Raw genomic sequence first — 54707 nt, 5'->3', positions numbered from 1 at the left:
TTGTCGACCTCCTGCATGCAGATAATGTCGGCGCGGGTGGCCGCGATCGCCAGCGCCGTCAACTGCCGCGTGTCGTCGGATTGCGCGATCGCCCGCGCCTGCTCGAGCATCTTGTATTCGGCCTCGCTTTGGATGTCGAAAAGCGCCAGCGTGCGATCTTCGTTGAGCTGATTGCGGTATCCGGAATAATCAAACCTGTTCATCAGGTTTTCGACGTTGAAGGTGGCAAGGCGCAGCGACATGGCTTTGACCTTTGCCCGCAAGCGCGCCCGAAAACAAGGGCGCAGAAACCAAGCGGCTCTGATTGATCGCGCGCTCGCCATGGTTGACGGAACCTTTTTGTTCATCTTCCGTTCAGATGGAAAGTTCCATCAATAGGCCCTTCCCCGGGGTATTCTGGGCGTGGGGCCTGAACCTTCGGAGAGTGCGATGAAACCGCTCTTTTTATCTTCCGTCAGATCCGGGCTGATTTCCCTCGGTCTGATAGCCGGCCTCTCGGCCCCCTCGCTTGCCGGGCCGATGCCCAAACCCCTACTGCCGGTGGCGGGCAATGCCGCCGACATCGTGCAAATTCGTGAAGATTGGGCAGGCGGCAACGACAGGCAGATCTGGCGTTGGCGCAATCGCGGCTTTCGGCAATGGCACGGAGACAATGATTGGAGATGGCGGTCCCACAATTTCCGCGGCCGTCATTTTTCGAGACACTGGGACAATGGCGGCTGGGACGACAGCTGGCGCTGGCGCCACCATCGCCGCCATTACCGCGGCGGCTACTATGATGATAGTGCGGGCGCCGCGATTCTTGGCTTGGGCCTGGGGTTCGGCCTTGGCAGCCTGTACAACAGCTATAACTACTACGACGCGCCGCCACCGCGCCGCTATTATCGCGCAGGGCGGCTTTCCAGTGCACATGTCCAATGGTGTTACAATCGCTACCGGTCGTACCGCGCCTGGGACAACACCTTCCAGCCCTATTACGGGCCGCGCCAGCAATGCTACTCGCCCTATAGGTAAGCAGGCCGACAACAAGCATCATTCGGCGCCGTGCTTCGCGGCGCCTTTTTCTTCCAGCCAGGAATCGCGAAAATCGCCCAGTCTCACTACGGTGATAACGCTATTTTTATCAGGCAGGTCTAATAATCCTCCCGATCAGAACGCCCGAGACGCGAAGATGGCTGGATTGCGTGCAATGGCCGAGGACGAACAGAGGGACAAACGCCGGCAGCGCGTCTTGAAGGGCGCGACGATCCTGACCGGCATGACCAATTCCGAGGTCACATGCACGCTGCGCAACATGCATGCCGGCGGCGCCGAATTGAAGGTCTCGATCGACGCGCGCGTGCCCGATGAGTTCCTGCTCTATGTTCCGACCGACGGCATTGCCTACGAGGCCGTGGTCCGCTGGCGCCGCGAGGATCGCATCGGCGTGATGTTCACCGGCACTCAGCCAAAGCCAAGTTGGCATTTCGGCTGATATCTCCCGGCGCTATCCGGGCGGCAGGACTTGCAGTGTCTGCTCGTCAAACAAAGGCTCATCCTGGCCGACGCGAACGAATAGAAGCGTTCGCAGTTCGGGTGATTGCACCTCGAAATACTGAATGCCGTCCGGGGCTTCGCCCCATTCGCCGCAAGGCGGTTCGCCGACCTCGTCAGGGTTGGCAACGGCGTTCAACTCCTCATGATAGGCGGCGTCGGGACTAAAGACGTATCGCATGATGCCTACGGGCGTGACCCCTTCGGTGTAAGGCATGAGCACGCAACGTGTGCTGACGGCCTTCTCGGTCTTCTGCGTAAAAATGCGCTGCAACGCAGCGACGGCCGCTTCGCCCGGCAGCATATCGAAGACTTCGACGACGGGATCGGCCGGCCCGCCGTCGCTGTATTTGATGGCAAGCGCATTGCCGCCAAGCTCGAAATGAATCCGGCGAAAACCGAAATCGCAGCGCTGCACCCAGGCAGCCAGCCCGACATCCTTGTCCGCCAGCCGTTCCCAAGCGCATTTGTCGACAGTCGGACGCGACGGCTTGCTTTGGTCGGCACGAGCGCCGGTGGCCATGGCCATAAGGACCGGCAGGGCGAAGATGCAGGCCGGCAGCCTCTTGCTATTCATCGCTACAACCCGTCAAGCTAAAGGCGTCCCAGGCTGAACCGTCGGGATTGGCTTTGGCGAAATCGGGCCATTCGGTAAAAATCGCGCCAAAGTCAGGCAACAGCAACCCTGCCGGTGCCGGCGAGGCTTGGCGGGAGCTCAACTGCTCGGCACCGCCTGCGTTGAACGCATAGACCTGCCCGTCCCACACTCTGCACAGCCCGGTGCCGTCCTCGAGACCCGCCTCGCGATCGTCGTCGGTGCAGGTGTGCCGGATCGTGCCCACAGGAAACGAGTACTTGCCATTGGTCCAGGTGATGTCCGACGGCAGACGAATGTCGGTGTTGGGCACGATCAGCGAAAAGACCTCTGTCGTCAGCGCAGCCGGCTCGTTGTTGGTTGGCCGGAACTGTATCGTCGCTCCCGAACGCGGCTCGCGATAGGTCGCATGGCTGAGCGAACATTCTGTTGCGTTCGCTGCTTGCAACAGGCTCAGCATGCTCAGAAAAATAGCTGCTGCTTTGCGGATGATCATTTGAGTCCCTGGAGCAGCATCATTGTGAAGTTTAAGCATCGATGCTTTAGCATGGCCCAAGGCCACGTCGAAAAGAAAGAATCGATGATGCGAAATCTCTTGATGCTCACTTCGATTCTAGCATTTTCGTGCGGCCACGCCTTCGCCGCGGAACAGTATGTGGGCACATGGTCCGGGAACAGATCGAACTGTACCGCCGTTGCGGATGTTCAACGCCAGACTGTCTACACATTGTACCGCGACGCGCTGTCGGTCCCTGCTCTCGGCTGCGAACACGCAACGTTCCTCAAGACGCCCACGGGCTGGGTGGCGCGGGCCAGCCAATGCTACGGATCCAACCCGTCGGCCGAAGAGCCGTTCTCCCGTGTCATCCATATTGTTGTCGACGGTGCGACGGTGAGATTGACTTGGCCTGGCTTCGACAGCGGTGTTCTTGTCAGATGCTGAAGACAAGTGCCCTTCCTCTGGATCTACAGCGTCTCGGACGGCAGCTTCAGCACTAGATCACCCCGACAAGCAGCGCGGCTCCACCGAGGAAGCCAGCGGCGCAGACCCACAGGAACCAGAGCCCGCTCACCCTGCATTCGAGAACCGCTGCAGCGGGATTGGCGGGGTCGTAGTGGACCTCGACCTTGTCGCCCTCGAGGTAGCGCTGCGATTGACCGCTGACGAGGCTCGGCAGCGAAGCCGTCACGTTTGCGCCGAAAGCGATGCGATCGGCGGCGTAGCGCTGGCCGGCGACGCTATAGCTGTAGACGATGCGGGATTTGAAGACTGCGCGCCAGGGTCGATAGCCGCCTCCGGACCTGTCGCGGGTCTCAAATTTCTGCAGGCCTGAGGCATCGATTCGTCCTGCGGTGACGGGCCAATTGGCCGCCAGTTCCGCCAGGGATTTCTGGGCAAAGCCCATTCGCAGGACAAACAATCCCATGAAAAGCAACAGGGCCGCGGCGCTGAGGTTCTGCGGTTTGGGCAAATGCGGCCCGATCGCTTCCAGGACGCCGCCGACGGAAAAGACCAATACAAAGGCGCCAACCACCAGCCCGGCCGAAAGCTGGACCATGAACTTGAAGGAGCCGTCGGGCATGGTGCGTTCGATCACGGCCTTGGCTGGATCGGCCGGATTGTAGAAAACGGTTACGCCAGCCCCGTTTGGAAATCGCGCAAGGATTTCCGCTACGGCGAAGTTTCCAACGTTCTCCCGCACGCTGTAGTGCGAACTGCGAAATTTCTTGCCGTTCACCTTGTATTCGAAGGTGATCGCCGGGAAGTTGCGCATCTCGGTCGACCCTCTGCTGTCCGAACCGGATCCCGAACTGGTCACCTCGCGAGCCTCGACCCGCGACGAGACGATCTTTCCCGGCGTTGGAGACCAGCGGCTGACCGCCCTCACCTCCCTCCACTTCAGGAAGGTGACGAGGGAGAGCATGCCGGCAACCGCGCAGGCAAACCCGATCAACAGAAATTTGAGTTCCAACTCTCACCCCCTTGGCAATCTGTGCCATGCCCCGCACACGCATACCACGGTGGCGAGAATAGCGCGCCTGCTGAGAATTCCGTAAACAGCGCAACGCAAAAGGGCCGGCGGATTGCTCCATCGGCCCTTTTTCACGACGGTGAGATTCGTGATTAGTTCTTGGCCTTGTCGACCAGCTTATTCTTGGAAATCCAGGGCATCATCGCGCGCAGCTTGGCGCCGACTTCCTCGATCTGGTGACTATCGTTGTTGCGGCGGATGCCCTTGAAGCGTGACATGCCCGCACGATATTCCTGCATCCATTCCGAGGTGAACTTGCCGGTCTGGATGTCCTTCAGCACGCGCTTCATCTCGGCCTTGGTGTCGGCGGTGATGATGCGCGGGCCCGAGACGTATTCGCCCCATTCGGCGGTGTTCGAGATCGAATAGTTCATGTTGGCGATGCCGCCTTCATAGATCAGGTCGACGATCAGCTTGACCTCGTGCAGACACTCGAAATAGGCCATTTCCGGCGCGTAGCCGGCTTCCACCAGCGTCTCGAAGCCGGCGCGGATCAATTCGACCAGACCGCCGCACAGCACAACCTGCTCGCCGAACAGGTCGGTCTCGCACTCCTCGCGGAAATTGGTCTCGATAATGCCCGAGCGGCCGCCGCCGACGCCGCAGGCGTAGGAGAGCGCCAAATCGAGCGCATTGCCCGAAGCGTCCTGGTTGACCGCGACCAAGCACGGCACGCCGCCGCCCTTCTGGTATTCGCCGCGCACCGTATGGCCTGGCCCCTTCGGGGCGATCATGACGACGTCGACCGAGGCCTTCGGCTCGATCAGCCCAAAATGCACGTTGAGGCCGTGGGCGAAGGCGATTGCCGCGCCGTCGCGGATGTTCGGCGCGATCTCGGATTTGTAGATGTCGGCCTGCAGCTCATCCGGCGTAGCCATCATCATCAGGTCGGCCCACTTGGCAGCATCGGCCACGCTCATCACCTTGAGCCCGTCGGCCTCGACTTTTTGGGCGGTCGCCGAGCCGGCCTTGAGGCCAATGGCGATATCCTTGACGCCGGAATCCTTGAGGTTGAGCGCATGCGCCCTGCCCTGGCTGCCATAGCCGATGATGGCGACCTTCTTGCCCTTGATCAGGTTGAGATCGGCGTCGCGATCGTAATAGACACGCATTTTTCTTCCTTCCCGTTTTGAATTCAGAGGCCTTGCGGCCCGGTTTTTGCCCCGTAAAGAGCGAGAAACTGCTGCGTCGCCCGGACGGCATCGCCGCCGATCGCCGCATCAGTCAATTCCAGCCGGTCGCCAAGCAGAAGGCGGATCTGCACGTCGCGGGCAACCAGCCCGAAAAAGGTGCGGAATGCCGCCTCCGCGTCGGAAAATTCGAGAAGCCCGGCCTGCCTGCCGGCCTCCAGCACCGGCTTCAGGCGCCTGGCCAGCGCGAACCGGCCATTCTCCAGAACGATGGCGCCGAGATCGTCCTTGCCCGAACCAGCATGGCCAACAGCCACCCGGTTCAGCGCGATCGAGGTGTCGCTCGAAATCACCTTGAGCCAGTCCGAAGCGAAGCGCTCGAGGCTTACCGTCAGCGAGGCGAGATCGAGCCCCTTGCGGTCGACCGGCACTACCCGCACCTTGGACGCCTGCCATTGTACCGTTGCCGTCAATAGTCCGTCGCGATCGCCGAACCATTTGTAGAGCGTTTCCTTGGAACAGCTCGCCCGCCGCGCCACGGCGGTCATGGTCAACTGATCGCCCTCTTCGACCAGCAGGCGAAGGGCGGCGTCGAGCACGGCTTTCTGCCGCTCCGTCAGCATCTCGCTGGTGTCGATGTCGGTCACAGCGTGCAACACAGTCTTTCCTCAGGAGGCAAACTCACCCGCAGTTCAGACACGAACTCGATGGCGTACCGTACGTTACGGTTCGGCTTTATGACGTATTGCCCGGCCCGGCGCAAGCCCTTATTTCTGTAACGCCCTCCATGCAGGGCATCACGGGAGACACGGATCATGCTCGCCGGATTGCTTGCCTTGATCGTCGCCGCTGCATTCGCGGGTGCCGCTATCTACGTCAGCGTCGCCGAACAGCCGGCGCGGCTACGCCTCGAGGACAAAGCATTGCTGCAGGAATGGCAGCCTTCCTACAAGCGCGGCGCCGCCATGCAGGCCTCGATCGCCGTCATCGCCTGTATTCTGGGCCTCGTCGCGTGGTGGCAGACCGGCAATCTCGCTTATCTGGCCGGCGCAGTGCTGATCATCCTGCCTTGGCCATGGACGCTGCTGGTGATGATGCCGGCAAATCGGCTGCTGGAGGCAATGGACGCGAACACCGTCAATCCTGAAGCTCGGACATTGATCGTCAAATGGGGCAATCTGCATCTGGTCCGCGTCGGGCTTGGCGTTCTGGCGACGCTGGCGTTTCTCTGGGGCAGTGCCTGACCTCGCCGATCGGCGCCAGCTTCGGCACGAAGGCGTGTCACTCCACGACGGCCGGATGGCGCAGCCGCCCAAGCAGCGCTGACAGCGTGTCGAGATCATCATTGGAAAGCCGGGAGCCGACCAACTCCGCAATCGACCGGCCGTAGACGGCCCACATGCGGCGGCGCGTTTCGCGCCCGTTGCCGGTGATGCGGACTGTTTGTCCGCGGCCGTCATCGGCAACTGGAAGCTTCTCGACCAGCCCGTCGGCTTCGAGCCGCGCCAGGAGCCGGGAGATGTTGTATTGCGCAAACAGGGTACGCTCGGTGAGTTGGAACGGCCGCAATCCGCCCTCGCCTGCCTCGGCAAGCTCATGCAGGACGTCGTACCAGGCAAGCGACGGCAAGCCACTGTCCTTCAGCGCGTCCTCTGCTCTTTCCAACAGCTGGCGCGAGACCCGCATCAGGCGGGCCCAGGCCTTGATGGCTGGAGGTGAAGGAATCCCGGTCATGGTTGCAGCATAGGCGATAGATGCAATTGCATCAAGCTTGACGATCGATGCAAATGCATCTAGATAGATGCAATCGCATCAATCGTGAGAGGCAATTCCGATGAAGCATGAAATCTGCAAGATCGCCGACATTCCGGAAACAGGCAGCCTGATCGCTCCGTTTTTCGGCCGCGAGGTCCATGTCTACCGCAGCGGCGAACGTATCCGCGCCGCCGCCAATGTCTGCCTGCATTTCGGTGGCCCGCTCGACTGCAAGGACAGCAAGCTCGTCTGCCAATGGCACGGCGCCTCGTTCGACATGGCGAACGGTGATCGCCTCGAAGGCCCGGCGCCGAAGGGCTCCCGCCTGATGTTCCTCTCCACCCGCGTCGAGGACGGCGCCTTGAACTATGTCTGGGGAGAGTGAGATGACCGACAAGCTCACTCTCGTCAGCCACCATCTTTGTCCCTACGTGCAGCGCGCGGCGATTTCACTTCGCGAAAAGGGCGTGCCGTTCGAGCGCGTCACGGTCGATCTCGCCAACAAGCCTGCCTGGTTCAAGGCGATATCGCCGCTTGGCAAGGTGCCACTGCTTCGCGTTGAGCATGACGGCCAGGAAACGGTGATCTTCGAATCGCTCGTCATCCTCGAATTTCTCGAGGAAACCCAGACCAATCCGCTGCATCCGACCGGTGCCTACGCCCGCGCCCGGCATCGTGCCTGGATTGAGTTCGGCTCGGCAATCCTCAATGCCATCGGCCGCTTCTATTCAGCACTCACCGAAGCCGCCTTTCTCGCCGAAAGCGAGGCTCTGTCGGCAATGTTCGATCGCCTGGAAGTGGAACTGGCGAATGGCGCGGCTGGACCATGGTTCGACGGCGAGCGTTTTTCACTGGTCGACGCGGTCTACGGGCCGATCTTTCGCTATTTCGACGTCTTCGTCCGGATCGGCGATTTCGGCATCCTGGACGGAAAGCCGCATGTCCAGGCCTGGCGCGAGGTGTTGCACGAACGCCCATCCGTGAAGGGCGCGGTCGCTCCCGACTATGCGCAACGCCTCCATACGTTCTTGCAGGCGAAGGGTTCGCATCTTTCGGAAATCATGCGCCGAAACGATCCGGCCATAGCGCTTCCGCAAGCCCGATCGGCCTGAACGGATCAATCACCGTTCCTGTAACCATGGAAGCAAGAAACTGCGGCGCCGGCGGGATTTTCGCCAGCGTCGCCACCAGCCTATCGCGGACGAACGGCATCGCGGTTGAATCCGACTGATAGAACGGCGTCAGCACCAGCGACAGCGCCTGAAAGACCCGCACATGCCATCGCCGCGCCCGGACGTAGGCCTCCAGTGCAGTATCGATACGGACCGTTCCTATGAGCGCGTAGTTGAGCGCTGCTGTATCGAGCAGCGCCATGTTCCCGCCCTGCCCGAGCTGCGGGCTCGTCGAATGCGCCGCATCGCCGATAACAGCCAATCGCCGTCCGGCTAGCGTCTTCATCGTGTGATGGCCATAGCGCGCCAGCGAAAGCTGGTCGAAATTGTCGATCTGGTCGGTGAACGCCGCGCATTCGGGCCACAGCCCGACCAGTCTCGCCTTCCATGCCTCGAGGCCCGTTGCCCTTAACTGCTCGGCATCCGCCGGCTTCAGGCTCCAGAAGAATGCCGCCATCTTCCCGGCACCCGGTTCCGGCCGGCCGATCGGCAGCACGCCGATCATCACGCTCGCTCTGTCGTAGCGCTGCAGCAGCGCATGCTCGTCGAAACCCTTACGCCGGCCGAGCGAGGCCCAGAACGCGCCATAGGCGAGCGGTCGCGGTTCGCCCGGATTGTTCACGCACTGCCGCAATTTGGAGCGCGCACCGCTTGCATCCACTACCAGATCGAACGACCCTATCCTTCGTCCGTTGCCGCAGACCAATGTTGCCCGTTCGCCAATTTCCAGCGTCTCGAGCTCGATACCTGTCTCGATGGTGATCGCTTGGCGCCGGACGGCGCGCAAGAGCACGCCGAACAGAGCCGCGCGGTGCACCGCCAGCCCGAAACGGCCGCCGCGCTGGGCATCGTAGCGGACGTCGAGCACTGTGCGGCCGGTTCTGGTGTCTGCACCATGCAGGCGGTCGATGCGGCTGCCCAGTGCCAGAATGTCTTCGAGCAGGCCGAGATCGGCAAGCACCGTCAGCCCGGTCGGCTGCAGGATCAGCCCGGACCCGACCGGCTTTGGCTTCTGGAAGCGCTCGAAGACAGTAACTCGATGCCCGGCGCGCTTGAGATAGAGCGCGGCGGCAAGTCCAGCCGGACCGGCGCCGGCAATCGCGATATCCAGAGAATTGCCCATTTGCCCGACCCAATCCAGGCCGGACAATCCTTTAGCGCTGTCCCTAGATCAAGCCGCCGTGTTCGGCGTTGAGGCTCAGTCTTCGGCAGCGTCGAAGACAGTACGCGCTTCACGCACCGCGCCGTGGTTGAGCTCGGCCCATTGCATCAATTGATGCAAGGGTCCGAACATCGAGCGCCCGAGATCGGTGAGGCTGTACTCGACGCTCGGCGGCTTGGTCGGGAACACCTGGCGATGCACATAGCCGTCGCGCTGCAGATCGTGCAGCGTCTGGGTGAGCATGCGCTGTGAAATGTCGGGCACCAGCCGCCGCAATTCGCCGAAGCGGTACGGCTTCTCGGCCAAGGCCATCATCAGCAGCGAACTCCATTTGTTGCTGATGCCCTGGATCACATCGCGAATAGGGCAATCCGCAAGCTTTGCGCCACCGTTGCCTGCTTTGTAGATCTCGAGCTTCGATCTCAGATTGACGATCCTGCCGTCCATGGCTGGTTCCCTGGGTGTGCCTACCTCCCGCAAAACTGCCTTCTTTACGAGGGTCGGTCAATTCCTATTTTAGCGCTGGTCTCTTTTTGAGACTTACATATGCACCCGCCGCTTCGGCGCAACGTCAGGACATCTCATGACCGACACCCTTCTCGTCACCGGCGCCTCCGGCCAGCTTGGCCGCGGCGTCATCAATCATCTGCTTGACACGCTCAAGGTCCCGCCTCAGCGCATCATCGCCGCCACCCGCAATCCGGAAAATCTGGCCGATCTGGCAGCGCGCGGCGTCACCATCAGGGCGGCCGACTTCAACGACACCGCATCGCTGGCCAGTGCGTTTACCGGCGCTGACAGGGTTCTGATCATTTCGACGAACGAGCTCGCCCTTCCGGGCAAGCGCCTGAAGCAACATGAGACCGCGGTCGCCGCCGCAAAAAGCGCGGGCGTTTCGCATCTGCTCTACACATCGATGCCCAATCCGGAACCAGGATCGCCGGTGCTGTTTGCTCCTGACCACCACGGCACCGAGCAGGCAATCAAGGCGAGCGACATTCCCTACACCATCTTCCGCAATGGCTGGTATCAGGAGAACCTGTTCATGGCGCTGCCGCACGCCATCGCCTCGGGGCAGTGGTACACGTCCGCTGGAGATGGCCGCATTGCCCATGGCGCGCGCGACGATATGGCCGCGGCGATCGCCGCCGGCCTCGCGTCGGGAGCAACCGAAAGCACGACATACACGCTGACAGGCCCGCACGCCTATACGGTCGCCGAGATCGCGGGCCTCGTCGCCGAGGTTACCGGCAAGCCGATCGAAGTCGTCCAGCTTTCGGACCAAGCGCTGACCGAGGGATTGAAGGCAGCCGGCGTTCCCGAGGCTTTCGCCCCCATCGTCGTTTCCTTCGACACCAACACTCGCTCCGGTCGCATCAGCATGGTAACCGACGCGGTCGAGACGCTGTCCGGCAGGAAGCCGCAGCCGCTGAAGCAATTTCTTGAAGCAAACAAGGCGGCTCTGGTGAGCTGAGCCTGACAAATGGCCGTGCCCTTCGAAGGGCACGGCCGTTTGTCTAGATAGCCACCTGGGTTCCGATCTCAACGACGCGTCCGGTCGGGATCTGGAAATATTCCGTCGCATCGGCCGCCGAGCGCGCCAGCCCGATGAACAGCTTGTCCTGCCAGACCGGCATGCCGGAATTGGGCGATGCCTTGAGCGAGCGCCGCGACAGGAAGAAGGATGTCGTCATGATGTCGAACTTCCAACCCTGCTTGCGGCAGATCGCCAGCGCGCGCGGGATGTTGGGCTGCTCCATGTAGCCGAAGGTCAGCGTCACCCGCATGAACAGCTCGTTGACGGTCTCCATCTTGACGCGCTCGCTGTCGGGCACCACAGGCTGCGGTGCAGTCACCACCGAAAGGATGACGTTCTGCTCGTGCAGCACCTTGTAATGCTTCAGGCTGTGCATCAGCGCCGTCGGCGCGCTCAGCGGATCGCTGGTCAGGAACACCGCGGTGCCCGAAACCAGATGCGGCTTCTTCTTCAGCAGATTGCCGGCAAGGAAATCGAGCGGGATCTCGTTCCGGCGGGTTTTTTCGAAGAGGTACCTGGTGCCTCTTATCCAAGTCCACATGGTCATCACGATAACTGCGGCAATGGCAAGCGAGGCCCAGCCACCTTCAAACACCTTGACGATGTTGGCTGCAAAGAAGCCGGTGTCGACGAAGGCGAACACCGCCATCAAGGCGACCGCGATGCCGAGCGGCCATTTCCAGATGCGCGTCATGACAACAAAAAGCAGTATGTTCGTCACCAGCATGTTGCCGGTCACCGAAATACCGTAGGCCGAGGCCAGTCTGGTGGATTCGCCGAAGCCGACCACCAGCAACATCACCACCAGCGCCAGCAGCAGGTTGACGCGCGGCAGATAGATCTGGCCCGACTGTTTTTCCGACGTGTGCAGTATCACGAAACGCGGCAGCATGTTGAGCTGCACCGCCTGCCTGGTCAGCGAGAAAGCGCCGGAGATCACCGCCTGGCTGGCAATGACGGTCGCCGCCGTCGCCAGCACGACCATCGGAATAAGCGTCCAGCCCTGGTTCATCTCGAAGAATGGATGACCGACAACGCCGCCATTTGCCAGCACGAAGGCGCCTTGCCCGACATAGTTGAGCAACAGACAAGGGAACACTATTGCCAGCCAGGCGAGCACGATCGGCTTGCGGCCAAAATGGCCGAGGTCGGCATAGAGCGCCTCGGCGCCGGTGACGGCGAGGAAGACCGCACCAACCGTGACGAAGGCGACATCGGGCGAGTTGACCAGGAACGACACGATGTAATGTGGGCTGATTGCCAGCAGGATTTCCGGATCGGCGATGATGTGGTTAATGCCGGAAATGCCGATGGCCAGGAACCACAGCGCCGTAACCGGCCCGAACACCAATCCTACGCCGCCGGTGCCGAACCGCTGTACCGCAAACAGGATCGCCAGGATAACCAGTGTCAGCGGCACCACATAGGGCTGGAATGTCGGCGTGACGACATTCATGCCCTCGACCGCTGATAGCACCGAGATCGCCGGCGTAATGACTGCGTCGCCGAAAAAAAGCGCCGCGCCGACAATGCCGATGCCGAGGATCACCGCCGACCGTTTCGGGAAACTGCCGCGCGCCAGCGCCATCAGCGACAGCACCCCGCCCTCGCCTCGGTTGTCGGCACGGAGCACGAACATGATGTATTTGATGGTGACGGTGATCGTCAGCGACCAGATGATCAGCGACAGCACGCCGAGGATGTCGCCGCGGTCAGCGACATTGCCACCGGCCGATGCATGCAACGCCTCACGGAATGCATATATCGGGCTGGTGCCGATATCGCCATAAACCACGCCGAGCGCGCCCAGCATCAACACCTTGGTGCTGTGCTGCTCGACCTCAGAATGGCTCGATTGTTCGATGGGTTCTGCCTCGTTACCAGCATTGGTAAGGGCCATGGACTACACTCCGATAAGCGGGCGGTGCTCTACGCTTGCTGCGATGCAATATCAAGTGCCGTCACGTAATGGCTCCGTGTCGGCATTGCTAGTCGTCCGTCTCTACCAGCCACAAGCCTTCAGGAACCGCCTGACCGTTCCGGCCATGCCATACTCCAACGCATCGGCTGTCAACCCATGTCCGATCGACACTTCGGCCAATGCCGGGATGCGCCTTGCCAGTGCCGGCAAATTGCTCACCACAAGGTCGTGTCCGGCATTGACCTGGAGCCCTACAGCAAGTGCGGCATCCGCCGTTTTTCCCAATTTCTCCAGTTCCGTCGCCGCTTTTGCCGAATCGGAATGATAGCTGCCATATGGGCCCGTATAGAGTTCGATCCGGTCAGCGCCGGTGTCGCGAGCGGCTTTCACACCATCGGGATCCGGGTCGGAAAACAACGATACGCGAAAGCCTCCCTTCTTCAGGCGCTTGACGATCGGTGTCAGGAACGCAGCCTCTGCGGTGAAGTTCCAGCCATGGTCGGAAGTCGCCTGCGCCGGGTCGTCCGGCACCAACGTCACCTGCTCCGGCTGATGCATTTCCACAAGCACCAGGAAATCCTCGGTCGGATAGCCCTCGATGTTGAATTCCGCATTCGGGAACTCGTCGTCGATCAGCGCCCTGATCTCGGGCAGGTCGGAATGCCTGGTGTGCCGCTCGTCGGGTCGCGGGTGCACCGTCAGCCCATGCGCGCCGGCAGCAAGGGCGACGCGTCCAAGCCCGGTCACGCTCGGCCACGGCAGGTCACGCCGATTGCGCAGCATGGCGATGGCATTGAGGTTGACGGAAAGCTTTGCAGGCATTTGCACGGCTCCAGGCTGATCTTGGCGCGCATCTATATCGCCTTTAACGGGAACAGACAGAGGGTTTCAGGTGTTCCAAGGTGAACGAAGAAAATCGAGCGCAAGGAGTTCCCTGTTGAATTTTCTCGATGCCGTGCCGGCGGTCCGCCGCATCGACACCGATCGCGAAGATCTCTTCGCCATCGATGTCGTCGGCCATGTCGCGGCGGCTGACGCCGAAAACCTGTTCGGATTGCTGGAGGCGGCCTACGCGCTGCACCCGAAGATCGACGTGCTGGTGCGCCTAATCGACCATGAGAGTGTCGACTGGGCCGACATATCGGACGAGACGATCGAACAGGGCACAGCTCATGCCGTGGAGCATATCGGCCGCTGCGCGGCGGTCGGCGAGCCGAACTGGATTGCGGAGGCAAGAGCCTTTTTGCCCGCCTCTTTGCCTATCGAACTCCGGCATTTCGAGGCCAAGGACGAAGCCGCCGCCTGGGAATGGCTTGGCGCCAGACCGATCGCCCAGCGTTGATACGACGGACCAGACAGCCCTATCGGACGATTGTCAGCCGTTCGGCCGCGCGCGTGATCGCGGTGTAGAGCCAACGCTGACGAGTTTCCTTGAATGCCCAGCTTTCGTCGAAAAGCACGATCTCGTTCCACTGCGAGCCCTGCGCCTTGTGCACGGTCAGCGCATAGCCGTAGTCGAAATCATCGAAGCGCTTCTTCTGCTGCCAGGGAATGTCGGCGTCTGGATCCTCGAACGCCGCCTTGAGCAACTTGATCTTGGCGACGCCACGATCCGGATCGTCTTCCTCCGGCGAGACCAGCAGATTGATGCCGGGCTTGACCGTCTCGCGCGACGAGGTCATCACCTTCCACAGCGACCCATTGAGCAGCCCCTTGGCCGGATCGTTGCGCAGGCAGACCAGCTTGTCGCCAGCTTGCGGATAGTCGGCATTGAAGCCCTTCAGCTCGCGCAGCCGCTGGTTATAGCGACGTCGCGTGCGGTTGGTGCCGACCAGCACCTGGTCCGCCTTCAGCACCAATTCCTGGGTGACGTCTTCCTTGCCGATCACTTGCGCCGCGCCATAGTCGCCGCGCATGAACTCGCGGCCCTCGCGCACGTCGAGCGCCAGCCTGATGATCGGGTTATCGCGCGCCTGGCGGTGGATTTCGGTGAGCAGAATGTCCGGCTCGTGGTCGGTGAAGAAGCCGCCGCCGGAGATCGGCGGCAACTGGCCGGGATCGCCGAGCACCAGGATCGGCGTGCCGAAGCTCATCAGGTCACGGCCAAGCTGCTCGTCGACCATCGAGCATTCGTCGATGACGACGAGCTTGGCCCGCGAGATCGGACTCTGCCGGTTGAGCGAAAAAGTCGGCGACATCGAGGTCTTGCCGGTCACCTCGTCCGATACCGATTCCTCGCCCTTCGGCCGGTAGATCAGCGAATGGATGGTGCGGGCATTGACCGCGCCCTTGGAACGCAGCACCTGCGCCGCCTTGCCGGTAAAGGCGGCGAACTGCACCTGGCCGTCGACATGCTCGGCGAAATAGCGCGCCAGCGTCGTCTTGCCGGTGCCGGCATAGCCGAACAGCCGGAACAGCTGCGGCCTGCCGGCTTTCAGCCAGCCGGCCACCGCCTTCAGCGCCTCGTCCTGTTGAGGAGAGAATTCCATCAGCGCGACAGACCGGATTCGCGAGGGAAAGTCGAGTGCCATGCCGTCGCTGCCGACCATGGCGCTGCGACGGATCAGGCTATCAGCGACAAACAGGAACGTAAAGAGAACAACGCCGGGCGACGACAGCTTACCCAGCCCGCTGCGGATCGTTCTCCAGCAGGATCGGCTTGCCATGCGGCGTAGCATGCGCGGCGCGTTCCCAGGCAGCGGCAAGGATATCGACGTCGTTCCTACCGGCAACGCCTTTGGTCGACAGCAGCTTTTCCAGCGCCGCCAGCCAGTGCTCGTAGTAATCGTGACCGTCGCTCGCGGCGCCCGGCCGCTTCACCTCGGTCGACAAGGCGTCCGCCCATTCGCTCCAGGAAAACAGCCCTCTGTCGTGCAGCGCCACTGTGATGGCGAAGGCTTCCGCTTGCCACGGCTCGGCAAACACCGACGCCTCGACACCGGCGGGCAATAAGGCGGCAACTGAGCTAGTCTCACGTCGGTTCAAGATAGCTCTCCCAGGCATCGATCGACACGACAAGTGTCGGATCGGCGCCCTCGCCCCAGATTTCGCCGCCGGTGAAGGCCACCGTATAGACCCATTGCGGGTTTTCGCCTTGGCCGTGCGCATTGGTGTCGGGAAAGACAAAGCCGTCGCGCACGGCCTCGACGACGCCTCGCTTGCCGCGTGCATAGCGCGGCAACCTGGTGTGGCCCGTCGGATGAAAGTTCTTGGTTCGCACGAGGTCGCCCGCCTTGAACCGCGCCGGCGCAGCGACCGGCCGGTCGCAGGGCCCGCCCTTGGCCAGCACCGCCGGAACATCTTTAGCCTTCAGCACCCTTTTGGGTGTCGCTGCCGGATCAACTGGGTTGCCCACGGTCAGATCGCGGTCGCTGACGAAACCATGGCGTTTGAGCAGCACCTCCAGTGCCTTGATCCAGATTTCGTAATAACTCGACGCATAGTAGTCGGCCGGGTGCAGCGATTCCCGCGCATGCCGGCTTTCGTCGATGGTCCAGGCGCCCATGGCGCCGGCGCACAAGGTCACGCCAAGCGCCCGCCTTTCCCAATCGGCATGGAAATAGGGTTCGTCCTGTTCGGGCGCGACCGGCCCGAAACCCATCTGTCCGCCGAGATCCTGCGGCCCGTTCATGCCGGCTCCCGCGCCAACGCCGTGCCGATCATGGCATCGCGTGTCACCAGATCGGCGAGCCGTGCCTCATCCCAGCCCTCCGTGCCCCTGGGCCGCATAGGCACGACCAGATAACGCAGCTCGGCGGTCGAATCCCATACCCGGATTGTCGTCGTCGCCGGCAAGGTCAGCCCGAATTCCTCGAGCACGCCGCGCGGATCGATCACCGCGCGCGAACGGTAAGGCGGCGCCTTGTACCAGACCGGCGGCAGGCCGAGCACCGACCACGGATAGCAAGAGCATAGCGTGCAGACGACGAGGTTGTGCGTGTCGGCCGTATTGAACACCGCCTGCATGTGCTCGCCTTGCCGGCCGGTGTAGCCGAGCGATTCGATGGCCGCCGTCGCATCACGCTTCAGCCATGCGGCAAACCCGGGATCAACCCAGGCCTTCGCCACCACCTTTGCGCCGTTGCGCGGCCCGATCTTGGTCTCGTAGGTGTCGACGATAACGTCGATCGCCGCCGGATCGATCAGGCCTTTGCGGGTGAGAATCGTCTCCAGCGCGCGCACGCGCGCCGCAAAAGGATCAAGCTCGTTGTCGTGGTCGTGATTGTGCGGCATGGCGTCAAATTACGATCGCGGACACCCGGCCGCAAGCACCACGGCTTGGGCCAGCGCTATTCGGCTGCCGCCTTCTGCGGCACCGGTTCTTCCTCGTCGTCGAACAGTGACGGCTGGTCGACCGCCTCGACCGGGCTCGGCTCGCCCCGGTGCCCCGCCCATACGCTGACGAGCCAGCCGGAAAAATGCTCCATGTAGACGTAGATGACGGGCGTGACGAACAGCGTCAGTGCCTGCGAGGCGACCAGGCCGCCGACCACCGCCACACCGAGAGGCTGGCGCAGTTCCGCGCTCGCGCCAGTGCCGAGCGCGATCGGGATGGTACCCATCAGCGCGGCAAGCGTGGTCATCATTATCGGCCGGAAGCGCATCAGGCAGGCCCTGTGGATGGATTCGACAGGGGACATCCCCTCGCGCCTGAGTTCTAGCGCCACGTCGATCATCATGATGCCGTTCTTCTTGACGATTCCGATCAGCATCAGGATGCCGATCACCGCGATCACCGACAGATCCATCCCCGCCAGCCGCAGTGCCACCAGCGCACCGAGCACCGCCGACGGAAGCCCGGTCAGGATAGTGAGCGGATGGATGAAGCTCTCATAGAGCATGCCGAGAACGATATAGATGGTCAGGATCGCGCCGCCGATCAGCAGCCCCTGGTTGGAAAGCGAATCCTGGAAGGTCTTCGCCGTGCCCGAGAAAGTGGTCGAGATCGTCGGCGGCATGCCGATCTTTTCCTTCAGCGCATTGATGTGGCTCACGCTGTCGCCGAGGGCCACGCCCTGCGGCAGATTGTAGGAGATGGTCACAGCCGGAAGCTGGCCGAGCTGGTTGACGGTCAAAGCACCGGCGGTCCGATCGACGCGGGCGAAGGCTCCAAGCGGTACCAGACTGCCGCTGACCGTCCTTACTTTGATCGCCAGCATCCGTTCGGGCGACCACTCGATCTTCGGGTCGAGCTCCATGACCACTTTATAGCTGTCGGCCGAACCGAAGATGGTCGACACCTGCTGGGTGCCGAAACCGCCATAGAGGCTGGAGCGCAACGTGTCGGTATCGACGCCAAGCGTCGCTGCCTTGTCGCGGTCGATCACCAGCGTCGCCTGCAACGCGTTGTTCTGCAGATCATTCGTGACATCGGTGAAGGCGCCATGATCGGCAGCCATCGCGTCCGTCAACTTTTGCGCCCAGACGTTCGTCAGGCCGGTATCGAGGCCCTGCACGGCAAGCTGGTAGGCACTCGCCGAAGAGCGCGCGCCGAGCCGCAGATTCTGCACCGGTTGCATGTAGGTTTCGATGCCGGACACATTGGCAAGCTGGCGCCGCAGATCCGAAAGTACCTTGTCGATGTTCGGTCGCTGGTCCTTGTCTTTCAGCTGCACAAACAGCTGGCCCTGGTTGAGCGCATTGTTTCCACTGCCCGCCGACCAGCCGACATGCGCGACGTAAGGCGAATGGGTGAAGACATCCGCCACTTGCCCCTGAAGCTTCACTATGGCGTCAAACGAAATGTCCTGGCGCGCAATGGTCGTCACCGAGACCTGGCCGATATCCTCCTGCGGAAAGAAGCCCTTCGGCGATATCTGGATCAGCCACACGGACAGCCCGGCGGTCACGAGGAATACAAGGAAAACCAGGAAATTGTGGCGAAGGCAGAATGTCAGCAGCCTGTCATAGCCCCGCATGAAGACGTTTTGCCTATGGTGCTCGCCATGCGCCGCCTTCTGCTCGGCTTTCGATAGTGACAACAGCCGCGAGCACAGCATCGGCGTCAACGTCAGCGAGACGAACATCGACGCCAGGATGGCGACCGTCACCACCACCGCGAATTCGTTGAAGATGCGCCCGATCACGCCGCCCATCAAAAGCACCGGAATGAACACGGCGACCAGCGAGATCGAGATCGATATGATGGTGAAGCCGATTTCGCGGGCGCCCTTGAGCGACGCCTCGAGGGCCGAGAGCCCGTCCTCCTCCATATGGCGGAAAATATTTTCCAGCATGACGATGGCATCGTCGACGACAAGGCCCACCGCAAGCGTCAGCCCCATCAATGAGACGTTGTCGATGGAAAACCCGAACAGGTACATCACGCCCAGCGTGGCGATGAGCGAAATCGGTACCGCCACTGCCGGGATGACCGTCGCCGTCACCCGGCGCAGGAACAGGAAGATCACCATCACCACGAGCGCGATGGTGAGCAGCAGCGTGAACTGCACGTCGTCCACCGCCTCGCGGATCGACGTCGAGCGGTCGTTGAGCAACTGGATGCTCGCCGTCGCAGGCATCTGACCCTCGAAGGAAGGCAGCATCGCCTTGACGCGGTCGACGACATCGACGGTGTTGGCATCCGGCTGGCGCTGCACGGCCATGATGATGGCGCGGGTGCCGTCGTACCAGCTTGCCGTCGTCGTGGTCTCGACCGAATCGATGACGCGGGTCACCTCGCCGAGCCGCACCGGATGGCCGTTCTTGGTGGCGATGATGATGTTGGAGAACCCCGCCGCATTGGTGAGCTGCGTGTTCGCGGTGATTGTCAGCTGCTGTTTGTTGTTCTTGAGCACACCGAGCGGCGTGTTGCTGTTGGCCGAGGCAATGGCCGTTTGCAGCTGGTCGATCGAAATGCCGCGTGCGGCGAGCGCCGTCGGATCGATCTGGACGCGCACGGCATATTTCTGCTGGCCGTAGATCGAAACCTGCGCAACGCCGTCGATCGTCGACAGCGATGGCGAAATCACATTCTCGGCAAACGCATTGAGATCGGTCAGCGGAATGGTGTCGCTGACAAGCGACATCAGCAGGATCGGCGCGTCGGCTGGATTGACCTTGCGGTAGCTCGGCGGGCTGGTCATCTCCGGCGGCAATTGTCGCTGCGTGCGTGCGATCGCCGCCTGCACGTCGGCGGCGGCTGCATCGATGTCGCGGTTGAGCACGAACTGAATGGCGATCGAGGTCGAGCCGAGCGAGTTGGTCGTCGAGATCGAATCGATGCCTGCGATAGTGGAAAACTGCTTGATCAGAGGCGTTGCTACCGAGGTCGCCATGGTTTCCGGCGAGGCTCCAGGCAGCGAGGCCGAGACGTTGACAACCGGAAATTCCGCGCTTGGCAGCGCCGCGACCGGCAGGAATTTGTAAGCAAATAGCCCGCCCAGAATCAGGGCGAACGACATGAGCAGCGTGGCGACGGGCCTGCGGATGCAGAATTCGGAAATCATGGCTGCGTTCCGCCCGTACGGTCAGCCTCGGCGACCTTCGGAGCCGCCTGGTCGCCGGTGCCGGTCGAAGCCTTGCCTTCGCGCACCGCCGCGCCGTTTTTCAGCTTGGTCTGACCCTCGACGACGACACGCTCACCGCTTTTCAATCCTTGGCTGATCGCGGTGTTGGCACCTTCTGTCAGCGCGACCTGCACCGGCCGCATTTCAACGGTGTTGTCCGGTTTGATCACATAGACGAACGGGCCCTTTTGGCTGGGCTGGACGGCAACCGTCGGAACCGACGTCATTTGCGGCATGATGCCGGCATCGAGCACGACATTGACATATTGGCCCGGCCACAGCGAAAGATCGGCGTTGGGCACGCTGGCCCGGGTTGCGATCGTGCCGGAGGCCGTGTCCACGCTGGAATCGACGAAATCCAGCGTTCCCTTGCCGATCGGCTTCGGGTCGCCATCCTTGGTCAGCGTCACCGCACCTTGCTGCGCCGCCGCCAGCGCCTTGTGCAGCAAGGCAAGATCGCTTTCGGGGAGATTGAAGTTCACCTGCAGCGGGTCGACCTGCGTGATCGTCACCAGCGGAGTCGACGTGCTGCTGCCGTTGCTGGTGGTGACGAGGTCGCCGACCGCGACGCTGACCGCGCCAAGCCTGCCGGAGATCGGCGCCCTGATTGTGGCGAAGCCAAGCTGGATTTGGTCTGCATCGATCGTTGCCTTGTCGGCGTCGACGGTGGCCGCGGCGGATTTCTGCGCCGCGACAGCCTGATCGTAGGTCTGCTGTGTCCCGGCCTGCCTGGCGACGAGATTTTTGGCGCGCTGAAGATCGGCCGTCGCACTGGCAAGCAGTGCCTGGTCTTTCGCGAGCGTCGCCTGATCGCGTGCCAGTTGCGCCTTCAACGAGCGATCGTCCAGCGAGAACAGAAGGTCTCCGGCCTTCACCATCTGTCCGTCCTTGACCGCGATTGCGACGATCTGGCTCGAGACCCGTGCGTTGATGCTGACCACGGCAGGAGAGGACACGAAGCCGATGGCATAGCGCCGGACCGGGAAATCGGCCGTCGAAGCGGTGGCGGCAACCACCGAAGTCGAACGCGCGGCATTTGCCGCTGCAGCGGGTTTGTCCGCGGCCGCCGTCGTCTGCCTCGCCGACAGAATCTGCTGAAGACCGCTCCTTGCGCTGGGCGAAAGATAGAGCCACGCCGCGGCAACGCAGGCTGCAGCGATCACCGCAAACACGATCTTTCCGCGCATCGACAAAAGGCCTCTCGATCCGACACGCCGCTATCCGGTGGCCGTAGTCTAGCTCAACTCGCAGCCGATTGCCGCGCTTTTGCCAGATAATAGAGGATGCCGAAGGCGAAAAAGGGCCAAAACCCGTCATTACGAAGATTTAATGTGCAGTGCACAATAAAACGGCAGCTAACGCAGCATCGGCCACAGTGTCGCCGCCAGCATCACGCCCATGGCGATGTTGAACCATTTGAGCCGCACCGCATCCGCCAGGAAACCGCGCAGCGCCATGCCGAAACCGGCCCAGGTCGAAATGCTCGGCAGCATGACGACGGCGAAAGCGGCTGCGATCAGCACCACCGACACAAACGGGCGTTCCGGGTTCGTATAGACGGCCATGGCTGTAATCGCCATCACCCAAGCCTTGGGATTGACCCACTGGAAAGCCGCAGCCTCCATGAAGCGCATCGGCTGGCCCTTCGCCTCGCCTTCGCCGCCGAGCGAGCGCGACACGGCGATCTTCCAGGCGAGATAAAGCAGATAGAGGCCGCCGGCGATCTTCAACCCGGTATGCAGCACCGGAAAGGCCGTCAACACGGCGCCAAGCCCGAGGCCTACGGCCAGCAACAGCACGAGGAAGCCGATGCCGATGCCCAGCATGTGCGGCACGGTCTTGACCAAGCCGAAATTCACGCCCGACGCCAGAAGCATGAAATTGTTCGGGCCCGGCGTGATCGAGGTCACGAAGGCGTAGACCAGCAGGGCAAGGAATGCATCCAGCGTCATAGCTTCCTCCCAATTAAGTCAACACTATTGTCCTTTTACGACCGTCGCGCAAAAGCCACTCCAGGGGCGCAGCCGGGCCAGGCGATCGCGTAGCGACGGAACAGACATGCGGCGCCAGAGCATCTTGCAGCCGAGTGGAATCACTTGGCACCGCAGAAACGCGGCTAAAACAACTGGATACTGGAAGCTACATCCCTTGCGGGCCGCGGTTCATCGCCGCCACTCCGGTACGGCAGATTTCAACTAGCCCGAGCGGTTTCATGATGGCGATGAACTGATCGAGCTTGGAGCCCTTGCCGGTGATCTCGAAGATGAAATGCTCGGTGTTGGCATCGATGACGCTGGCGCGGAATGCATCGGCGAGCCGGAGCGCCTCGACGCGGGCTTCGCCGGTGCCGGCGACCTTGACCAGCGCGAGTTCCCGCTCCAATGGCCGCTCCTGTCCGAATTCCTGCGACCGCACGGTGAGATCGACGACGCGGTGCACCGGCACGATGCGCTCGAGCTGGTGCTTGATCTGCTCCAGCACATGCGGGGTGCCGCGTGTCACGATGGTGATGCGCGACAGGTGCTTTTCGTGCTCGGTTTCCGAGACCGTCAGGCTCTCGATGTTGTAGCCACGTCCGGAAAACAGGCCGATGACCCGGGCAAGCACGCCCGGCTCGTTGTCGACCAGGACCGAAAGCGTGTGGTTCTCTGGTTTTTCCGTCTCCTTGGCGATGAAATAGGCGGAGCCGGTCGGTTGCAACTGTGCGTTCATGACATGAATCTCGATTTCAATCTTTTGCGCTAATCTGCTGTTTTCGCACAGCTTCCTTGAACCAGGCTACACCAGTTCCCTGCCCTTGGCGTCGATAGCGTTGGCCACAGCTTCGTCCGTCGCCTCGTCAGGCAACAGCATCTCGTTATGCGCCTTGCCGGACGGGATCATCGGGAAGCAGTTGGCGAGCGTCGCCACGCGGCAGTCGAACAGGACGGGCTTCTTGACCCCGATCATCTCCTTGATGGCGTCATCGAGCTCGTCCGGCTTGTCGCAGCGAATGCCGTGGCCGCCATAGGCTTCGGCGAGCTTGACGAAATCCGGCATCGCCTCGGTGTAGGAATGCGACAACCGGTTGCCGTGCAGCAGCTGCTGCCATTGCCGCACCATGCCCATATACTGGTTGTTGAGGATGAAGATCTTGATTGGCGCCTCGTGTTGCACCGCCGCGCTCATCTCCTGCATCGTCATCTGCACCGAAGCGTCGCCGGCGATATCGATGACCAGCGCATCCGGGTGCGCGATCTGCACGCCGAGTGCCGCCGGCAGGCCGTAGCCCATCGTGCCCAGCCCACCAGAGGTCATCCAGCGGTTCGGCTTCTCGAAGTGGTAGTGCTGCGCCGCCCACATCTGATGCTGGCCGACCTCGGTGGTGATGTAGGTGTCGAGGTCCTTGGTCAGCGCATAGAGCCGCTGGACGGCATATTGAGGCATGATCACCTCGTGGTTCATCTTGTAGGCGAGCGAATCGCGGGCGCGCCATTTGGCAATCTGCTCCCACCATGGGTGAAGCGCCTTCTTGTCGGCCTTGGCGGTTGCCCGCCACAGCCGCACCAGATCCTCCAGCACACGCCCGACATCGCCGATGATCGGCACGTCGGTGTGGACGTTCTTGTTGATCGACGATGGGTCGATGTCGATGTGGATCTTCTTCGAATTCGGCGAAAACGCTGTCAGCCGCCCGGTGATGCGGTCGTCGAAGCGCGCGCCGATGCAGAGCATGACGTCACAATCGTGCATCGCCATGTTCGCTTCATAGGTGCCGTGCATGCCGAGCATGCCCATCCAGTTCTTGCCCGACGCGGGATAGGCGCCAAGGCCCATCAGCGTCGAGGTGATCGGAAAGCCGGTGAGGTCGACCAGCTCGCGCAGCAGATGGCTCGCCTCCGGGCCGGAATTGATGACGCCGCCGCCCGAATAGATGATCGGCTTCCTGGCGCCGGCCATCAGCTCGACCGCCGCCTTGATCTTTTCCAGATCGCCCTGGACCTTCGGTTGGTAGCTGGTGCGCGGCGCCGTCTGCGGCGGGACATAGATGCCCTTGGCGAACTGCACGTCCTTCGGGATGTCGACGACGACCGGACCGGGGCGCCCTGTGGTTGCCACATGGAAGGCCTCGTGGATCGTTGCCGCGAGCTCGTTGACGTCCTTCACCAGCCAGTTGTGCTTGGTGCAGGGCCGCGTGATGCCGACCGTGTCGCACTCCTGGAACGCATCCGAGCCGATCAGCGAAGTCGGCACCTGGCCGGTCAGGCAGACCAGCGGGATCGAATCCATCAGCGCGTCCTGCAATGGCGTCACCGCATTGGTGGCGCCCGGCCCTGAGGTCACCAGCATGACGCCGGCCTTGCCGGTCGAGCGCGCATAGCCTTCCGCCGCATGGCCGGCGCCCTGCTCGTGGCGGACGAGGATGTGCTCGACCTCGTCCTGCTGGAAGATTTCATCGTAGATTGGCAGAACCGCGCCGCCCGGATAGCCGAAAACATGCTTGACGCCATTGTCCTTCAGCGCCTGCACCACCATTTCGGCGCCTGTCATTTCGCGCCGCTCATTCTGTCCACTGCTCATCGGTCTGGTCCCGTACTGTTCGCCATCGGGCGATTGCTGGTCGTTTAGTCGTGTTTCGGGCAATAAAAAAGGCCCCCGAGGGAGCCTGTGTCTTGCGCATGGGAGGTCATCGCCTGGCGGTTACACCGCCTTGCCCACGCGCTTTCCTACGAGAATGAGTGCCTTTTTCATGGTCGCGGACAATAGAATTGGTTTGACGCCGCTGTCAACGGCGAATGTGCACTTGGCCTGACGTCGGCACATCCGCCCATTGTGCACCCGCGCGGCCTTTCCGCCGCGCGGGTCTTCCGTTTCAGGCCCAGAGCACCACACCCCTCGCCTTGGCCCAGCGCTCGATGATCTTGCGCTCTTCGAGCGAGGCGAGACGATTGCCGAAACCGCGCACCTGCACCGCACGGTTTTGCGGGTCGAGTTCGATCGTCAGCAACCGCTCGATCTTGCCGAGCGCCGAGCGCCGCAGCACCCAGATCGAGGCATTGCCGGCGATGCATTTGGCCGCGTATATCGAGACGCAATGATGCATCGCCCGACTCTCGGCGACCAGATCCTCGGCCGTCTTCAACTGACGGACGAAGAAGCGCTCGCCATGCGCCTTTGCCTCCTTGGTCGACGGCTGCCAGTCCCAGTCGTCGAGGCGCGAGCCGTGCCAGGCGCGACCCTGCGACTGCGTCCCGGCAGTACGCGTGGCCCGCCCGGCAGCGCGGCGGCGCATTGCCTCGATGCGTTCGATCACGGCAATGTCGCGATGCCAGTCCAACATCTGCCGACGCAGCGAGGCGAGCGTGCGACCCTTCACGCTGTACGCCGCATAGCGCTGGTGCACGGCGCTGATATAGTCGCATAGATCGTCGATCTCCTCCTTCGACGCGGGCTGCCCGCAGAAGAACCGTGTCACCTCGCGCCAGAAGGCCAGATCCTTACGTGGCGTGCGCGCGATTTTCGACTTGGCAAGTCGGGCCGCCAACCCGGAATCATCCGTGTAGGACCGGGCGATTGCCACCCAAAATGCCTCGTCGAACGTGAAATCGCCGGGCAAGTTCAAGAAGCAATGCACCTCCTTGCGAGACAGCCACGCACAGGCGCCCGCCTTGTAAGGCGAGTCACCACGCGCCACTGCGATATACCAAGCCTTGCGAAGCGCAATCTCGCCGGCATTCAACCCCGAGCTGTCCAGCCAGATCCCCTCGAGCGCGGCTGTAACCGGGTAGCGCGCATAGAGATGACGCGCCGCGGCCAGCCGCAGCCGCGCGGGGTCGCGCGTCTTCAGCTTTGGACGCCACAGCGCGCCGTCGCGGATCGCCATGCCGGCAAAGCCCCGACGTGCCTCGTCGAGCGCCCGCTCGAAATCCGGAGCGGGACGCGGGACGGGAAAAACCCGCCGCAGCGTTACGGCATATGCTTCAATGCGTTCGCGCTCGGCGTCCTGCCTGCGCTGGATCATGGACTTTGCCATGGCCGTTCATCCTGATTGGAACCCTGTCAGCCGCACGCAATTCCAGCGTCGGCACGGAATGTGTCGATCTGGATCGCCGGGTCATTGACAGGTCTCCTTTCAGGACGACGGATCAGAATGGGCGGCTTCTCTAAGCTCGCCGCCAATTTGACGCAAGAGCTATTCTTTCCACGCCCGCGATGGTTTGACGGGTGTTGCAAAGGTGCATCGTTGTCGCCATCACGGTGTCCGGCCGATGCGTTTCCAGTAGATGAGGGTGCCTGTCAGCCCGCCATGCGGCTTCAGCGCATAATCCGGTATTTCGCCGGCCAGCGTGAAGCCGAGCTTTTCATAGAGGCCGGAAGCCCCCTCCTCTTTTGCAGTATCCAGGACCAACAGCGTGCGGCCTTTCTCCACGGCAACAGCTTCCGCCGCCTCCATCATGCGGGTTGCGATGCCCTTGCCGCGATAATCGAGGCGGGTCATCAGCTTGGCGATCTCGGCCCGGTGCGGCTGGTTGGGAGGGCAGTCGAGCAGCAAGGTGACGGTGCCGACCAGAGCCTCGCGGTTCCAGGCAGCCAGCACCACCCTTTCGCCTCTGGCGGCCGCCTGAAGCGACTTGTTCCAGAAGGCTGCGGCTATCTCCGTCGCCAGCGGGTGCATGAAGCTGACCGAGCCGCCGGCGGGAACCGTCCCGATCAGCAAATCGACCAGCATTTTTTGCGTTCCGTCAGTATTGCTGATCAGGTTGATTTCTACTGAATCCATTTGGTCTCCTCTGTCGCAACGACGGTGAATCGAGCGGCAGCATGATCTGCACCGTCAGTCGAAATGACTGAATCGCTTCCGCTTCCTGGCCCGGCGGATTTCCGCGATACGCTCGGCGTCTTCCTCTTGCAGATGTCGCCCGCGTTCCAGCAGTTCGAGCGTGTATTCCTCATAGGTCAGGCCCAGCCGCTCGGCTTTGTCCAGCCGCATCAGCATGATCTCGCGGCTCGGCACTTTCCATGCCTGGGCATGGGCGGTCCGCCAGGCAAGAAAGACATAGGGGTCGCCCTTGCCCCAGGGCGGACCGTCATAGTCGTCGAGCGGCGGACCACCATTGTCGGAGCGTTTCGGACGGCGCGCCTTCACCTCAGCTCCTGGCCAACGCAACCAGATAGTCGGCGGCGTCCGGCCCCGGAGCGTGAAAGACGCAATCGGATGGCGCGCCGAGCGCCAGGCAGTCGCCGGGTTCGAGCCTGTGAACGATGTCGCCCTCGGTGAATTCCAGCCGCCCGGAGATCAGCCATATCTGTTGCCTGATGAAGGCATAGGACGCCGCCGGGAAACTTACCTTGGCGCCCGCCGGCAACTGGATCCGGATCAGTTCGAGCGGCATGTCGGAGACCGGCGAAAGGTGCCGCCGCACATAGCCCGTAGCCGGATCGCGCCAGACCGGCTGGTCACGTTCGCGAAGCAGGCCACCGCCTTGCAATTCCGCCCTTGCTATCAAAGTGGAAAGCGTCATGCCGAAGGCGGCCGCAATGCGTACAAGAAGTGCCGCCGTCGGGCTCGTCATGCCGCGCTCTATCGTGCTCAGCATGGCTTTCGAGACATCGGACCGCTCCGCCAATTCAGCCAGGGACCAGCTGCGAGCCACCCTTTCGGCATGTATTCTTCTGCCGATGGTCGAGGAAATATCGTTCGCTATATCATCCATTAATCCAATATATCGAAATTTTTCTACGGAGCAACGGCCGTTTCGTCCAGTTTTCGCAAACTCCTTAATGTCCGCTAAACCATCCGGCCTCATCCCACCTTAACCCCGTTCGCCTAGGCTCATCGCTTGGGAAAAGGGGATCGGCCTGTCCATGCTCGTTGAACGCGAAGCCTCCATTGGAGAACCGACTTTGCTGGAGCGCCGCAGGGCGGAGCAGAACGACAAGCGGATTCTAGGCAATGTCGTGCAATGCGACGGCGCGCGCGCCACCATCAGCGCCTATGCCGACGATATCGAAGGCACGGTCACCGGCCTGTGGAGCGTCGGCAAGATGATCTCGATCAATCTCGGCACATCACGAACCGTCGGCCTGGTCTACGAAATCGGCAAGTTGGATCGTGCCTGGAGCAGCGAGGGCCAGAATCCGATCGAGGTCAGCATCGAATTGATCGGCGAGGTGCGCGACGGTGCCGAACCCGGCGCGAAGCCGGTCTTTGACCGTGGCATCACGACCTATCCGCATATCGGCGCCATTGCCCATCGTATCCGCAGCCGCGACCTGCAGGCCGTCTACGATCTCGCCGGGCGTCATTCGATCACCATCGGCACGCTGTCGCAGGACGAGGCCATCGACGCCAATATCGCCATCGACGATACGCTGGCGCGGCATTTCGCCATTGTCGGCACCACCGGGGTCGGCAAATCGACTGCCGTGTCGCTGCTCTTGCGCAAGTCGATCGCCGCCCGGCCCGACCTGCGCGTGCTCATCCTCGATCCACACAACGAGTTCGCCGCGTCGTTGCCCGAATATTGCGTCAGGGTCGATTCGACGACTCTCGACCTGCCCTTCTGGATGTTCAAGCTCGAGGAATTTGCCGAGGTGCTGTTTCGCGGCCGCGAGACGGTCCCGGAAGAGGTCGACGCCTTGCGCGATCTCATTCCCGCGGCCAAGAACCTCTACCGCAATCCGAACTCCGGCAACTACCTACGGCGCAGCACCGACGCGCTGACCGCCGACGCGCCGGTGCCCTATCGCATTGCCGACCTCATCAAGCTGGTCGACGAGCGCATGGGATTGCTGGAAAGCAAGAACGATCGCCCGACCCTCAGGTCACTGAAGACACGTATCGAATCGGCGGCATCCGATCCGCGCTACCGGTTCATGTTCAACTCACGCCTGATCGAGGACACTATCCACGAGACGATCGGCAACATCTTCCGCGTGCCGCATCACGGCCGCCCGGTGACCTGCTTCGAAATGGCCGGCATGCCATCCGAGGTGGTCAATTCCGTATGCTCGGTGCTGGCGCGGCTGGCCTTCGACCTGGCGTTGTGGAGCGAAGGCCGCCTGCGGCTGCTCTTCCTGTGCGAGGAAGCGCATCGCTATATGCCGGCCGATCCGCGCCTCGGTTTCGCGCCGACGCGGCACGCGCTGTCGCGCATCGCCAAGGAAGGCCGCAAATATGGCTGCTATCTTGGCATCGTCACCCAGCGCCCGGGCGAGCTCGACCCGACCATCCTGTCGCAGTGCTCGACGTTCTTTGCCATGCGGCTCGCCAACGAGCAGGACCAGGCGATCATCCGGTCGGCGATCGCCGATTCCTCGGCTTCGACGCTGGCGTTCCTGTCTTCCATGGGCCAGCGCGAGGCCATCGCCTTCGGGGAAGGCGTGGCGACGACGATGCGGATGAAGTTTGAAAAGCTCTCCGAGGATTTGATCCCCGGCACGGCCAAGCGCGAGGACGCCTTGCCGTCCGAAACCGGCGACGAGGTCGACCTCGTGGCGATCGTCGAACGGCTGCGCAACGTGCCGAAATCACAACAGGCAATGCCGTTCGCGGAAGTCGTCGATTCGGGCCGGCAGGCCGGCGATTCGGACTATCGCAAACCGCCAGCCGCACGCACCCAGCGGAACGACGATTTCGACCTACGCTACGGCCTCAAGCCGGCGACCTTCGGGCTACGTCCGCAAAACGAATGAGTCGGGCGACTGTTAGGCAGACCTCATCGGTGCGGCCGCAGATATCAAAGCTGAGCTTCGATGGCTGCCTTGTCTATGACTGACCACACCTGGCGAATTTTCTCTCTCTGAAACTCATAGAATACGTTCTCGGCAAACGAAATTCTCTTCCCGCTTACATCGAGCCCAAGGAACGTTCCCCTTGGCGCGCAGTCGAAGCTTAGCCGGCTCGCTATATAAGGCGGATCGGCAACCAATAGCTGAATGTCGAAGTAAAGGTCCGGAATTTCGTCGAAGTCTCTCACCAACATTTCGAGATAGCCGGACAATCCGAGCTTGCGACCGTTGTGGGTCACTTCATCATGAACAAACCGCCCCAGATTTGGCCAATCCTGCTTGTTCAGGCATGCAATATAGCCCCGGTAAAGATCGGAGAGATCGGATATAGTCACGGAACACCTCTATTCCCGGCAAGCCCCGCAAAGGCAGCATCTCAGCTTGACTGGGTGACATCGGTCTGCGTGCACCGGAAACGCAGAAAACGATACCAGACGGCCAGCATCGAATTCAATGACGGGATTTCAGGCGCAGACGCGGTTGCGCCCTTGCCTCTTTGCCTCATAGAGCTGGCGGTCAGCGCGGCGATAGAACTCCTCGGCGGTTTCCTTGCGGTCCCAGACGGCAAGCCCGACGCTGGTGGTGATCTTCAGTCGGACATTGCCTGTCAGCACCGACATGTTGGCGATCGCCTTGCGGATGCGCTCGGCGAATTTGGATAGCAGCTCGGCGTCCATATTGGGCGTGACCACCGCGAACTCCTCGCCGCCCAGGCGCGCCACCACGTCGTGATAGCGTGTCATGTCCTTGAGACAGTTGGCGACGGCCCGCAACACCTCGTCGCCGACATCGTGGCCGTGGCTGTCGTTGACCTGTTTGAAATGGTCGAGGTCGAGGATCATCAGCCCGACTGGTTTCTCGATGCGGCGGAACTCTTCGAGATATTCCTTCAGCGCATCGTCGAAGTAGCGCCGGTTCTGCATGCCGGTGAGGCTGTCGGTGAGCGCCGCATGCTCCAGCGTCTCCGAGCGCGCGCTGAGCGAAACAGTCATGGCGCGCAGCTTGCCTTCTTCCGTCGCCTGCTTTCGGATCAGCGGATAAATGAAGAAAATGCCGAAGAACAGCGCGGTCGCCAGCAGCACGCCGGTCGCAAACAGCAGCTTGTTGAGATAGACGATTTCATCGAGTTCCGAAGGCGTATTGCGAATGTCGGCGGCCAGGGTTTGCAGGAGCCCATAGGCGTAAAGCGTCACCAGGCCGGCGGCCAGGATCACAAAAATAAAGACGAAAAAGGCTGATTCCGCCTTGTGGAAACGCATCTGCTCCCCGTTGGAAAGTTCCCATCGATTTTATGGCATGCGGGAGCTTACGGACAGTTAACCTGGACAACTTCAACGCGAAATGTCCCCTCGGTGTCGGCTTTTCAGGTTGCGCTCGAAGGAGGGGGTGAGAGCATCGAGTCGATCCCCTCACCAGGACGCAATCTCTGCCATTGCGGGCCCAATTGGTGCCTGAACCAGGTAGCCTGCCGTTTGGCATATTGCCGCGTCGCGATTTTCGCGCGCTCGATAGCCTCGGGAAAACTGATGGCGCCGGCCAGCGCGGCCTGAAGCTCGCGAACACCAATTGCTTTCATCGCCGGCAGGTCGGGATCGAGGCCGAGCGCTGAAAGCTGTTTCACCTCGTCCAGTGCCCCCTTGTCCAGCATGCGATCGAAGCGGGCATCGATTCGCTCCACCAGTGCCGCTCGCTCCGGCTCGATGACGAAAAAGCGCGCGCTGCTCCTGTCGATCAACGGCCGGCCACGCGCGGCCTGCCAGTCCAGGATGGAACGGCCCGACGCGTCGAGCACCTCCAGCGCCCGCACGATGCGCTGGCCATCCGTCGACCTCAGCATCATGCCGGCCGCAGAATCCTCGCGCAACAGGATGCGGTGCAATCTCACCGCGCCCTGTTCCTGGAGCTCGTAGCGCCAGCGATCACGGATCGATTTCGGAATGTCGGGCATCTCCGAGATACCTTCCGTGAGCGCCCGGAAATAAAGCCCGGTACCTCCAACGAAAATCACCTGCCGCTCCGAAAGCGTGCCGTCGTCGATCAGCTTCGTGACATCACGCAACCAGGCGCCCGTGGAATAGGCGGTGGACGGATCGACGTGTCCATAAAGACAGTGGGGGACGCGGGCGAGTTCGGCAGGACCAGGCCGCGCCGTCAGCACGTCGAGCACCGAATAGCCTTGCATGGAATCGGTGTTGACAATGACACCGCCATTGCGCTCGGCGAGGTCGAGTGCGAGCGTCGACTTGCCGCTGGCGGTCGGCCCGGCTATCAGGATCGCGTTCTTCACGCGCCCTTCGCCCGCCTGTCCGCTGGAATTTTCGATGCCGCTGATCGCCACGCTTCTATCCCATCCCGCCGGCCAAGCATTGACGCCGACGCTAGCGAATATGGCCTCGCGGGCGGTCGGCGCAAGCGCTGTTCGCTGGCTGGCCGAAGGCATCGCCTGCGAGCTCGATTTGCCGGAGACCGCCGAAGCTTCCGAAATGACGGCGCGCCTGCATGCCGCACTTGCTTCCGAACCGATCGACGTGGCCGTCCAGCGAGCTGAGAACAGGCGCAAGAAGATCCTGATCGCCGACATGGATTCGACGATGATCGACCAGGAATGCATCGACGAGCTTGCCGACGAGATCGGCGTCAAGGATCGCGTCGCCGCCATCACCGCGCGATCGATGAACGGCGAGATCGCATTCGAGCCGGCCTTGCGCGAGCGCGTGGCGCTGCTCAAGGGTCTTGATGCCGCAATCATCGACCGCATCATCGACAATCGCCTGACGCTGGCCTCCGGCGGCCGCACGCTCGTCCAGACAATGGCGGCCAGCGGCGCCTGGACAGCGCTGATCTCCGGTGGTTTCGACATCTTCACCACCCGCGTCGCAGCATTGCTCGGCTTTCACGAAAATCGCGCCAACCGCCTGATCGAGCAGGATCGCCGCTTCACCGGCTTGGTCGCCGAGCCAATCCTCGGCCGCGCCGCCAAGGCCGAAGCCCTTATCGAGATTTCCGCCCGCCTCCGCCTGACGCCTGCCGATGCCATTGCCGTCGGTGACGGCGCCAACGATCTCGACATGATCCGTCTTGCCGGCATCGGCGTCGCCTTGCACGCCAAGCCGGCCGTGGCGGCTGAGGCAAAGATCCGCATCGACCACGGCGACCTCACCGCCTTGCTTTATCTGCAGGGTTATCGCTGGGAAGAATTTGTCGAATGACGCCGATCCGCACCGAGCGCCTGATCCTGCGCAACTGGGAAGATCGTGACCGCGAGCTCTTCCATCGCATCAATTCCGACGAGCGCGTCATGGAATTCTTTCCGTTTCGCCGCGACCGCGCCCAGGCTGACGCTAAGATGGGGGAGTTGCGCGCGGCTATCGATCGCACCGACTTCGGCTTCGCGGCCGCTGAGATCGCAGCCACAGGTGAATGCATCGGCTTCGTCGGCATAACCGGAACCGATCATTTGCCATTCCTGCCGCCCGGCACGATCGAGATTGGCTGGCGGTTGGCACCAGAATTCTGGGGCCGCGGCTATGTCACCGAAGCAGCCGAAGCCTGGCTCACCTATGGCTTTGAAAGACTTGGCCTCGACGAAATCGTGTCCTTCGCAGTCAAGGATAACAGCCGGTCCACTGCCGTCATGGAGCGCCTGCGCATGACCGCCGACCCGGCCTCCGATTTCGACCATCCCGGCGTTCCGGACAGCCACACCGCACTCAGGCGACATGTCTTCTACAGGCTGTCACGCACGGACTGGCAAGCAAGAAAAAGGCGGCCCGCTAGCCGCCCTTTTTCTTTTCAAGATCAGAGTGTTGCAGGCTCTTCTGGACTCAATCCATCCGGATTGTCACAAACCTCAGCTCGCCGGTCTTCGACGCCAGCATCAAAAGCGCGTTCTTGCGCCCTTGCTCCTTCAGCGCGCCGATCCGATCCATGACGTCCTTGGGCGTCGCGACCGATTCCTGCGCGATCTCGGTGATCACCTCGCCCGGCTGGATGCCGCGTTCGGCCGCTGCCGAATCCTTTGAGACGTCGGTCACGACGACGCCGGAGATGTCGGCGGCGATGCCGAATTTCGTGCGCGTCTCGTCGTTGAGCTCGCCGATCGTCATGCCGAGCACGGCAGCCGTCGAAACCGCAGGCGCCTTGTCGGCATCGTCCTGGTCGGTGTTGCCGTTTTCACCACCGCTGGCAAGCTTCTCGCCGTCCTCGAGCCGGCCGAGCGTCACCTTGACGGTCTGCTCGACCCCTTTGCGCACGATGATCACGTCGACCGCCTTGCCGACCGGGCTCTCCGCCACGACGCGTGGCAGGTCGCGCATCTCATGGATGTCCTTGCCGTCGAACTTGATGATCACGTCGCCGGCCTGGATTGTGCCGTTGTCGACCGGCCCGCCCTTGATGACGCCGGCAACCAGCGCGCCCTTGGCGGTCGCCATGCCCAGGCTTTCGGCAATGTCGTCGGTCACCGGCTGGATGCGCACACCGAGCCAGCCGCGCCGCGTCTCGCCGAACTGGCGAAGCTGGTCGACGACGCCCGAGGCAAGCTGCGACGGGATCGAGAAGCCGATGCCGATCGAGCCGCCCGACGGCGAGATGATTGCCGTGTTGATGCCGATGACCTCGCCGCTGCTGTTGAACAGCGGTCCACCGGAATTGCCGCGGTTGATCGCGGCATCGGTCTGGATGAAGTCGTCATACGGGCCGGAATTGATGTCGCGATTGCGCGCCGAGACGATGCCGACCGTCACCGTGCCGCCGAGACCGAACGGATTGCCGATCGCCATCACCCAGTCGCCGACACGCATCGTATTGGAATCGCCGAACTTCACCGCTGTCAGCTTGTGCCCTTTCGGATCGACCTTCAGCACCGCGACGTCGGTCTTGGTATCGGTGCCGACCAGCGTCGCCTTGAGCGTCACCCCGTCGGAGAAATTCACCTCGATGTCGTCGGCATCGGCTATGACGTGGTTGTTGGTCACCACGATGCCCTGCTCGGCGTCGACCACAAAGCCGGAGCCCAGCGACTGCACCTTTTGTCCGCCGCCGCCCTTGTCGCCGCCACGGTTCTTGAAGAAATCGTCGAAGAAGTCCTGGAAGGGTGAGCCTTCTGGAAGCTGCGGCATCGGCACCGCGCCCGGCCCCTCAGTGCCCTTCACCGTCTGCGAAGTCGAGATGTTGACCACCGCGCCGAGCAGCCCGGCGGCGAGATCGGCAACCGAGGGCGGCCCGTCGGCTGCCACTGTCGGCGTCACGAAAGACGGAACGGCAACGGCGCCGACCAGAAGCGCAGCGGCCCCGGCAATGAACGTCCGCCTCGCTGCACGCAGAAGGGTGGTGGATGTCATCGAAAGGCCTCCGGGTGTTCTAAAAAAGCGCTTCGGCAAAAACGCCGCGTCGCGTCATGTTGGCAAGAAATAAGGCACGTTTGCGGCTACGGCTACCGCCAGAGGATAAATCCTCCGTTACGCCGGCTTCCCCTGCACCGGCCCTACTGGCCGGTGCCCGGCTGTGCCGCTGGCGCGGCGGGAGCGGCCGGCGCTGGCGGTGGTGCCGGTGCCGCAGGCGTTTCCTTGCTGTCCGGGTCGCGGAAGAAGCGGAAGAACTCGGAATTCGGCGACAGCACCATCGTCGTTCCGGTGCTGTTCAGCGCAGTGCCATAGGCATTCATCGACCGATAGAAATCGAAGAAGGCCGGATCGCGCTGATAGGCCGCGGCAAACGTGGCACTGCGCTGGGCTTCACCTTCACCGCGCAGGATTTCAGACTCTTTTTGCGCTTCCGCGACGATTTCCACCACTTCGCGGTCGGCGCGAGCCCTGATCCGCTGCGCTGCCTCATTGCCTCGCGCCCTCAGCCGCTCGGCTTCGGCGAGACGTTCGGCCTTCATGCGGTCGAAGGTCTGCTGCGAGACTTCGGCCGTGAGATCGGTGCGGCGGATGCGGACATCCTCGATCTGCAGGCCAAGCGAGGTGGCATCGGGCCTCAGTTGATCGCGCACCTCGCGCATCATTACGGCGCGCTCTTCCGAAAGTGCCGCTTCGAAGTCGCGCAGGCCGTAGACGCGGCGCAAGGCGGCGTCGAGACGCGTCCTAAGCCGGGCCTCGGCCAGTTCGATCTGGCCGGAGACCGCGGCGCGGAATACGCGCGGATCCGAGATACGATAGGCGATAAAGGCATCGACCTCATAGAACTTGCCGCCCGAAACCTGGACACGGATATTGTCGAGGTCGAAGCGCAGGACCCTGTTTTCGATCAGCTGCACGGTGTCGGCATCGAAGAAGGAGAATGGAGCCTTGAAATAGATGCCCGGCTGGTTCTTGACGTCGACGATTTCGCCGAACCTGAGCACCAGCGCCTGCTGGCGCGCATTGACGACGAAGACCGACGAATAGAGCAGGAACAGGATGACCGCGGCGATGACCGCAATGACGGGAAGACGGTTGGCCATCACTGGTTTCCTCCGGTGGCCGGTGCCGGCGCCTTCTGCTGCAATGCCGGCAGCGGCAGGTAGGGAACGACCCCTTGCCCGTTGCCTTGCTCGACAATGACCTTGCTCGAATCCTTCAGCACCCTCTCCATCGTTTCCAGGTAAAGCCGCTTGCGCGTCACTTCCGGCGCCTTGGCATATTCGTCATAGACCGAGATGAAGCGCTGCGCCTCGCCTTCGGCCTCCTGCACGACCCGGTTCTTGTAGGCGGCCGCGTCTTCGCGGATCTGCGCGGCCGCGCCGCGCGCCTGGCCGAGCTTCTGGTTGGAATACTGATTGGCCTGCTCGACGAACTTGTCCTCGTCCTGTTCGGCGCGCTGCACCTCGTCGAACGCGTCTGCCACCTCGCGCGGCGGCGCGGCGTCCTCGATCGAAATGGCATTGACGTTGAGGCCGGCCTTGTAGCCGTCCAGCGTCGTCTGGATGATCTCACGCACCGACGCCGCAATGCCTTGCCGGTCGTCGCGGAAAATGTCCTGCGCCGGGCGCCGGCCGACCGCTTCACGCATCGCGCTTTCGGCGACCTGCTGCAGCATGCCGCCCGGGTCGGACACGTCGAACAGATAGGCCTTCGGGTCGGAAACCTGATAGGCCACAGAGAATTGCACGTTGACGATGTTCTGATCGCCGGAAAGCATCAGACCATTGCCGCTGGTGCTGCCGCCACCGATGCTGACAAGCTGCTCGGCGATGTTGGCGGTCTCGACCGTTTCAATAGGCCACCAATGGAAATGCAGGCCAGGCTGCGAGAGTTCCGCCTTCGGCTTGCCGAACCTGAGCTCCACCGCAACTTCGTCGGGCTGCACGGTGTAGACCGCCTTGAACGCCCATAGCACCACCAGCGCCGCAGCAATCAGCCCGAACACGGCCGGGCTCGCGCCACCGCCGCCCGGCAGCGCGCGCCGCAACCTATCCTGCCCGCGCCGGATGATATCCTCGAGATCGGGAGGCGAGCCCTGCGGGCCGCTGGGTCCCTTGGGTCCCTGTCCCCAAGGTCCCTGATTGTTGCCGCCGCCCCACGGGCCGCCGCCGCCGCTCTTGTCGTTCCAGGGCATGAATGTCCTTTCGCTTGGAATTCCCTCAAGCGCCGGCTCGCCGGCGCAAAATCCAATATTATTCTTCTATAGGTATGCAACGGCACGCTTTCAACGCGATCGGCTGCCGTCACAGTCCGCCTTTGGGTCCATTTAGACCTGTCGCGACGCTTTGTCGTCTTCAATTCACGTCGCGGCGCCGCTCGTAAACCGAATAGCGTGTCGCATGGCTGTCCTTTTGGCCAGCCTCCACCTCCTGCGAGCGGACGATCCGCCACAGCGCCGGGTCGATCGGCGGGAAATGGGCGTCGCCGTCGACCGCGGCCAGCACATGGGTGACGTGCAGCCGATCGGCCAACGGCAGCGCCTGAGCGTAGATCTCGCCGCCGCCGATGACGCAGATCTCGTCCGCGCCGGCCATGCAGCGCCCGCGCACCGTCGCCAGCGCGATCGCGTCCTCGATCGAGTGCGCGACTTCGACGCCCTCGGCGCGCCAGGCCCTGTCCCGCGTCACCACGATGTTGAGCCTGCCCGGCAATGGCCGGCCGATGCCTTCATAGGTCTTGCGGCCCATGATGATGGGCTTGCCCATTGTATCGGCCTTGAACCGCTTGAGATCGGTGGAAAGCCGCCACGGCAACCCACCCTCGCGCCCGATCACGCCATTCTCGGCGATGGCTACATAAATCGCGAGGTCCATCAGCCGCCGTTCCCGCCATCGGATGGCTCCAGCAGCAATATGTCGATGTCGTGCTCGGGGTAGAAGTTCTGCGCCTTCATCTCGAACGTCGTCGGTCCGACCTTCCTGACGTTTTCGCCGCAAAACGAGACCAGGTTCTTCGGATCGCCCTTGTCGACGGTCAGCTTGAACGTGCCGATGTTTCCCGACGCCCAGTTGCCGCCCGTGGTCAGGATATAGGCGATGCGGTTCTCGAAATATTTGGGGTAGCCGTCGGGATCGTCCTTGGCTGCCTTGCGCACGGCGTTCTCGAACGTGCCATCCATGCAGTAGCGGGTCTTGTAGGCGGCATACTGGCCCTGGAACTGGCCGTCATAGAAGAAGCTGACCGAGGAGGTGCCGCCGACGCTCGGCTTGTAGCGATGCGAGACATGGACAGCCTTGTTGGCCGGAAAGGTCGAGCGCCACCAATAGGTTGAGCGCAATTGCCAAAACGGCGTGTAGACGGTCTTCATGCCCGAACCGTCGTCGGCGGTGTCCTCGATGATGATGCCGCGATTGACCCAGTCGTCGGCGACCGCTTGCGGCAGCTTTGCCAGCGCGGCCTTGGCCGCATCGCCGAACGGATAGAACGGCACGCCCTGCGCCTTCAGGTCAGCACCGATATCGATGCCGAGTGCGAACACCTTCTGCTCGAGCTGCGGCTTTGCCGGCACCCCGTCGATCGTCACTTCGAAGCCAAGGAAATTGTCGCTCTGCGCCTCCGGAATTGCCGGTATTTCTTCGGGGTCGCCTTCGATGTCGGGCATCGGAAAGGCGACGATCGCATCGACATCCTTGTCGGTGTTGTTGCGGAAGACGTAATCGACCGCCACCTTTTCCGGCGAGATGTAGAGATCCTCGCTTTCCATCGCCACCGCATCGCTGCGCGACAAGATCAGCCCACCGGTGCCGAGCTCGGCGACCGAATCATTGGCGAGTGCGGGCGTAGCCGAGAGCGCCAGCGCTGCGGTCAGGACGTAACGGAACATGGAAACTCCCCCGGCGAGAATGCCAACATGACTCTAGCCGTTCAATGTGGCGTTTCAAAGCCTTTCGGCAAACGCGCCAGCGCCTGCCGGCATGTCATGTCGGTCTAGACACGCCGATCCCGATCGGGCAGGAGTTCGCCCATGCGCAAGCTTCTTGTCATCGGCATCGGCGCCGGCAATCCGGAGCACATGACGGTCCAGGCCATTAACGGCCTCAATCGGGCCGACGTGCTGTTCATTCCCGACAAGGGCGCCAAGAAGAACGATCTCGCCGAATTGCGCCGCCAGATCTGCGACCACTTCGTCATTAATCCGAACTCGCGCCGTGTCGAATTCGAGGTGCCGGTGCGCGCCGAGCCGGCGCCTTCCTACCGCTCGACCGTCGGCGACTGGCACGAGGCGATCGCCGCGATCTACGAAGGCCTTATCCGCGGCGAACTCCCCGAAGATGGTTGCGGCGCCTTCCTGATCTGGGGCGATCCTTCGCTCTACGACAGCGCGCTGCGCATCCTCGAGCGCGTGCGCCTCAGAGGCAATGTCGCATTCGAGCTGGAGGTCATTCCCGGCATCACCGCCATCCAGGCACTCGCAGCCAGCCACAAAATGGCATTGAACCGCATCGGCGACGCCATTTTGATTACCACCGGCCGCCGGCTCGCCGAGGAAGGTCTGCCCGAAAACGTCGGCAGCACCATCGTCATGCTGGACGGAAAATGCGCCTTCAACACGCTGGACGACAAGGACGTCACCGTCCACTGGGGCGCCTATCTCGGGACGCCCGACGAGATCGTCATCTCGGGCCGGATTGGCGACGTCGGCGACAAGATCGTGAGCACTCGTGAGGAGGCCCGTCGGAAAAAAGGCTGGATCATGGACACCTATCTGCTGCGCAAGCCGGGCGAGCCTGAGGAGTAGCAGGGATCGAGCGCGGCATGAATTCCGCCGAGTTCACGCAGCGTCGATCTCGGCCTGCAGCGCCTCCATATGTGCCGCCGCTGCTGAAGAAGCAGCCCGCTCGATGGCGCGGAAGCGGCTGACCACCGCAAGCCCGACCGACGTCAACTGGGCGCCACCGCCTTTCTTGCCGCCCGTCTGTGCCGCAACCAGCGGCTTGCCGAACACACGGTTCATGTCCTCGACCAGATCCCAGGCGTGCTTGTAAGACATCTCCATACCGCGCGCCGCGGCCGAAATCGAACCGAAGGCGGCGATCTGTTCCAGAAGCTCGATCTTGCCCGGCCCGAGGCGGCCATCTGGATCGAGATTTATCCGCAAACTCAGCGACGGCATTTGCTCCTCCGCGGTGACGCTATTCTACAAGTTCTGCAGCGATACCGCTATTCTAAAACGATATAGCGAATCATCGGCCGTTCACCCATCCGCCTCGGCCGGCAAGCCGGCGCCGGTATTCGCCCGGTCGAAGCTGACCGTCTTGACCACCGCGAAAACCTTTCGACCAGGCCGAAGCCGCAGCGTCTGCCGCGACTGTTCGGTGATGCGGGCAAGCACGGTTGCGCCATTGCAGTCGAGGCCAATCTCGACCGTAGGCCCTTCGCCCGGCTCTATCGCCACAATCGTGCCCGGCAGTATGTTGAGCGCGCTGAGGCCAACCGGCTGCTCGGTGGCGATCATCACGTCGCGGGCACGGATGCGGACGCGCACCGGCGCACCGACCGGCGTTGCCAGAAGCGGCACCCGGATCTCGCCCGCCAATGAGCCTAGCACCGTCATGCCAAAGGCTTCGTCGTGGCGCAGAACCGCGGCATCCAGCACGGCACCGCCCTCGCCGCGCTCTTCGGCCGGCAATAGATCCAGACGCTGCATGATCGCTCCGGTTGGACCGGAAGCAGCGACCTTGCCCTGCATCAGCACCACGACGTCGCTCGCCAGCCGCGCCACTTCGGCGATCGAGTGGCTGACATAGACGATCGGAATTTTCGTCTCGTCGCGTAGCCGCTCGATATAAGGCAAGATCTCGGCCTTGCGCGCCTCGTCGAGCGACGCCAGCGGCTCGTCCATCAGCAGCAATTTCGGACTGGCAAGCAGCGCCCTGCCGATTGCCACGCGCTGCTTCTCGCCACCGGAGAGTTTTGCCGGCCGCCGGTCGAGCAAATGGCCGATCCCGAGCAGTTCGACCACGCCATTGATATCCGCGTAGCGCTCGGCAGCCGGCGTGAACCAACGGCCATAGCGCAGATTGCTCGCCACGCTCATATGCGGAAACAGCCGCGCATCCTGGAACACCATGCCGATCCGCCGTTTGTGCTTTGGCACAAACAGGCCGGCATCGCTATCGACCAGCACGCGGCCCTCGGCCGCGATGCGGCCTTTGTCGGGGCGGATCAGCCCGGCAATCAAATTGATAAGCGTCGTCTTTCCGGAGCCGGACGGCCCGAACAGCGCAGTCAGCCGCCCGGCACTCTCGAAGCGGGCATTGACGGCGAAATCGCCAAGCCGGTGGCTGATGTCGACCTGAACCGTCATTCGATGTCCATCCGCCGGCCGACGCGCCGCGCCAGCACTTCCGAGGCCACGAGTGCAGCCATCGAGATGACGATCGAGATCAGCGTCAGCCTGAGCGCGCCGGGGTCGCCGCCGGGAACCTGCGTGAAAGTGTAGATCGCCGACGGCAGCGTCTGCGTCTCGTTCGGGATATTGGAGACGAAGGTGATCGTCGCGCCGAATTCGCCCATCGCCTTGGCGAAGGAGAGGATCGCGCCGGCGATCAGGCCGGGCAGGATCAGCGGCAGCGTGATCGTGCCGAACACCCATAGCGGATTGGCGCCGAGCGTGCCGGCGGCCGCCTCGATTTTGCGGTCGACCGCTTCGATCGACAGCCGGATCGCCCGCACCATCAACGGAAAACCCATCACGCCGCAGGCGAGCGCGGCGCCCGTCCAGCGAAAGGAAAAAACGATGCCGAAATGCTCGGCCAGGAAGGCCCCGGCCGGACCACGCTTGCCGAAAGTCAGAAGCAATAAATAGCCGGTCACCACCGGCGGCATGATCAGCGGCAGATGCACCAGCCCGTTGAGCAGTGTCTTGCCCCAGAACTGGCCGCGGGCGAGCACAAGGGCGATCGCCACGCCTGGCGGCAGGCTGGCAATCATCGCCACGGTCGCCACCTTGATCGACAGCCGGACCGCATTCCATTCGTCGGGAGCGAGATCCAGCAGCCAGTTCATGTGCGGTGCCGTTCGTCAGTTGCTCGGCGCAAGCATGGTAAAACCTTGCGCCTTGAAGAGTTCGCCAGCCTTGGCGGATTGCAGGCATTTCAGGAACGCCGGGGTATCCTTGCCCTTCGAATCCGCAAGCTGGGCAACCGGATAGATGATCGGCGGATGTGTATTGTCGGGGAAAGTGCCGATCACCTTCACGCCGGGCTCCGCATGCGCATCCGTGGCATAGACGATGCCGAGTGCTGCCTCGCCGGTCGAAACCAGTTTTAGGGCGGCGCGCACATTCTCGGCCTGCGCCACCTTGCCTTCGACGGAAGACCAGACACCGAGCGATTCGAGGGCTGCCTTGCCGTATTTGCCGGCCGGCACCGCCTTGACATCGCCCATGGCAAGTTTGCCGTCACCGACCAGCCCGGCAAGATCGAACCCCTTTTCGATCCTGGTCTCGACCTTGGAATCCCGCGGCGCAATCAGCACGATCTGGTTGCCAAGCAATTTCACTTCGGTTTCGGGCTTGGTCAGCTTCCTCTCGGCAAGATACTTCATCCAGTCGAGATCGGCAGAGATGAACAGGTCTGCCGGCGCGCCGCTTTCAATCTGCTTGGCCAGCGCCGAGCTCGCCGCATAGGAAATGGTTGCCGCCTCGCCGACATCGGCCTCGCAGGCCTTGTTGACGGCATCGAGCCCGTCCTTCAGGCTCGCCGCAGCAAACACGACCACCTTGTCATCGGCATGGGCCGCCGGCACCGCGGCCATCAGCATGGCGGCGAGGCCCGCGATGGCAATCGTCGTCGAACCTTTGCGCGCCAGCATGAAACTCTCCTCGTCTCGGAACGCCCGCAGCCGTCCATCGATATATCCATGTGAACATAACAAGGAAAGGCTCTTTACCGGCGACGGCATTCTGAGCTCAGGTTTCTCGGCGTGCGATAACCTCCGTTGGATACAGCGGTATCGAGGCCAAAGGAAATATCACATGAAATCAGTACCCGCGGCACGGGCAAACGAGGGCGCAGCCGCAGTAGGCAGTTTCGATATGGACAGTCAGGTAGGTCCTAGACCGCGATCGGCGCCTTGATCGTCGCGTCGGCGAAATAGTTCTCGAGCCGGAAATCCTCGAAGCGGAAGGCAAAGAGATCCTTCACCTCGGGATTTATCCATAGCGTCGGCAACGCCTTGGGCGTGCGCCGCAATTGCTCGCGCGCCTGCTCGAAATGGTTCGAATAAAGGTGTGCGTCGCCGAGCGTGTGGATGAAATCGCCGGGTTTCAGTCCGGTCACCTGCGCCACCATCAGCGTCAGCAACGCATAGGACGCGATGTTGAACGGCACACCGAGAAAGATATCGCCCGAACGCTGGTAGAGCTGGCAGGAAAGCTTGCCTTCCGAAACATAGAACTGGAACAGGCAGTGGCAGGGCGGCAACGCCATGGCCTCCACCTCGGCCGGGTTCCACGCCGAAACGATCAGCCGCCGCGAATTAGGATTTTTGCGTATTTCCTTCAGAAGATTCGCAATCTGGTCGATGGCGCCGCCATGGCCGTCCGGCCACGACCGCCACTGTTTGCCATAGACCGGGCCGAGATCGCCATTCTCGTCGGCCCACTCATCCCAGATCGAGACGCCGTGATCGTTGAGATATTTGATGTTGGTGTCACCGGCCAGGAACCACAAAAGCTCGTGGATGATCGACTTCAGGTGCAGCTTCTTGGTGGTGGTGACCGGAAAGCCGCGGGCCAGGTCGAAGCGCATCTGGTAGCCGAATACCGAGCGCGTTCCGGTGCCGGTACGGTCGCCGCGATCGGCGCCGTTTTCCAGCACATGCTTCAGAAGGTCGAGATACTGGCGCATCGGGTCCGGTCCGATTCGGGTTGTCAGCCATCATAGCCGAATGACCGTCCGCCGAACACAGCAAAGCGAGACGATTCCACCGGAGCCCACCGACACCGGCGGCGAGGTTGTTCAGAGCGAGCCGAGCATGCCCAGATCCTTGGCGACGAGGTAATAGAACGTCACCCGGCTCTTGCTGTTGTCGGCCGCCATCGCCTTGCAGGTCTTTTCGATAGCCGCATCCGCCTTGGCGCCGTCGGTGACGCCGAGCTTGCCGGCGATCCAGCTGTTCCTGACGCGCTTCAGTTCCTCCGGGTCGGTGCAGGACACCAGCGAGGAATCGCGGTTCCTGAGCGCGATGCCCAGATGCTTGACGATCTTGGCGACCGCGTCGGCATCGGCCGCCGCATCATATTTCTTTACGTCTGCGAGATAATCGGCCATCGAATTTCCCCTCGTCGGCGCCACGGGATCCGGTCGATGAGGATTGTGGCGCGCTGCCGCAAGTATGCGCTGGGTCTCCTCACCGCCACAAAGCTTCGGTTGAGACCGGCTGCAAGTCAACCCCTTGATAATCCACTTTGACACGGGCGAAAGTGGCATTCCGGCCTTTCATTTTCCACCGCCAGTCCCTATATTCGCCTCGTCGGCTCGACCGACTATGGCGATAAACAGGCGATGAAATAAGCCGTTCGGACCCGGGGGCGGTACCCGGCGCCTCCACCAAAAACCGCGGTTCAGGAGCGGCTTTTGCTGGGGGCGAAATAGGATCGACGAAGGTGTAAAGATCGTACTTTTGCCCGGCATTGTACCACCGTTATCGGGCTAAACTTATAGTTGCCAACGACAACTATGCGGAAGCACGTCTCGCCGCGTAAGCGGTGCGATAGCTTCAATTCAAGCCCTAGTGGTTCGCACTTCTAGGCGGGGTTCGGAGGTACCTGGCAACAGAAACCTCCATTTCTCCCCTTTTGATATGTGCAGCTGCAGGCTCGTCGGCGGGCTTTTTATTCGCCCTGATAGGCCCAAGATGCCACGGCGTTCATACCAGCCCGTGGCTGATCGCATCGATCGCACCGGCGAATGTTTCACCTGTGGCCTCTTCGGGCAACAGCATCTCATTGTGGCCCCTGCCCGTCCGGATCATTGGAAAACAATTGGCGAGCTTGGCAACACGACAGTCAAGGAGCACCGGCCGGTCCACGTCGATCATTTCCTGTATCGCATCGTCAAGGTCGGCTGGTTTGTCGCAGCGCAGGCCGACCGCTCCGAATGCTTCGGCCAATTTGACGAAATCGGGCAAGGCCTCGGAATAGGAATGCGCGAGGCGGTTGCCGTGAAGAATTTGCTGCCACTGGCGAACCATGCCCATATATCCGTTGTTCAGGATGAAGATCTTGATCGGCGCGTCGTACTGGACTGCAGTCGACAGCTCTTTCATGGTCATCTGAACCGATGCGTCGCCGGCGATATCGATGACGAGGCTGTCCGGATGCGCGATCTGCACGCCCAGCGCCGCCGGTAGGCCGTAGCCCATCGTCCCGAGGCCGCCGGAACTCATCCAGCGGTTCGGCCTTTCGAAGCCGTAGAATTGGGCCGCCCACATCTGATGCTGGCCGACTTCAGTGGTGATGAAGGTGTCGCGATCCTTCGTCAGCGCGTAGAGACGCTCCACCGCATATTGCGGCATGATCGCGTCCTTGTTCATCTCATAGGAGAATGAATTGCGCGCGCGCCAGCCGGCGATCCTTCTCCACCAGTCCTGAAGGCGGCTTCCATCCGGTTTGCGAGGCACTGCGCGCCATAGACGAACCATGTCACCCAGAACATTGCCGACATCGCCTTGTATGCCGATATCGACGTGGACGTTCTTGTTGATCGAGGACGGATCTATATCGATATGGATCTTCCTGGAGTTCGGCGAAAAAGCATCCACACGCGAGGTCACGCGGTCATCGAAGCGGGCGCCGACACAGATCATGACGTCGCAATCGTGCATCGCCATATTCGCCTCATAGGAACCATGCAGACCGACCATCTTGAGCCAGTTCTTGCCGGAGGCGGGGTAAGCTCCAAGGCCCATCAGCGTCGAGGTGACCGGAAAGTCGGTCAGTTGAACCAGCTCCCGGAGCAATCTCGATGCTTCCGGGCCGGAATTGACGATGCCGCCGCCGGCATAAATAACGGGACGGCTGGCATTGGCCATCAATTCTAGCGCCTGGCCGATCTTGCCGATATCGCCCTGCAGCTTCGGTTGATAATTTTTCAGCGCAGCAACACCCGAAGGCGGCGTGTACATTCCAGACGCAAACAGAACGTCCTTTGGCATGTCGACGAGAACAGGCCCCGGTCGCCCCGACCGGGCGATGTGGAATGCCCTATGGATCGATGACGCCAGGTCATTGACGTCTTTGACCAAAGAGTTGTGCTTGGTGCAGGATCGCGTGATGCCAATCGTGTCACATTCCTGAAAGGCATCGGAGCCAATCAATGTTGTCGGCACTTGTCCGGACAGACAGACGATCGGCACTGAATCCATCAGCGCGTCCTGCAGGGGCGTCACGGCATTCGTCGTGCCCGGGCCTGATGTGACCAGCATCACGCCGACCTTGCCCGTGGACCGGGCATAACCCTCGGCGGCATGGCCGGCGCCCTGTTCGTGGCGCACGAGGATATGCTTGATGTCGTCCTGCTGGAATATCTCGTCATAGATCGGCAATATGGCCGCGCCGGGATAGCCGAAAATATGCTCCACACCATTGTCTTTGAGTGCGCGGAGAACGATCTCCGCCCCTGTCATGCGGTTGCTCGTATGCTGAATGGAATTATCGCTTGTCATGGTTCTGTCCCGTAGCGTGATGAGGATGGGTTGACGGGGCATCGCCGAAATCGGGCGTAAGAAGAATTTCGGGCATAAAAAAAGGCCCCGTCGGGAGCCTGTTTGTCGCGCACGGGTGGCTGTCGCCGGATGGTTACACCATCCTGCCCGTGCGCTTTCCTACCACTGCAAGAACCATTGCGATCTTCATGATGATCGCTGCTACACAGAAAATCGCGCATCGTCAACGTCTCAGGCTGAGGCGTCTCAGGCTGAGGCGAAAGCCCAGGGGCTTCCCATCATCGGAACCTCCGATGGCAGCATTCGTATCTTCCCGTTTCCCTTCTCTCATGCCTTTGCGGGACAAGGCCTCAGTTTCTCGCCGCGTGTGGTCACACCCTGCGAGCTACCTGATGGAGACAAGATGAACCAGGAAACCACACCAAAACACGAACGCATCCTGATCGTTGGCGGCAGTTCCGGCATGGGGCTGTCGCTGGCCGAACAGCGGCTTGCCGCCGGCGCCGAGGTTACGATCGTCGGCCGCTCCGAGGACCGGTTGTCGGCCGCACGGCAGCGCTTGCCTCACCCGGAAAGGCTGAGGACGATCGCAGCCGACGTCACAAGCGAGGAAGAGGTCCAGCGGCTGTTCCAGGATGTCGGTACGCTCGACCACATCGTCTCGACCGCCGCCGACGTTACCGGCGTCTATGTGTTGCTTGCCGAGATGGACATCTCGTTGGCGCGGAAAGTGATGGATTCCAAAGTCGTCGGACCGCTTCTTCTTGCCAAACATGGCGCGCCTCGTCTGACGCCCAGGGGATCGATCACGCTGACCTCGGGCATCGCCGCCTATCGTCCGGCGGCGAAAGGCTCGGTGGTGGCAGCCGTTAATGGGGCCCTTGGCTCACTCGCCTACGCGCTTGCCGTCGAACTGGCGCCGATCCGCGTCAACGTCGTCTCGCCGGGCTGGGTCGACACGCCGATTTGGGATGCCGTCGTCGGCAGCGGAAAGACCGTCGCGCTGGACGCCATGGCAAAGCGTCTGCTCGTCGGCCGGATCGGCCAGGCAGCCGACGTTGCCCAAGCCATCGCGTCCCTGATGCATAACGGCTTCATCACCGGAACGGTGCTTCATGTTGATGGTGGCCAGCGGCTGGTCTAGTGACGGCCAGATTTCGCGAACCATTGCGAGGAACAGCCGCAAGACCGGCGCTTGAATGCGCCGGTGGCGCCATACCATGGTGACCGGCGCCACCGGGCTGCTTCCGACCCAGGGCAGCACGACGATATTGGCGTCAGCCGCGGAAGCCACGAGACGCGGGACCAGCGCGCATCCAAGACCGCCTTCAACAAGGCTCCGTATCGCGCCCATGCTGGCGAATTCGCCAACCAGCCTCGGACGGTCGGGCAGCGTCGCTGCAAACGTTTCGTCGAACATCCGCCTATAGACGCAACCGGGCTGGGTGACGAGGAAGGCCTCGTCGGCCAGATCGTCGGGCGTTATGGCAGAATATCCGGCCAACCGGTGATTTGCCGGCAATATGATGACGAGCTCTTCTTCTGCCACCTCCTCGCTTCGCAGCTCCGGTGCCGCCGCCGGGACGGCTCCGAAATGGAAAGATACGTCCAGCGCCCCGCTTGTCACGCCGGCACGCAACCCACTGCTATCGTCCGCCTTGAGGTTCAGTTCCACATCGGGATGGCGCCGATGGAATTCCCCCAGCAAACCTGGCAAGCGTGTCGAGCAAAGCGTCTCCAGGCCGCCGACAGTCAGGCGACCGGCAACCGTGCCGCTCGCGTCGGCGACAGCGGAACGGGCTTCGTCCGCGAGGTCGAGGAGATCGTTTGCGTAGTCCAGCAGGCGTTGTCCCGCCGCCGTCAGCTTCAAGCCACGCCGTGACCTTTCGAACAGCGACGTGCCCAGATCGGCTTCCAGCGCCTGGATCTGTTCGGTCACGCTCGATTGGGCAAGATGAACCCGCTCGGAGGCGCGCGTGATGTTCAAGGTGGTGGCGACCGCCACGAAGGTCTTGAGATGTCGAAGCTGCATGTCCTGAACCCGTCATATAGGCATAGGCTGCTTTGAACCGGGATCGCAAACGTGAAAAGGCCGGGAACATCGCCCGGCCTTTTTGTCTCGATAGGTGAAGCTTACTCCGCCGGCGCTTCCGCAGCGTCCCGGCTGCGGCCGAGCGTTATCTTGGCCAGCGTGAAGGAGATCGCCGCGCAGAGCGTGATGCCCGCCACCATCGGCAGCGGCGTGCCGTCGAAAAACACGCCGGCGACGCCCATGGCGACCGCGCCGATGGCAAAGTGCAGCGTGCCCATCAGCGCCGACGCGGTGCCGGCGATCTCGCCATGCTCTTCCATGGCCAGCACCGACGTCGTCGGGATGACCAGGCCGAGAAAGCCGTAGCCGATGAACAGCAACGCCGCCATCACGTCGAGCCGGTCGACACCCGATGCCATCACCGCGAACAGCACCACCATCGTCGTCGCATAGCCGGTCACCGCGACGCGCACCACGCGCTGCAGCCCGAACCGCTCCGATAGCAACCCGGTCAGCTGCGACATGCCGATAAAGGCAACCGCATTGATCGAGAAGAACACGCTGTAGACCGAAGGCGACAGCCCGTAATGGTCGATCAGGATGAAGGACGAGCTCGACAGATAGACGAAGAAGCTCGCAATGCCGAAGCCGGCAATGGCCGTCAGGCCAAGGAAGTTGCGGTCGCCCATCAGGAAGCGGTAGCCTGAAAGTGCCGTCCCGAAGGACGAACCGGCGCGCTCTTCGACCGGCCGCGTCTCCTTCAGCGAGGTCGCCAGCAGGATGGTGGCGAGCACGGCCGCGCCCGTCACCGTCCAGAACACGGCGCGCCAGCCGAAGTTCTCGATGATCTGGCTACCGGTCAGCGGCGCCAGGATCGGCGACACCGAAAACACCAGCATCAGCAGCGACATCAGTTTGGCGGCCTCGGTGCCGGTATGCAGGTCGCGCACGATCGCGCGCGGCACGGCCATGCCGGCGCTGGCGCCGAGCCCTTGCAGGAAGCGGAAGGCGATCAGCCATTCGATCGAGGGAGCCAGCGCCGAGCCGACGCCGCCGACCATAAACAGCGCCAGGCCGCCGTAGAGCGGCAGCTTGCGGCCGACCATGTCGGAGATCGGTCCGACGACGATCTGGCCGAAGCCCATGGAAAGAAAGAAGATCAGCAGGCTCATCTGCACCGCGGCGGTGCCGGCATGCAGATCCTCACCGATCGACGGCAGGGCCGGAAGATACATGTCGATGGCAAACGGGCCGATCGCGGACAATAGGCCGAGCACGACCGCAATGCGGAGGAATTTGGCGTTCATGATAGCAGGCTCTTTCGAATTCTGGTTGCCGCCGAGGACCGACGTGTAACCCTAGGACGTTCCATCCCGTGGAGTTCCGACTCTTCTGCGGAACGAAACCCCTTCGTGCAAGTCCACAAATTTAGACAGGCTTGTCTAATTCGTCAACCACCTCTATATAGTTTTGCATGAAGGCCAACGTTTCTCCTGACATTTTCCCGCCGCGGGGCCATGAGGCCAAGCGGATGTCGATTGTCGATGCCGCCGCCTCGGTCTTCTGCCGCGAAAGCTTTGCCGGTGCCAATATCGACATGATTGCCGCCGAGGCCGGCGTCTCCCGCCAGACCATCTACAATCATCACGGCGACAAGGAAAAACTCTTCGTTGCCATCGTCCGTGACCTCACCGAACGTTGCAATGCCGGCATCTTTGCCACGATTTCCACTTTTCCCGATCAGCCGAAGGATCTCGAGGCCGACCTCATCGCCTTTGCTGTGCGGATGAACCACAACTGCATCTGCAACCGCGACGGCAAATTCCTGCGCAAGCTGATCCAGACCGAGGGCGGGCGCTATCCCGAGTTGTTCGCCGAATGGCGCGAAGAAGGACCGGGCAGGACATGGCCGGCGATCGCCGCCCGCTTCGCCCGCCTCGCTCATGCGGGCTTCCTTGATATCGACGATCCCGATGTCGCAGCGCGCCAGTTCATGGCGCTTGCCAATGCCGAGTTGCAGACGACGTTCATGCTCGGCGGTACACCGACCGAGGACGAGGTGGTGCAATCGGCGACAAATGGCGTGCGCACCTTCCTGCGCGCCTTCGGCAAGCGGCAGCCTGTGGCCCGGGCGAGCAAACAGGGCGCGCTCGCCAGCGCTTGACGATCAAAGCCGTTTGACGATCAAATCGTCGCCAATGGGCTTCGCTTCCGCACGCCGGCGATCTATATCCGGTTTACGCCGCGCTCAAGCTTGATTACAGCTATCAGGACGATTCAACGGAACCCGACAGCCACATGGCCGACGACCACATCCGCTACGACATTCTGGCCCAGGAGGCGTTGCGCGGCGTCATGCGCAAGGTCCTGGCCGAGGTCGCGCGCACCGGTCTCCCGGGCAACCATCATTTCTTCATCACCTTTCTCACCGGCGCGCCGGGCGTGCGCGTCTCGTCGCGGCTGCGCGAGCGCTATCCCGAACAGATGACCATCGTCATCCAGTTCCAGTATTGGGACCTGAAGGTGAGCGACACCGGTTTCGAAGTCGGGCTGTCGTTTTCCGACGTGCCGGAGAAACTGGAAATCCCGTTCTCGGCCGTGCGCGGCTTTTACGATCCGTCCGTCAACTTCGAGCTCGAATTCGATGTCAAGACGGATACCCCGGCTGAACAGGAGACAAAGGCCAAGCCTGCTCCCGAGCCGCTGGCTATCGTCGCCGAGAAAAAGCCTGAGACGAAGAAGAAAACCGCTGAGGCGGAAAAGAAGCCTGCCGCGGCCGACGCCGGCGCCAAGGGCGCCGACGTGGTGTCGCTCGACGCCTTCCGCAAGAAGTGACCCGACAGGCGGCGTGACATGGCCGAGATCGTCAATCTCCGTCAGGCACGCAAGCAGAAGGCGCGAGCCGAGAAGGAGCGCCTAGCCGAACAGAACCGGGCGCTGCATGGCCGTTCCAAAACCAGCCGGGATCGCGACCGCCTGATCGCCGACAAGGCCGACAAATTGGTCGCCGGCCATCGCCGCGAAAAATCGGGCGATTCGGACAAATCCGATGCTTGAAGTGTGAGGGCGGTCGCGTGAGCCCGGTCGAAAAGCGCTCGGTCACCATTCGCGGCCACCGCACCAGCTATTCGCTTGAAAAGCCTTTTTACGACGACCTGGTCGCCATCGCGGCCGTGCGAAAACTGACGCTCGCCGCTCTTGTCGCCGAAATCGACGAGAGCCGCCCGCGCGATGCCAACCTCTCCTCGGCACTCAGGCTCTATGTGCTGGATTGGGCCAAGCGCGGCAAGTTGTAGCCTTCAGGCGACGCTATCCTGTTTCCTGCGCCGGATACGGAAGCCCAGCAAAGCCGAGCGGTCGCGTTCTTCGGCCTGCTTCTTCGATCTGACACGCATCAGGTCCTTCCAGCCGACATAGCCCACCAGCCGGGCATTTTCTCGCGTGACGACCGGCAAATGGGACACGTTCGCCATCAGCAGCTTGTCGGAGAGGCCCTCGAGATACTCATCCGGATAGGCCAGCGTGACCTTGCTGCCGGCCAGCAGTTCGCCAAGCGTCGTCGTGCGGTGCTTGCCGGCGCGTCTCCAGCGCAGAATCGCCGGCGGATCGATGACGCCGAGCACGTGGCCTTCTTCATCGACGACCGGAAAGCTCGGATGCCGTGTCTCGGGCGCCGTCAGGAACGCTGCCGCGCCGTGCAGCGACATCGTCGCCGGCACGCTCTCGACCTCGCTGGTCATCACCTCGCGCACCCTGGTCAGGGCGAACGGATCGACACGGTATTCGCGAACCATGTGATGCCCTCGCCGTGCGATTTTTTCGGTGAGGATCGAACGCTTCATCAACAGCACGGTCACCGCATGCGCGGTGGCAGTCGCCGCGATCAGCGGCACCAGGACATGGGTGTTGCCGGTCAGTTCAACCGCAAAGAACGTGGCGGTCAGCGGTGCACGCATGGTGCCGCCCATTGTCGCCGCCATCGCCAGCAGCGCCCAGAAGCCCGGATCCGCGGCCGGCAGGAAGCCGGCGAGGACCGCGCCCATCGCCCCGCCCATGATCAGCAGCGGCGCCAGCACACCTCCCGACGTTCCCGAGCCGAGTGCGACCGACCAGATGATCGCCTTCACCACTAACAGGGTGAGCGCAGCGGTCGCTATCGTGCGGCCATCCAGCATGTTGGCGATATTGTCATAGCCGACGCCGAGTGCCTGCGGCTCGATCAGCCCGCCGATGCCGACCACCAGGCCGCCGAGCATCGGCCACCACATCCAGTGGATGGGCAGCTTCTGGAAACCGTCCTCGCAGGCATAGACCATCTGGGTCAGCAACCCCGATAGCAGCCCGGCTGCCATGCCGACCAGCACCCAGCTGGCAAGGCCGGGAAATGAAACCTCCATTCCGCCCTGAAACGGGAAGATCGGCCCCGGCAGATGCAGCATGGTGCGCTCGACCGCAGCAATGATCGCGGCGACCGCCACGGGAATGAAGCTGCGCGGCGTCCATTCGAAGAGCAGCAATTCCACTGCAAGCATGATGGCGGCGATCGGCGTTCCGAACACGGTGGTCATGCCGGCCGCCGCACCCGCCACCAGCAGCGTCTTGCGTTCATTGTCGCTGACCGGCAGCATCTGCGCGATCAGCGAACCGATGGCGCCGCCGGTCATGATGATCGGCCCTTCCGCGCCGAATGGCCCGCCGGTACCGATCGAGACTGCCGACGACAACGGCTTCAGGATTGCCACCTTGGCGTCGAGCCGCGAGCGTCCGAGCAGGATCGCCTCGATGGCTTCGGGAATGCCATGGCCGCGGATCTTTTCGCTTCCGAAGCGAGCCATCACACCGATGATCAGTGCCCCGACCACCGGAACAAATACCGAGGCATAGCCAAGCGGCGTATCCTGCAGTCTCAGGTCGGCGAGCGTGAACTGGCCAAAATAGGCGATGTTCGTGGCAAGCCGGATCAGCTTCAAAAGGGCAATGCCGGCAAACAACCCTGCCGTCGCCACCACCACCGCTATGCCGGCAATGAGCAGCACCCGGGCATCGGTGGTAAAATCGCGCAGATGGCCGGGGTTGGCGTGATCGGATTTCATTTGCAAACCTTGCTTTCTGGCGCGTGCCGACTTGCGGATCGGTCGCCGGCCGTGCCACCGAAGATGGCGGGGCACCAGCCATGTTGGTTCGCTCTGTATCGTAACACGATATAAATGTTCAAGGCCCGTTTGCGGCTTTGTCGGAAAGGAATCGATGGCAGACACTTCGAAGCCACAAAAGCGCGGCGCAACGATCGGGGCGGCCGATTACCAGAGGCTGTCCGAATTTCGTTACCTGATCCGCTGCTTTCTCGAATTCAGCCAGATCCAGGCGCAGGAAGCCGGCCTGACGCCACGCCAGCATCAGGCCCTGCTTGCGATCAAGGGATTTCCCGGCGGAGGGCCGGTGGCCATTGGTGACCTCGCGGAGCGCCTGCGCATCCGCCATCA

Annotated in this window: 59 protein-coding genes, 1 other RNA gene and 2 pseudogenes (2 of these 62 cut by a window edge); 20 read left to right on the top strand and 42 right to left on the bottom strand. The window is 62.2% G+C overall.

What is annotated here, in order from left to right:
* Nucleotides 1-242, bottom strand: partial view of an endonuclease/exonuclease/phosphatase family protein gene (locus tag NKH13_RS14125; RefSeq protein WP_352718948.1) — the 5' end (the start) only. The gene continues 871 nt to the left of window position 1, outside the view; the window shows 242 of its 1113 coding nt (coding positions 1-242); its start codon is at nucleotides 240-242; its stop codon lies off the left edge, out of view.
* On the opposite strand from NKH13_RS14125, the gene NKH13_RS14120 reads away from it, so the two are divergent.
* The 3 genes from NKH13_RS14120 (at nucleotide 241) to NKH13_RS14110 (ending at nucleotide 1474) form a co-directional block, all read left to right on the top strand.
* Nucleotides 241-378: a hypothetical protein gene (locus NKH13_RS14120; RefSeq protein ID WP_156937338.1), complete on the top strand. Its 138-nt coding sequence runs from the start codon at nucleotides 241-243 to the stop codon at nucleotides 376-378. The two genes, NKH13_RS14125 and NKH13_RS14120, sit on opposite strands and share 2 nt — an antisense overlap.
* Nucleotides 379-429: 51 nt before the next feature.
* Nucleotides 430-1014 (top strand): BA14K family protein, encoded by a 585-nt coding sequence (locus NKH13_RS14115; RefSeq protein ID WP_352912830.1) that lies wholly within the window; start codon nucleotides 430-432, stop codon nucleotides 1012-1014.
* A gap of 175 nt (nucleotides 1015-1189) precedes the next feature.
* Entirely contained in the window at nucleotides 1190-1474 is a 285-nt protein-coding gene (locus tag NKH13_RS14110) for a PilZ domain-containing protein (RefSeq protein ID WP_352912843.1), read from the top strand.
* Between the two features lie 12 nt (nucleotides 1475-1486).
* On the opposite strand, the gene NKH13_RS14105 is transcribed toward NKH13_RS14110, so the two are convergent.
* Both NKH13_RS14105 and NKH13_RS14100 read right to left on the bottom strand, forming a co-directional pair.
* Complete coding sequence (locus tag NKH13_RS14105) at nucleotides 1487-2110, bottom strand: hypothetical protein (RefSeq protein ID WP_352912829.1); 624 nt, start codon at nucleotides 2108-2110, stop codon at nucleotides 1487-1489.
* Nucleotides 2103-2624, bottom strand: a complete 522-nt coding sequence (locus tag NKH13_RS14100; RefSeq protein WP_352912828.1) for a hypothetical protein — start codon at nucleotides 2622-2624, stop codon at nucleotides 2103-2105. Before NKH13_RS14100 ends, NKH13_RS14105 begins: the two co-directional genes overlap by 8 nt.
* Nucleotides 2625-2675: 51 nt before the next feature.
* On the opposite strand from NKH13_RS14100, the gene NKH13_RS14095 reads away from it, so the two are divergent.
* On the top strand, nucleotides 2676-3071 hold the full coding sequence (locus NKH13_RS14095; protein ID WP_352912827.1) for a hypothetical protein: 396 nt from the start codon (nucleotides 2676-2678) through the stop codon (nucleotides 3069-3071).
* A gap of 52 nt (nucleotides 3072-3123) precedes the next feature.
* On the opposite strand, the gene NKH13_RS14090 is transcribed toward NKH13_RS14095, so the two are convergent.
* From NKH13_RS14090 to NKH13_RS14080, 3 genes are all read right to left on the bottom strand, one after another.
* Nucleotides 3124-4101: a DUF3592 domain-containing protein gene (locus NKH13_RS14090; RefSeq protein WP_352912826.1), complete on the bottom strand. Its 978-nt coding sequence runs from the start codon at nucleotides 4099-4101 to the stop codon at nucleotides 3124-3126.
* A gap of 152 nt (nucleotides 4102-4253) precedes the next feature.
* Complete coding sequence (gene ilvC, locus NKH13_RS14085; protein ID WP_352912825.1) at nucleotides 4254-5273, bottom strand: ketol-acid reductoisomerase; 1020 nt, start codon at nucleotides 5271-5273, stop codon at nucleotides 4254-4256.
* Between the two features lie 23 nt (nucleotides 5274-5296).
* Nucleotides 5297-5950, bottom strand: coding sequence for a TetR/AcrR family transcriptional regulator (locus NKH13_RS14080; RefSeq protein ID WP_352912824.1), 654 nt, complete (start codon nucleotides 5948-5950; stop codon nucleotides 5297-5299).
* Between the two features lie 156 nt (nucleotides 5951-6106).
* Between NKH13_RS14080 and NKH13_RS14075 the strand changes: the two genes are divergently transcribed.
* Nucleotides 6107-6535, top strand: a complete 429-nt coding sequence (locus tag NKH13_RS14075; protein WP_352912823.1) for an anthrone oxygenase family protein — start codon at nucleotides 6107-6109, stop codon at nucleotides 6533-6535.
* A gap of 37 nt (nucleotides 6536-6572) precedes the next feature.
* On the opposite strand, the gene NKH13_RS14070 is transcribed toward NKH13_RS14075, so the two are convergent.
* Nucleotides 6573-7025 (bottom strand): MarR family winged helix-turn-helix transcriptional regulator, encoded by a 453-nt coding sequence (locus tag NKH13_RS14070; protein WP_352718954.1) that lies wholly within the window; start codon nucleotides 7023-7025, stop codon nucleotides 6573-6575.
* 100 nt (nucleotides 7026-7125) lie between these two features.
* On the opposite strand from NKH13_RS14070, the gene NKH13_RS14065 reads away from it, so the two are divergent.
* Both NKH13_RS14065 and NKH13_RS14060 read left to right on the top strand, forming a co-directional pair.
* A complete protein-coding gene (locus NKH13_RS14065; protein WP_352718955.1) occupies nucleotides 7126-7431 on the top strand; it encodes a Rieske (2Fe-2S) protein in 306 nt (101 codons plus the stop codon).
* Nucleotide 7432: 1 nt separating this feature from the next.
* Nucleotides 7433-8158: a glutathione S-transferase family protein gene (locus tag NKH13_RS14060; protein ID WP_352912822.1), complete on the top strand. Its 726-nt coding sequence runs from the start codon at nucleotides 7433-7435 to the stop codon at nucleotides 8156-8158.
* On the opposite strand, the gene NKH13_RS14055 is transcribed toward NKH13_RS14060, so the two are convergent.
* Together NKH13_RS14055 and NKH13_RS14050 are read right to left on the bottom strand one after the other, a co-directional pair.
* Nucleotides 8106-9341: an FAD-dependent oxidoreductase gene (locus tag NKH13_RS14055; protein WP_352912821.1), complete on the bottom strand. Its 1236-nt coding sequence runs from the start codon at nucleotides 9339-9341 to the stop codon at nucleotides 8106-8108. The two genes, NKH13_RS14060 and NKH13_RS14055, sit on opposite strands and share 53 nt — an antisense overlap.
* A gap of 75 nt (nucleotides 9342-9416) precedes the next feature.
* The gene (locus NKH13_RS14050) at nucleotides 9417-9827 is read right to left on the bottom strand and encodes a winged helix-turn-helix transcriptional regulator (RefSeq protein ID WP_352912820.1); all 411 of its coding nucleotides are present in this window, start codon (nucleotides 9825-9827) and stop codon (nucleotides 9417-9419) included.
* A 136-nt stretch (nucleotides 9828-9963) separates the two neighbouring features.
* Between NKH13_RS14050 and NKH13_RS14045 the strand changes: the two genes are divergently transcribed.
* Nucleotides 9964-10854, top strand: a complete 891-nt coding sequence (locus tag NKH13_RS14045; protein ID WP_352912819.1) for an SDR family oxidoreductase — start codon at nucleotides 9964-9966, stop codon at nucleotides 10852-10854.
* Nucleotides 10855-10897: 43 nt separating this feature from the next.
* Here the strand turns inward: NKH13_RS14045 and NKH13_RS14040 are convergent, their stop codons facing one another.
* Both NKH13_RS14040 and NKH13_RS14035 read right to left on the bottom strand, forming a co-directional pair.
* Nucleotides 10898-12817 carry a potassium transporter Kup gene (locus NKH13_RS14040; RefSeq protein ID WP_352912818.1) on the bottom strand — a complete coding sequence of 640 codons (1920 nt, stop codon included), beginning with the start codon at nucleotides 12815-12817 and terminating at the stop codon, nucleotides 10898-10900.
* Nucleotides 12818-12919: 102 nt separating this feature from the next.
* Nucleotides 12920-13660, bottom strand: coding sequence for a pyridoxine 5'-phosphate synthase (locus tag NKH13_RS14035; RefSeq protein ID WP_352912817.1), 741 nt, complete (start codon nucleotides 13658-13660; stop codon nucleotides 12920-12922).
* A gap of 115 nt (nucleotides 13661-13775) precedes the next feature.
* Here NKH13_RS14035 and NKH13_RS14030 point away from each other — a divergent pair, with 115 nt between their 5' ends.
* Nucleotides 13776-14180, top strand: coding sequence for a SpoIIAA family protein (locus NKH13_RS14030; RefSeq protein ID WP_352912816.1), 405 nt, complete (start codon nucleotides 13776-13778; stop codon nucleotides 14178-14180).
* A gap of 19 nt (nucleotides 14181-14199) precedes the next feature.
* On the opposite strand, the gene NKH13_RS14025 is transcribed toward NKH13_RS14030, so the two are convergent.
* The 13 genes from NKH13_RS14025 to NKH13_RS13965 all read right to left on the bottom strand — a co-directional run bounded on the left by NKH13_RS14025 (nucleotide 14200) and on the right by NKH13_RS13965 (nucleotide 28040).
* On the bottom strand, nucleotides 14200-15327 hold the full coding sequence (locus tag NKH13_RS14025) for an ATP-dependent DNA helicase (RefSeq protein WP_352912842.1): 1128 nt from the start codon (nucleotides 15325-15327) through the stop codon (nucleotides 14200-14202).
* 130 nt (nucleotides 15328-15457) lie between these two features.
* Nucleotides 15458-15841 (bottom strand): nitrile hydratase accessory protein, encoded by a 384-nt coding sequence (locus tag NKH13_RS14020; RefSeq protein WP_502909210.1) that lies wholly within the window; start codon nucleotides 15839-15841, stop codon nucleotides 15458-15460.
* Nucleotides 15810-16469 carry a nitrile hydratase subunit beta gene (nthB, locus tag NKH13_RS14015; protein ID WP_352718962.1) on the bottom strand — a complete coding sequence of 220 codons (660 nt, stop codon included), beginning with the start codon at nucleotides 16467-16469 and terminating at the stop codon, nucleotides 15810-15812. Before nthB ends, NKH13_RS14020 begins: the two co-directional genes overlap by 32 nt.
* A complete protein-coding gene (nthA, locus tag NKH13_RS14010; RefSeq protein ID WP_352718963.1) occupies nucleotides 16466-17071 on the bottom strand; it encodes a nitrile hydratase subunit alpha in 606 nt (201 codons plus the stop codon). Before nthA ends, nthB begins: the two co-directional genes overlap by 4 nt.
* 56 nt (nucleotides 17072-17127) lie before the next feature.
* Nucleotides 17128-20286, bottom strand: coding sequence for an efflux RND transporter permease subunit (locus NKH13_RS14005; RefSeq protein ID WP_352912815.1), 3159 nt, complete (start codon nucleotides 20284-20286; stop codon nucleotides 17128-17130).
* Entirely contained in the window at nucleotides 20283-21533 is a 1251-nt protein-coding gene (locus tag NKH13_RS14000) for an efflux RND transporter periplasmic adaptor subunit (RefSeq protein WP_352912814.1), read from the bottom strand. Before NKH13_RS14000 ends, NKH13_RS14005 begins: the two co-directional genes overlap by 4 nt.
* 168 nt (nucleotides 21534-21701) lie before the next feature.
* Entirely contained in the window at nucleotides 21702-22298 is a 597-nt protein-coding gene (locus NKH13_RS13995) for a LysE family translocator (RefSeq protein WP_352912813.1), read from the bottom strand.
* Nucleotides 22299-22485: 187 nt separating this feature from the next.
* Nucleotides 22486-23058 carry an acetolactate synthase small subunit gene (gene ilvN, locus NKH13_RS13990; protein WP_023676680.1) on the bottom strand — a complete coding sequence of 191 codons (573 nt, stop codon included), beginning with the start codon at nucleotides 23056-23058 and terminating at the stop codon, nucleotides 22486-22488.
* A 66-nt stretch (nucleotides 23059-23124) separates the two neighbouring features.
* Nucleotides 23125-24906 (bottom strand): acetolactate synthase 3 large subunit, encoded by a 1782-nt coding sequence (locus NKH13_RS13985; RefSeq protein ID WP_352718966.1) that lies wholly within the window; start codon nucleotides 24904-24906, stop codon nucleotides 23125-23127.
* A gap of 292 nt (nucleotides 24907-25198) precedes the next feature.
* Complete coding sequence (locus NKH13_RS13980; protein ID WP_352912812.1) at nucleotides 25199-26359, bottom strand: PcfJ domain-containing protein; 1161 nt, start codon at nucleotides 26357-26359, stop codon at nucleotides 25199-25201.
* Nucleotides 26360-26578: 219 nt separating this feature from the next.
* Entirely contained in the window at nucleotides 26579-27106 is a 528-nt protein-coding gene (locus NKH13_RS13975; RefSeq protein ID WP_352912811.1) for a GNAT family N-acetyltransferase, read from the bottom strand.
* A gap of 54 nt (nucleotides 27107-27160) precedes the next feature.
* Nucleotides 27161-27472 carry a hypothetical protein gene (locus tag NKH13_RS13970; protein ID WP_352718969.1) on the bottom strand — a complete coding sequence of 104 codons (312 nt, stop codon included), beginning with the start codon at nucleotides 27470-27472 and terminating at the stop codon, nucleotides 27161-27163.
* A 1-nt stretch (nucleotide 27473) separates the two neighbouring features.
* Nucleotides 27474-28040, bottom strand: a complete 567-nt coding sequence (locus NKH13_RS13965) for a helix-turn-helix domain-containing protein (RefSeq protein ID WP_352718970.1) — start codon at nucleotides 28038-28040, stop codon at nucleotides 27474-27476.
* Nucleotides 28041-28191: 151 nt separating this feature from the next.
* Between NKH13_RS13965 and NKH13_RS13960 the strand changes: the two genes are divergently transcribed.
* Entirely contained in the window at nucleotides 28192-30021 is a 1830-nt protein-coding gene (locus tag NKH13_RS13960; RefSeq protein WP_352912810.1) for an ATP-binding protein, read from the top strand.
* 44 nt (nucleotides 30022-30065) lie between these two features.
* Here NKH13_RS13960 and NKH13_RS13955 read toward each other — a convergent pair whose 3' ends face one another.
* The 3 genes from NKH13_RS13955 to miaA form a co-directional block, all read right to left on the bottom strand.
* Entirely contained in the window at nucleotides 30066-30452 is a 387-nt protein-coding gene (locus tag NKH13_RS13955; RefSeq protein WP_352912809.1) for an ester cyclase, read from the bottom strand.
* A 129-nt stretch (nucleotides 30453-30581) separates the two neighbouring features.
* Nucleotides 30582-31376 carry a GGDEF domain-containing protein gene (locus tag NKH13_RS13950; protein WP_352912808.1) on the bottom strand — a complete coding sequence of 265 codons (795 nt, stop codon included), beginning with the start codon at nucleotides 31374-31376 and terminating at the stop codon, nucleotides 30582-30584.
* Between the two features lie 104 nt (nucleotides 31377-31480).
* Nucleotides 31481-32449 carry a tRNA (adenosine(37)-N6)-dimethylallyltransferase MiaA gene (gene miaA, locus NKH13_RS13945; protein WP_352912841.1) on the bottom strand — a complete coding sequence of 323 codons (969 nt, stop codon included), beginning with the start codon at nucleotides 32447-32449 and terminating at the stop codon, nucleotides 31481-31483.
* Between miaA and serB the strand changes: the two genes are divergently transcribed.
* Both serB and NKH13_RS13935 read left to right on the top strand, forming a co-directional pair.
* Nucleotides 32439-33326: a phosphoserine phosphatase SerB gene (serB, locus tag NKH13_RS13940; RefSeq protein ID WP_352912807.1), complete on the top strand. Its 888-nt coding sequence runs from the start codon at nucleotides 32439-32441 to the stop codon at nucleotides 33324-33326. The two genes, miaA and serB, sit on opposite strands and share 11 nt — an antisense overlap.
* Nucleotides 33323-33883, top strand: a pseudogene (locus NKH13_RS13935) (GNAT family N-acetyltransferase); the annotation flags it as partial. The gene serB and the pseudogene NKH13_RS13935, both read left to right, overlap by 4 nt.
* Nucleotides 33884-33941: 58 nt before the next feature.
* Here NKH13_RS13935 and NKH13_RS13930 read toward each other — a convergent pair.
* From NKH13_RS13930 to NKH13_RS13910, 5 genes are all read right to left on the bottom strand, one after another.
* Complete coding sequence (locus tag NKH13_RS13930) at nucleotides 33942-35459, bottom strand: DegQ family serine endoprotease (RefSeq protein WP_352912806.1); 1518 nt, start codon at nucleotides 35457-35459, stop codon at nucleotides 33942-33944.
* A gap of 143 nt (nucleotides 35460-35602) precedes the next feature.
* Entirely contained in the window at nucleotides 35603-36562 is a 960-nt protein-coding gene (gene hflC, locus NKH13_RS13925) for a protease modulator HflC (protein ID WP_352718976.1), read from the bottom strand.
* Nucleotides 36562-37656 carry an FtsH protease activity modulator HflK gene (gene hflK / locus NKH13_RS13920; protein ID WP_292664363.1) on the bottom strand — a complete coding sequence of 365 codons (1095 nt, stop codon included), beginning with the start codon at nucleotides 37654-37656 and terminating at the stop codon, nucleotides 36562-36564. Before hflK ends, hflC begins: the two co-directional genes overlap by 1 nt.
* Before the next feature lie 160 nt (nucleotides 37657-37816).
* Nucleotides 37817-38335: a dihydrofolate reductase gene (locus NKH13_RS13915; RefSeq protein WP_352912805.1), complete on the bottom strand. Its 519-nt coding sequence runs from the start codon at nucleotides 38333-38335 to the stop codon at nucleotides 37817-37819.
* Entirely contained in the window at nucleotides 38335-39345 is a 1011-nt protein-coding gene (locus NKH13_RS13910) for a DUF4424 domain-containing protein (protein WP_352912804.1), read from the bottom strand. The genes NKH13_RS13915 and NKH13_RS13910 overlap by 1 nt, the downstream gene beginning before the upstream one ends.
* A 141-nt stretch (nucleotides 39346-39486) precedes the next feature.
* Here NKH13_RS13910 and cobF point away from each other — a divergent pair, with 141 nt between their 5' ends.
* Nucleotides 39487-40260 carry a precorrin-6A synthase (deacetylating) gene (gene cobF / locus NKH13_RS13905; RefSeq protein WP_352912803.1) on the top strand — a complete coding sequence of 258 codons (774 nt, stop codon included), beginning with the start codon at nucleotides 39487-39489 and terminating at the stop codon, nucleotides 40258-40260.
* Between the two features lie 33 nt (nucleotides 40261-40293).
* Here the strand turns inward: cobF and NKH13_RS13900 are convergent, their stop codons facing one another.
* From NKH13_RS13900 to NKH13_RS13875, 6 genes are all read right to left on the bottom strand, one after another.
* Nucleotides 40294-40635 carry a winged helix-turn-helix domain-containing protein gene (locus NKH13_RS13900; protein WP_352466929.1) on the bottom strand — a complete coding sequence of 114 codons (342 nt, stop codon included), beginning with the start codon at nucleotides 40633-40635 and terminating at the stop codon, nucleotides 40294-40296.
* A gap of 81 nt (nucleotides 40636-40716) precedes the next feature.
* Nucleotides 40717-41829, bottom strand: coding sequence for a molybdenum ABC transporter ATP-binding protein (modC, locus tag NKH13_RS13895; RefSeq protein WP_352466930.1), 1113 nt, complete (start codon nucleotides 41827-41829; stop codon nucleotides 40717-40719).
* The gene (modB, locus tag NKH13_RS13890) at nucleotides 41826-42530 is read right to left on the bottom strand and encodes a molybdate ABC transporter permease subunit (RefSeq protein WP_352466931.1); all 705 of its coding nucleotides are present in this window, start codon (nucleotides 42528-42530) and stop codon (nucleotides 41826-41828) included. Before modB ends, modC begins: the two co-directional genes overlap by 4 nt.
* Before the next feature lie 15 nt (nucleotides 42531-42545).
* On the bottom strand, nucleotides 42546-43337 hold the full coding sequence (gene modA / locus NKH13_RS13885) for a molybdate ABC transporter substrate-binding protein (protein ID WP_352912802.1): 792 nt from the start codon (nucleotides 43335-43337) through the stop codon (nucleotides 42546-42548).
* A 242-nt stretch (nucleotides 43338-43579) separates the two neighbouring features.
* On the bottom strand, nucleotides 43580-44374 hold the full coding sequence (locus NKH13_RS13880; protein ID WP_023676701.1) for a thymidylate synthase: 795 nt from the start codon (nucleotides 44372-44374) through the stop codon (nucleotides 43580-43582).
* A 111-nt stretch (nucleotides 44375-44485) separates the two neighbouring features.
* On the bottom strand, nucleotides 44486-44797 hold the full coding sequence (locus tag NKH13_RS13875; RefSeq protein ID WP_352912801.1) for a DUF2853 family protein: 312 nt from the start codon (nucleotides 44795-44797) through the stop codon (nucleotides 44486-44488).
* A 162-nt stretch (nucleotides 44798-44959) separates the two neighbouring features.
* Here NKH13_RS13875 and ssrA point away from each other — a divergent pair.
* Nucleotides 44960-45315: a transfer-messenger RNA gene (gene ssrA / locus NKH13_RS13870) on the top strand.
* A gap of 80 nt (nucleotides 45316-45395) precedes the next feature.
* Here the strand turns inward: ssrA and NKH13_RS13865 are convergent.
* On the bottom strand, nucleotides 45396-47192 hold the full coding sequence (locus tag NKH13_RS13865; RefSeq protein WP_352912800.1) for an acetolactate synthase 3 large subunit: 1797 nt from the start codon (nucleotides 47190-47192) through the stop codon (nucleotides 45396-45398).
* Nucleotides 47193-47595: 403 nt separating this feature from the next.
* Here NKH13_RS13865 and NKH13_RS13860 point away from each other — a divergent pair, with 403 nt between their 5' ends.
* Nucleotides 47596-48336 (top strand): SDR family oxidoreductase, encoded by a 741-nt coding sequence (locus NKH13_RS13860; RefSeq protein ID WP_352912799.1) that lies wholly within the window; start codon nucleotides 47596-47598, stop codon nucleotides 48334-48336.
* 72 nt (nucleotides 48337-48408) lie between these two features.
* Here NKH13_RS13860 and NKH13_RS13855 read toward each other — a convergent pair.
* Both NKH13_RS13855 and NKH13_RS13850 read right to left on the bottom strand, forming a co-directional pair.
* A pseudogene (locus tag NKH13_RS13855) lies at nucleotides 48409-49224 on the bottom strand (LysR family transcriptional regulator); the annotation flags it as partial.
* Between the two features lie 101 nt (nucleotides 49225-49325).
* Nucleotides 49326-50531, bottom strand: coding sequence for a multidrug effflux MFS transporter (locus NKH13_RS13850; RefSeq protein WP_352718987.1), 1206 nt, complete (start codon nucleotides 50529-50531; stop codon nucleotides 49326-49328).
* Between the two features lie 167 nt (nucleotides 50532-50698).
* On the opposite strand from NKH13_RS13850, the gene NKH13_RS13845 reads away from it, so the two are divergent.
* The 4 genes from NKH13_RS13845 (at nucleotide 50699) to NKH13_RS13830 (ending at nucleotide 52520) form a co-directional block, all read left to right on the top strand.
* A complete protein-coding gene (locus tag NKH13_RS13845; protein ID WP_352450076.1) occupies nucleotides 50699-51388 on the top strand; it encodes a TetR/AcrR family transcriptional regulator in 690 nt (229 codons plus the stop codon).
* 134 nt (nucleotides 51389-51522) lie between these two features.
* Nucleotides 51523-52059, top strand: a complete 537-nt coding sequence (locus tag NKH13_RS13840; protein WP_023676707.1) for an SspB family protein — start codon at nucleotides 51523-51525, stop codon at nucleotides 52057-52059.
* A gap of 18 nt (nucleotides 52060-52077) precedes the next feature.
* Entirely contained in the window at nucleotides 52078-52281 is a 204-nt protein-coding gene (locus NKH13_RS13835) for a DUF4169 family protein (RefSeq protein ID WP_352718988.1), read from the top strand.
* 17 nt (nucleotides 52282-52298) lie between these two features.
* Nucleotides 52299-52520 (top strand): ribbon-helix-helix domain-containing protein, encoded by a 222-nt coding sequence (locus NKH13_RS13830; protein ID WP_352450079.1) that lies wholly within the window; start codon nucleotides 52299-52301, stop codon nucleotides 52518-52520.
* A 3-nt stretch (nucleotides 52521-52523) separates the two neighbouring features.
* Here NKH13_RS13830 and NKH13_RS13825 read toward each other — a convergent pair whose 3' ends face one another.
* Entirely contained in the window at nucleotides 52524-54317 is a 1794-nt protein-coding gene (locus tag NKH13_RS13825) for a chloride channel protein (protein WP_352912798.1), read from the bottom strand.
* Nucleotides 54318-54471: 154 nt separating this feature from the next.
* On the opposite strand from NKH13_RS13825, the gene NKH13_RS13820 reads away from it, so the two are divergent.
* Nucleotides 54472-54707, top strand: the 5' portion of a protein-coding gene (locus tag NKH13_RS13820) for a MarR family winged helix-turn-helix transcriptional regulator (RefSeq protein WP_352912797.1). 202 nt of this gene lie beyond the right edge of the window; only the first 236 of its 438 coding nucleotides appear in the window; it begins with the start codon at nucleotides 54472-54474; its stop codon lies off the right edge, out of view.

The organism is Mesorhizobium sp. M1348 (genome assembly GCF_040317925.1).
Classification (GTDB): Bacteria; Pseudomonadota; Alphaproteobacteria; order Rhizobiales; family Rhizobiaceae; genus Mesorhizobium.
The sequence above is the reverse complement of the archived record's forward strand: the minus strand, read 5'-3'. Positions and strand labels throughout refer to the sequence as shown.

Excerpts from the sequence above, each read along its gene's own strand:
- NKH13_RS14120 (WP_156937338.1), top strand. The coding sequence starts at position 241 with ATGGCTTTGACCTTTGCCCGCAAGCGCGCCCGAAAACAAGGGCGCAGA.
- NKH13_RS14115 (WP_352912830.1), top strand. The coding sequence starts at position 430 with ATGAAACCGCTCTTTTTATCTTCCGTCAGATCCGGGCTGATTTCCCTC.
- NKH13_RS14110 (WP_352912843.1), top strand. The coding sequence starts at position 1,190 with ATGGCCGAGGACGAACAGAGGGACAAACGCCGGCAGCGCGTCTTGAAG.
- NKH13_RS14105 (WP_352912829.1), bottom strand. The coding sequence starts at position 2,110 with ATGAATAGCAAGAGGCTGCCGGCCTGCATCTTCGCCCTGCCGGTCCTT.
- NKH13_RS14100 (WP_352912828.1), bottom strand. The coding sequence starts at position 2,624 with ATGATCATCCGCAAAGCAGCAGCTATTTTTCTGAGCATGCTGAGCCTG.
- NKH13_RS14095 (WP_352912827.1), top strand. The coding sequence starts at position 2,676 with ATGGCCCAAGGCCACGTCGAAAAGAAAGAATCGATGATGCGAAATCTC.
- ilvC (WP_352912825.1), bottom strand. The coding sequence starts at position 5,273 with ATGCGTGTCTATTACGATCGCGACGCCGATCTCAACCTGATCAAGGGC.
- NKH13_RS14075 (WP_352912823.1), top strand. The coding sequence starts at position 6,107 with ATGCTCGCCGGATTGCTTGCCTTGATCGTCGCCGCTGCATTCGCGGGT.
- NKH13_RS14070 (WP_352718954.1), bottom strand. The coding sequence starts at position 7,025 with ATGACCGGGATTCCTTCACCTCCAGCCATCAAGGCCTGGGCCCGCCTG.
- NKH13_RS14065 (WP_352718955.1), top strand. The coding sequence starts at position 7,126 with ATGAAGCATGAAATCTGCAAGATCGCCGACATTCCGGAAACAGGCAGC.
- NKH13_RS14060 (WP_352912822.1), top strand. The coding sequence starts at position 7,433 with ATGACCGACAAGCTCACTCTCGTCAGCCACCATCTTTGTCCCTACGTG.
- NKH13_RS14055 (WP_352912821.1), bottom strand. The coding sequence starts at position 9,341 with ATGGGCAATTCTCTGGATATCGCGATTGCCGGCGCCGGTCCGGCTGGA.
- NKH13_RS14050 (WP_352912820.1), bottom strand. The coding sequence starts at position 9,827 with ATGGACGGCAGGATCGTCAATCTGAGATCGAAGCTCGAGATCTACAAA.
- NKH13_RS14045 (WP_352912819.1), top strand. The coding sequence starts at position 9,964 with ATGACCGACACCCTTCTCGTCACCGGCGCCTCCGGCCAGCTTGGCCGC.
- NKH13_RS14040 (WP_352912818.1), bottom strand. The coding sequence starts at position 12,817 with ATGGCCCTTACCAATGCTGGTAACGAGGCAGAACCCATCGAACAATCG.
- NKH13_RS14035 (WP_352912817.1), bottom strand. The coding sequence starts at position 13,660 with ATGCCTGCAAAGCTTTCCGTCAACCTCAATGCCATCGCCATGCTGCGC.
- NKH13_RS14025 (WP_352912842.1), bottom strand. The coding sequence starts at position 15,327 with ATGGAATTCTCTCCTCAACAGGACGAGGCGCTGAAGGCGGTGGCCGGC.
- NKH13_RS14020 (WP_502909210.1), bottom strand. The coding sequence starts at position 15,841 with ATGCCTGGGAGAGCTATCTTGAACCGACGTGAGACTAGCTCAGTTGCC.
- nthB (WP_352718962.1), bottom strand. The coding sequence starts at position 16,469 with ATGAACGGGCCGCAGGATCTCGGCGGACAGATGGGTTTCGGGCCGGTC.
- nthA (WP_352718963.1), bottom strand. The coding sequence starts at position 17,071 with ATGCCGCACAATCACGACCACGACAACGAGCTTGATCCTTTTGCGGCG.
- NKH13_RS14005 (WP_352912815.1), bottom strand. The coding sequence starts at position 20,286 with ATGATTTCCGAATTCTGCATCCGCAGGCCCGTCGCCACGCTGCTCATG.
- NKH13_RS14000 (WP_352912814.1), bottom strand. The coding sequence starts at position 21,533 with ATGCGCGGAAAGATCGTGTTTGCGGTGATCGCTGCAGCCTGCGTTGCC.
- NKH13_RS13995 (WP_352912813.1), bottom strand. The coding sequence starts at position 22,298 with ATGACGCTGGATGCATTCCTTGCCCTGCTGGTCTACGCCTTCGTGACC.
- ilvN (WP_023676680.1), bottom strand. The coding sequence starts at position 23,058 with ATGAACGCACAGTTGCAACCGACCGGCTCCGCCTATTTCATCGCCAAG.
- NKH13_RS13985 (WP_352718966.1), bottom strand. The coding sequence starts at position 24,906 with ATGAGCAGTGGACAGAATGAGCGGCGCGAAATGACAGGCGCCGAAATG.
- NKH13_RS13980 (WP_352912812.1), bottom strand. The coding sequence starts at position 26,359 with ATGGCAAAGTCCATGATCCAGCGCAGGCAGGACGCCGAGCGCGAACGC.
- NKH13_RS13975 (WP_352912811.1), bottom strand. The coding sequence starts at position 27,106 with ATGGATTCAGTAGAAATCAACCTGATCAGCAATACTGACGGAACGCAA.
- NKH13_RS13965 (WP_352718970.1), bottom strand. The coding sequence starts at position 28,040 with ATGGATGATATAGCGAACGATATTTCCTCGACCATCGGCAGAAGAATA.
- NKH13_RS13960 (WP_352912810.1), top strand. The coding sequence starts at position 28,192 with ATGCTCGTTGAACGCGAAGCCTCCATTGGAGAACCGACTTTGCTGGAG.
- NKH13_RS13950 (WP_352912808.1), bottom strand. The coding sequence starts at position 31,376 with ATGCGTTTCCACAAGGCGGAATCAGCCTTTTTCGTCTTTATTTTTGTG.
- serB (WP_352912807.1), top strand. The coding sequence starts at position 32,439 with ATGCCGCTGATCGCCACGCTTCTATCCCATCCCGCCGGCCAAGCATTG.
- NKH13_RS13930 (WP_352912806.1), bottom strand. The coding sequence starts at position 35,459 with ATGACATCCACCACCCTTCTGCGTGCAGCGAGGCGGACGTTCATTGCC.
- hflC (WP_352718976.1), bottom strand. The coding sequence starts at position 36,562 with ATGGCCAACCGTCTTCCCGTCATTGCGGTCATCGCCGCGGTCATCCTG.
- hflK (WP_292664363.1), bottom strand. The coding sequence starts at position 37,656 with ATGCCCTGGAACGACAAGAGCGGCGGCGGCGGCCCGTGGGGCGGCGGC.
- NKH13_RS13915 (WP_352912805.1), bottom strand. The coding sequence starts at position 38,335 with ATGGACCTCGCGATTTATGTAGCCATCGCCGAGAATGGCGTGATCGGG.
- NKH13_RS13910 (WP_352912804.1), bottom strand. The coding sequence starts at position 39,345 with ATGTTCCGTTACGTCCTGACCGCAGCGCTGGCGCTCTCGGCTACGCCC.
- cobF (WP_352912803.1), top strand. The coding sequence starts at position 39,487 with ATGCGCAAGCTTCTTGTCATCGGCATCGGCGCCGGCAATCCGGAGCAC.
- NKH13_RS13900 (WP_352466929.1), bottom strand. The coding sequence starts at position 40,635 with ATGCCGTCGCTGAGTTTGCGGATAAATCTCGATCCAGATGGCCGCCTC.
- modC (WP_352466930.1), bottom strand. The coding sequence starts at position 41,829 with ATGACGGTTCAGGTCGACATCAGCCACCGGCTTGGCGATTTCGCCGTC.
- modB (WP_352466931.1), bottom strand. The coding sequence starts at position 42,530 with ATGAACTGGCTGCTGGATCTCGCTCCCGACGAATGGAATGCGGTCCGG.
- modA (WP_352912802.1), bottom strand. The coding sequence starts at position 43,337 with ATGCTGGCGCGCAAAGGTTCGACGACGATTGCCATCGCGGGCCTCGCC.
- NKH13_RS13880 (WP_023676701.1), bottom strand. The coding sequence starts at position 44,374 with ATGCGCCAGTATCTCGACCTTCTGAAGCATGTGCTGGAAAACGGCGCC.
- NKH13_RS13875 (WP_352912801.1), bottom strand. The coding sequence starts at position 44,797 with ATGGCCGATTATCTCGCAGACGTAAAGAAATATGATGCGGCGGCCGAT.
- NKH13_RS13865 (WP_352912800.1), bottom strand. The coding sequence starts at position 47,192 with ATGACAAGCGATAATTCCATTCAGCATACGAGCAACCGCATGACAGGG.
- NKH13_RS13860 (WP_352912799.1), top strand. The coding sequence starts at position 47,596 with ATGAACCAGGAAACCACACCAAAACACGAACGCATCCTGATCGTTGGC.
- NKH13_RS13850 (WP_352718987.1), bottom strand. The coding sequence starts at position 50,531 with ATGAACGCCAAATTCCTCCGCATTGCGGTCGTGCTCGGCCTATTGTCC.
- NKH13_RS13845 (WP_352450076.1), top strand. The coding sequence starts at position 50,699 with ATGAAGGCCAACGTTTCTCCTGACATTTTCCCGCCGCGGGGCCATGAG.
- NKH13_RS13840 (WP_023676707.1), top strand. The coding sequence starts at position 51,523 with ATGGCCGACGACCACATCCGCTACGACATTCTGGCCCAGGAGGCGTTG.
- NKH13_RS13835 (WP_352718988.1), top strand. The coding sequence starts at position 52,078 with ATGGCCGAGATCGTCAATCTCCGTCAGGCACGCAAGCAGAAGGCGCGA.
- NKH13_RS13825 (WP_352912798.1), bottom strand. The coding sequence starts at position 54,317 with ATGAAATCCGATCACGCCAACCCCGGCCATCTGCGCGATTTTACCACC.